The sequence below is a fragment of the Chryseobacterium sp. C2(2020) genome (genome assembly GCF_014218915.1).
Taxonomy (GTDB): domain Bacteria; phylum Bacteroidota; class Bacteroidia; order Flavobacteriales; family Weeksellaceae; genus Chryseobacterium; species Chryseobacterium mucoviscidosis.
Map to the genome: position 1 here is coordinate 1 of NZ_JACLCT010000034.1, position 46,006 is coordinate 46,006.

Annotated in this window: 43 protein-coding genes; 37 read left to right on the forward strand and 6 right to left on the reverse strand. The window is 36.1% G+C overall.

The genetic code is table 11. The features are described 5' to 3' along the window. The first annotated feature begins 466 nt into the window (after nucleotides 1-466). The 30 genes from atpB to H6W52_RS16765 all read left to right on the forward strand — a co-directional run bounded on the left by atpB (nucleotide 467) and on the right by H6W52_RS16765 (nucleotide 30,992). Complete coding sequence (gene atpB, locus H6W52_RS16620) at nucleotides 467-1,594, forward strand: F0F1 ATP synthase subunit A (protein ID WP_087710375.1); 1,128 nt, start codon at nucleotides 467-469, stop codon at nucleotides 1,592-1,594. Nucleotides 1,595-1,639: 45 nt separating this feature from the next. Beyond that, nucleotides 1,640-1,858 carry an ATP synthase F0 subunit C gene (locus tag H6W52_RS16625; RefSeq protein ID WP_007844726.1) on the forward strand — a complete coding sequence of 73 codons (219 nt, stop codon included), beginning with the start codon at nucleotides 1,640-1,642 and terminating at the stop codon, nucleotides 1,856-1,858. Between the two features lie 99 nt (nucleotides 1,859-1,957). Beyond that, entirely contained in the window at nucleotides 1,958-2,452 is a 495-nt protein-coding gene (locus H6W52_RS16630) for a F0F1 ATP synthase subunit B (RefSeq protein WP_116099214.1), read from the forward strand. A gap of 2 nt (nucleotides 2,453-2,454) precedes the next feature. Then, the gene (atpH, locus tag H6W52_RS16635) at nucleotides 2,455-2,994 is read left to right on the forward strand and encodes an ATP synthase F1 subunit delta (RefSeq protein WP_116099213.1); all 540 of its coding nucleotides are present in this window, start codon (nucleotides 2,455-2,457) and stop codon (nucleotides 2,992-2,994) included. 18 nt (nucleotides 2,995-3,012) lie between these two features. Further along, a complete protein-coding gene (gene atpA, locus H6W52_RS16640; RefSeq protein WP_076390063.1) occupies nucleotides 3,013-4,590 on the forward strand; it encodes a F0F1 ATP synthase subunit alpha in 1,578 nt (525 codons plus the stop codon). Between the two features lie 85 nt (nucleotides 4,591-4,675). After that, complete coding sequence (gene atpG, locus H6W52_RS16645; protein ID WP_116099212.1) at nucleotides 4,676-5,539, forward strand: ATP synthase F1 subunit gamma; 864 nt, start codon at nucleotides 4,676-4,678, stop codon at nucleotides 5,537-5,539. Between the two features lie 102 nt (nucleotides 5,540-5,641). After that, nucleotides 5,642-7,000: a hemolysin family protein gene (locus H6W52_RS16650; protein WP_087710367.1), complete on the forward strand. Its 1,359-nt coding sequence runs from the start codon at nucleotides 5,642-5,644 to the stop codon at nucleotides 6,998-7,000. Nucleotides 7,001-7,027: 27 nt separating this feature from the next. Next, complete coding sequence (locus H6W52_RS16655; protein ID WP_087710365.1) at nucleotides 7,028-7,333, forward strand: ATP-dependent Clp protease adaptor ClpS; 306 nt, start codon at nucleotides 7,028-7,030, stop codon at nucleotides 7,331-7,333. 199 nt (nucleotides 7,334-7,532) lie between these two features. Further along, nucleotides 7,533-8,147, forward strand: coding sequence for a uridine kinase (gene udk / locus H6W52_RS16660; protein ID WP_076390068.1), 615 nt, complete (start codon nucleotides 7,533-7,535; stop codon nucleotides 8,145-8,147). A gap of 2 nt (nucleotides 8,148-8,149) precedes the next feature. Then, on the forward strand, nucleotides 8,150-8,503 hold the full coding sequence (locus tag H6W52_RS16665) for an FtsB family cell division protein (protein ID WP_076390069.1): 354 nt from the start codon (nucleotides 8,150-8,152) through the stop codon (nucleotides 8,501-8,503). Nucleotides 8,504-8,675: 172 nt separating this feature from the next. Beyond that, on the forward strand, nucleotides 8,676-9,827 hold the full coding sequence (locus tag H6W52_RS16670; RefSeq protein WP_116099216.1) for a methylmalonyl-CoA mutase family protein: 1,152 nt from the start codon (nucleotides 8,676-8,678) through the stop codon (nucleotides 9,825-9,827). An 82-nt stretch (nucleotides 9,828-9,909) separates the two neighbouring features. Then, nucleotides 9,910-10,350 (forward strand): DinB family protein, encoded by a 441-nt coding sequence (locus H6W52_RS16675; RefSeq protein ID WP_116099211.1) that lies wholly within the window; start codon nucleotides 9,910-9,912, stop codon nucleotides 10,348-10,350. Between the two features lie 6 nt (nucleotides 10,351-10,356). Then, nucleotides 10,357-11,505, forward strand: coding sequence for a THUMP-like domain-containing protein (locus H6W52_RS16680; RefSeq protein ID WP_116099210.1), 1,149 nt, complete (start codon nucleotides 10,357-10,359; stop codon nucleotides 11,503-11,505). Between the two features lie 120 nt (nucleotides 11,506-11,625). Then, a complete protein-coding gene (locus tag H6W52_RS16685; RefSeq protein WP_116099209.1) occupies nucleotides 11,626-11,898 on the forward strand; it encodes a hypothetical protein in 273 nt (90 codons plus the stop codon). 302 nt (nucleotides 11,899-12,200) lie between these two features. Then, nucleotides 12,201-13,580 (forward strand): dipeptidase, encoded by a 1,380-nt coding sequence (locus H6W52_RS16690; RefSeq protein ID WP_116099208.1) that lies wholly within the window; start codon nucleotides 12,201-12,203, stop codon nucleotides 13,578-13,580. Nucleotides 13,581-13,669: 89 nt separating this feature from the next. Further along, on the forward strand, nucleotides 13,670-14,674 hold the full coding sequence (locus H6W52_RS16695) for a T9SS type A sorting domain-containing protein (RefSeq protein WP_116099207.1): 1,005 nt from the start codon (nucleotides 13,670-13,672) through the stop codon (nucleotides 14,672-14,674). A 160-nt stretch (nucleotides 14,675-14,834) separates the two neighbouring features. Beyond that, nucleotides 14,835-15,752: a T9SS-dependent choice-of-anchor J family protein gene (locus tag H6W52_RS16700; RefSeq protein WP_116099206.1), complete on the forward strand. Its 918-nt coding sequence runs from the start codon at nucleotides 14,835-14,837 to the stop codon at nucleotides 15,750-15,752. A 141-nt stretch (nucleotides 15,753-15,893) separates the two neighbouring features. Then, nucleotides 15,894-16,601, forward strand: a complete 708-nt coding sequence (locus H6W52_RS16705) for an SDR family oxidoreductase (protein ID WP_116099205.1) — start codon at nucleotides 15,894-15,896, stop codon at nucleotides 16,599-16,601. A gap of 183 nt (nucleotides 16,602-16,784) precedes the next feature. Continuing rightward, nucleotides 16,785-17,531, forward strand: a complete 747-nt coding sequence (locus H6W52_RS16710; RefSeq protein WP_116099204.1) for an electron transfer flavoprotein subunit beta/FixA family protein — start codon at nucleotides 16,785-16,787, stop codon at nucleotides 17,529-17,531. Nucleotides 17,532-17,619: 88 nt separating this feature from the next. Next, entirely contained in the window at nucleotides 17,620-18,567 is a 948-nt protein-coding gene (locus H6W52_RS16715) for an electron transfer flavoprotein subunit alpha/FixB family protein (protein WP_116099203.1), read from the forward strand. A gap of 189 nt (nucleotides 18,568-18,756) precedes the next feature. Further along, nucleotides 18,757-19,356: a bifunctional nuclease family protein gene (locus tag H6W52_RS16720; RefSeq protein ID WP_116099202.1), complete on the forward strand. Its 600-nt coding sequence runs from the start codon at nucleotides 18,757-18,759 to the stop codon at nucleotides 19,354-19,356. A gap of 22 nt (nucleotides 19,357-19,378) precedes the next feature. After that, entirely contained in the window at nucleotides 19,379-20,761 is a 1,383-nt protein-coding gene (locus H6W52_RS16725) for a nucleoside permease (protein ID WP_185216820.1), read from the forward strand. Nucleotides 20,762-21,237: 476 nt separating this feature from the next. Further along, nucleotides 21,238-21,627, forward strand: a complete 390-nt coding sequence (locus H6W52_RS16730; protein ID WP_116099200.1) for a hypothetical protein — start codon at nucleotides 21,238-21,240, stop codon at nucleotides 21,625-21,627. A gap of 7 nt (nucleotides 21,628-21,634) precedes the next feature. Then, entirely contained in the window at nucleotides 21,635-22,066 is a 432-nt protein-coding gene (locus tag H6W52_RS16735; protein WP_116099199.1) for a hypothetical protein, read from the forward strand. 56 nt (nucleotides 22,067-22,122) lie between these two features. Next, nucleotides 22,123-23,304: an acetyl-CoA C-acyltransferase gene (locus H6W52_RS16740; protein WP_116099198.1), complete on the forward strand. Its 1,182-nt coding sequence runs from the start codon at nucleotides 22,123-22,125 to the stop codon at nucleotides 23,302-23,304. Nucleotides 23,305-23,753: 449 nt separating this feature from the next. Further along, nucleotides 23,754-25,283, forward strand: coding sequence for an MFS transporter (locus tag H6W52_RS16745; protein WP_116099197.1), 1,530 nt, complete (start codon nucleotides 23,754-23,756; stop codon nucleotides 25,281-25,283). A 195-nt stretch (nucleotides 25,284-25,478) separates the two neighbouring features. Next, entirely contained in the window at nucleotides 25,479-27,650 is a 2,172-nt protein-coding gene (locus H6W52_RS16750; RefSeq protein WP_116099196.1) for a T9SS type A sorting domain-containing protein, read from the forward strand. Between the two features lie 235 nt (nucleotides 27,651-27,885). Beyond that, nucleotides 27,886-28,812, forward strand: coding sequence for a mevalonate kinase (locus H6W52_RS16755; protein ID WP_116099195.1), 927 nt, complete (start codon nucleotides 27,886-27,888; stop codon nucleotides 28,810-28,812). Nucleotides 28,813-28,824: 12 nt separating this feature from the next. Continuing rightward, nucleotides 28,825-29,754, forward strand: coding sequence for a UbiA family prenyltransferase (locus H6W52_RS16760; protein WP_116099194.1), 930 nt, complete (start codon nucleotides 28,825-28,827; stop codon nucleotides 29,752-29,754). A 65-nt stretch (nucleotides 29,755-29,819) separates the two neighbouring features. Beyond that, nucleotides 29,820-30,992, forward strand: a complete 1,173-nt coding sequence (locus H6W52_RS16765; RefSeq protein WP_116099193.1) for a proline dehydrogenase family protein — start codon at nucleotides 29,820-29,822, stop codon at nucleotides 30,990-30,992. A gap of 131 nt (nucleotides 30,993-31,123) precedes the next feature. Here H6W52_RS16765 and H6W52_RS16770 read toward each other — a convergent pair whose 3' ends face one another. Then, a complete protein-coding gene (locus H6W52_RS16770; RefSeq protein WP_116099192.1) occupies nucleotides 31,124-31,669 on the reverse strand; it encodes a helix-turn-helix domain-containing protein in 546 nt (181 codons plus the stop codon). Between the two features lie 824 nt (nucleotides 31,670-32,493). Here H6W52_RS16770 and H6W52_RS16775 point away from each other — a divergent pair. After that, nucleotides 32,494-33,603 carry a M14 family zinc carboxypeptidase gene (locus H6W52_RS16775; RefSeq protein WP_116099191.1) on the forward strand — a complete coding sequence of 370 codons (1,110 nt, stop codon included), beginning with the start codon at nucleotides 32,494-32,496 and terminating at the stop codon, nucleotides 33,601-33,603. Nucleotides 33,604-33,715: 112 nt separating this feature from the next. On the opposite strand, the gene H6W52_RS16780 is transcribed toward H6W52_RS16775, so the two are convergent. Then, a complete protein-coding gene (locus H6W52_RS16780) occupies nucleotides 33,716-34,222 on the reverse strand; it encodes a DUF4920 domain-containing protein (RefSeq protein WP_116099190.1) in 507 nt (168 codons plus the stop codon). A 488-nt stretch (nucleotides 34,223-34,710) separates the two neighbouring features. Between H6W52_RS16780 and H6W52_RS16785 the strand changes: the two genes are divergently transcribed. Together H6W52_RS16785 and H6W52_RS16790 are read left to right on the forward strand one after the other, a co-directional pair. Continuing rightward, a complete protein-coding gene (locus tag H6W52_RS16785; protein WP_116099189.1) occupies nucleotides 34,711-36,126 on the forward strand; it encodes an APC family permease in 1,416 nt (471 codons plus the stop codon). A 4-nt stretch (nucleotides 36,127-36,130) separates the two neighbouring features. Further along, on the forward strand, nucleotides 36,131-36,466 hold the full coding sequence (locus tag H6W52_RS16790) for a hypothetical protein (protein WP_123892002.1): 336 nt from the start codon (nucleotides 36,131-36,133) through the stop codon (nucleotides 36,464-36,466). Between the two features lie 374 nt (nucleotides 36,467-36,840). On the opposite strand, the gene H6W52_RS16795 is transcribed toward H6W52_RS16790, so the two are convergent. Beyond that, nucleotides 36,841-37,011, reverse strand: a complete 171-nt coding sequence (locus H6W52_RS16795) for a hypothetical protein (protein WP_157967266.1) — start codon at nucleotides 37,009-37,011, stop codon at nucleotides 36,841-36,843. Nucleotides 37,012-37,280: 269 nt separating this feature from the next. On the opposite strand from H6W52_RS16795, the gene H6W52_RS16800 reads away from it, so the two are divergent. Next, the gene (locus tag H6W52_RS16800; RefSeq protein WP_116099187.1) at nucleotides 37,281-37,721 is read left to right on the forward strand and encodes a GPW/gp25 family protein; all 441 of its coding nucleotides are present in this window, start codon (nucleotides 37,281-37,283) and stop codon (nucleotides 37,719-37,721) included. 23 nt (nucleotides 37,722-37,744) lie between these two features. Continuing rightward, nucleotides 37,745-39,619 carry a type VI secretion system baseplate subunit TssF gene (locus H6W52_RS16805; protein WP_087710319.1) on the forward strand — a complete coding sequence of 625 codons (1,875 nt, stop codon included), beginning with the start codon at nucleotides 37,745-37,747 and terminating at the stop codon, nucleotides 39,617-39,619. Between the two features lie 213 nt (nucleotides 39,620-39,832). On the opposite strand, the gene H6W52_RS16810 is transcribed toward H6W52_RS16805, so the two are convergent. From H6W52_RS16810 to H6W52_RS16820, 3 genes are all read right to left on the reverse strand, one after another. Then, the gene (locus H6W52_RS16810; protein ID WP_116099186.1) at nucleotides 39,833-40,132 is read right to left on the reverse strand and encodes a putative quinol monooxygenase; all 300 of its coding nucleotides are present in this window, start codon (nucleotides 40,130-40,132) and stop codon (nucleotides 39,833-39,835) included. A 23-nt stretch (nucleotides 40,133-40,155) separates the two neighbouring features. Next, nucleotides 40,156-40,836: a type 1 glutamine amidotransferase domain-containing protein gene (locus H6W52_RS16815; RefSeq protein WP_116099185.1), complete on the reverse strand. Its 681-nt coding sequence runs from the start codon at nucleotides 40,834-40,836 to the stop codon at nucleotides 40,156-40,158. Nucleotides 40,837-41,374: 538 nt separating this feature from the next. After that, on the reverse strand, nucleotides 41,375-41,947 hold the full coding sequence (locus tag H6W52_RS16820) for a Crp/Fnr family transcriptional regulator (RefSeq protein WP_087710313.1): 573 nt from the start codon (nucleotides 41,945-41,947) through the stop codon (nucleotides 41,375-41,377). Nucleotides 41,948-42,476: 529 nt separating this feature from the next. Between H6W52_RS16820 and uvrA the strand changes: the two genes are divergently transcribed. Further along, nucleotides 42,477-45,308 carry an excinuclease ABC subunit UvrA gene (gene uvrA / locus H6W52_RS16825; protein WP_116099184.1) on the forward strand — a complete coding sequence of 944 codons (2,832 nt, stop codon included), beginning with the start codon at nucleotides 42,477-42,479 and terminating at the stop codon, nucleotides 45,306-45,308. A 77-nt stretch (nucleotides 45,309-45,385) separates the two neighbouring features. Further along, nucleotides 45,386-45,913: an ATP-binding cassette domain-containing protein gene (locus tag H6W52_RS16830; RefSeq protein WP_185216822.1), complete on the forward strand. Its 528-nt coding sequence runs from the start codon at nucleotides 45,386-45,388 to the stop codon at nucleotides 45,911-45,913. Nucleotides 45,914-46,006: the final 93 nt, after the last annotated feature.

The following is a 46,006-nucleotide window of genomic DNA, read 5'->3' on the forward strand; positions in this document are numbered from 1 at the left end:
TTGAAGAGTTTAACAATCAAAACAAAATTTATCAAAATGTAGCTTAACTTATACTGGAATTTTTATTTGCATATCCAGATTTGCTTTCCTTGAAATTATAATTCTATTTTTGCAAAATGAATTTTATGGATAGTTTAATTGTCATATTGCTGATTTTGGTATTAAATATTACTGCTTATGCCATATTTAAAAAGTATATATATGGTAAGGTAAATGCGGGGATGAAGTTTTTATTGATAAATATGCCTAAAGATATTATTTGGCTGATAATATCATTAATAATAATTGACAAAACAATAGAGAACTTTCTCTTTATTGTGATATGTTTTATTGTGGCTTCTCTCCTTATATATATACCTGTAATAAGACTGATTAATAAATCTTGATTTTTGATGATAAAAATCAATTTTTAATATTGGTAAAGTTTAATAAAATCGATATATTTGCACACGATTAAAAAAGAGATATGAACAGAAAAATTTCTTCATTATTTTTCGCATTTTTATTTGTATTCATTAGTGGTTTCGCTAATGCACAACATGAATCTGAAGGCGAAAAGTCAGCTGAAAAAGTAGAGAACAAAGAAGCCGGAGAGAGCTTCAATGCGACCAAGATGATCATGGAACACATTGGTGATTCAAACGAATGGCATTTATGGACTACAAAAGATGATAACGGCGAAGAACATCATGTTTCTGTTCCTTTACCAGTAATTATTAAGGATAATGAAGGTTGGCATACTTTTCTTTCAAGCAGTATTGCGCATGGTCACGAACATGATGGGTATACTTTAGAAGAAGGTCAGGTGGTTTCTACTAAAGGAATTGAAAAAGCAACATTATTTTCAATTATTAGCGGAAAACAAAAATCAAACGAAGTGTTTTTTGATCTTTCAATCACTAAAAATGCAGCTTCAATGTTCTTGTCAGTTATTTTTATGGCAGTTATTTTCATAGGAATGGCAAGAAATTATAAAAAATCTCAATTACCAAAAGGTGCTGGTAAATTATTAGAGCCGGTAATCGTATTCCTTAGAGATGAGGTGGCAATTCCAAATATCGGGTCTGTAAAGTATAAAAGATATATGCCTTATTTATTAACAGCATTCTTCTTTATTTGGTTTAATAACTTATTCGGGTTAATTCCATTCTTTCCATTTGGTGCAAACCTTACAGGCAACATCGCAATCACTGCGGTTTTGGCAATCATTACATTGTTAATTACATTATTTAGTGCTAATAAAGATTATTGGAAACACATCTTTATGCCGCCAGTTCCAATCTTGTTGTACCCAATCATGGTTCCAATTGAGATTATCGGAATCTTTACAAAACCTTTCGCTTTAATGATGCGACTTTTCGCTAACGTTACAGCAGGACACATTATGATCTTGGCGATTATTTCACTAATCTTCATTTTCAAATCTCCATTCTTAGGATTTGCATCTGTACCATTAGCATTGTTTGTTTCCGTATTGGAATTATTAGTTGCTGCATTACAAGCTTATATCTTTACGGTATTATCGGCATTGTTTATTGGTATTGCAGTTGCGGAGCATGAACACGAGCATGGTCATGAAGAACACGCTCACTAATTAACAAAAAAGAAAAATAATTTTAACTTATATAATTTATTTATTATGGATTTATCAACTGGAGCAGGATTAATTTACGTAGGTATCGGTTTAGCAGTATTAGGAGTAGGTCTTGGTATCGGAAAAATCGGAGGTCACGCAATGGACGCTATCGCTAGACAACCTGAGCAAGCTGGTAAGATTCAAGGAGCAATGCTTATTGCTGCTGGTCTTATTGAAGGTGCTGGTCTTATCGCGATTATCTTTGGTGCTTTCATCAAGTAATTATCCTCAAAAAAACATTCTTAGCAGTTAAGCGGTTGGCTGCTGCTAAGAATTTTAAAAACAATCCATAAAATAACACTTAAAAAAGAATTTACAGATATGGGAATTATAGAACCTGGAATTGGACTTTTGTTTTGGATGACGCTTACTTTTGTTATCCTATTATTTCTTCTTGCAAAATTCGCTTGGAAACCAATTGTAAATGCAGTAAATGATAGAGAGACTTCTATTCAGGATGCACTAAATCAAGCTGTTTTGGCTAAAAAGGAAATGGAAATATTGAAAGCGGATAACGAAAGAATTATTCGTGAGGCTAAAATCGAAAGAGATGCCATCCTTAAAGAAGCAAGAGAAATCAGAGATAAAATCGTAGGTGAAGCTAAAGATGTTGCTAAAGTAGAAGGAGATAAAATGATTGAAGCAGCTAAACAAACCATCAATGCTGAGAAAAATGCTGCTATGGAAGATATCAAAACTCAGATCGGTGCTTTATCTGTAAACATCGCTGAATCTATCCTGAAACAGAAGTTAGACAACAGCGAAGCTCAAAACGAATTAGTTCAGAATTATTTAAACAAATCAAACCTTAACTAAGAATGCTTACATCTAAAGTAGCTAAAAGATACGCACAAGGTTTACTTGACTTCACCAACGAATCAGGTCAAACGGCTACTGTATTTTCTGAAATGAAAGATGTAGTAAAGATCATGAAAGAGTCTGCAGACTTAAACAAATTCTTCATGACACCTTACATCGATTCTAAAAAGAAAGTAGAAGTAGCAAAAGAGATTTTCAAAGGTTTGTCAGCTTCTTCACAGAACTTGATTACTTTGGTAATCAGACACGGTCGTGAAAACCAGTTGAAAAATATTGCTCAGGAATTTATTAACAAAGTTGAAGATATCAGTGGAGTACAGAGAGTAACTGTTACCTCTGCAACTCAGCTTTCCAAAGAAAACCTAGATCAGATTTTAAGAAATTCCAATCTTGTTAATACCAATGCAAATTTTGATTTGCAGATTAACGTAAAACCTGAAATTTTAGGAGGTTACATTTTAAGAGTTGGAGACCAGCAGATCGATGCTTCTGTGAAGTCTAAACTTAACAGTATTAAAAAAGATTTTCATTTAAATTAAGAAAAAAACAACCATACAATGGCAGAAATAAATCCGGCAGAAGTATCTGCGATCTTAAAACAGCAATTGGCCAACTTCGATACTCAATCAAACGTTGAGGAAGTAGGTACAGTTTTAACCATCGGTGATGGTATTGCTCGTGTATACGGGTTAGAAAACGTACAATACGGAGAGTTGGTGAAATTTTCTAGTGATGTAGAAGGTATTGTACTAAACCTTGAAGAAGACAACGTAGGTGTTGCACTACTTGGTGAAAGTAAATTAGTAAAAGAAGGAGATACAGTAAGAAGAACAAACAGAATCTCTTCTATTAAAGTAGGAGAAGGTATGTTAGGAAGAGTAGTGGATACTCTTGGTAACCCTATCGATGGTAAAGGTCCTATTACTGGGGATTTATACGAAATGCCATTGGAAAGAAAAGCTCCCGGAGTTATTTACAGACAGCCGGTAACCGAGCCTTTACAGTCAGGTATCGTTGCAATCGACTCTATGATCCCTGTAGGAAGAGGACAGAGAGAGCTTATCATCGGTGACAGACAGACAGGTAAAACTACTGTTGCGATCGATACGATCATCAACCAAAAAGAATTCTTTGATGCAGGTAACCCTGTATATTGTATATATGTTGCTATCGGACAGAAAGCGTCTACTGTAGCACAAATCGTTAAAACACTTTCTGATAAAGGAGCTTTAGCATATACGGTAATCGTTGCGGCTAACGCATCAGATCCGGTTCCTATGCAGGTATATTCTGCAATGGCAGGAGCTGCGATCGGTGAGTTCTTCAGAGACACCGGAAGACCAGCTTTGATCGTTTATGATGATTTATCTAAACAGGCAGTTGCTTACCGTGAGCTTTCTCTACTTTTAAGAAGACCACCGGGTCGTGAGGCGTATCCTGGAGACGTTTTCTATCTTCACTCAAGATTATTGGAAAGAGCTGCGAAAGTAATCGCGGATGACAATATCGCAAGACAGATGAACGATTTACCTGAGTCTTTAAGACCAATCGTAAAAGGAGGAGGTTCATTAACGGCACTTCCAATTATTGAAACTCAGGCGGGTGACGTTTCTGCGTATATTCCTACCAACGTAATCTCTATTACAGACGGACAGATCTTCTTGGAGTCTGATCTATTCAACTCAGGGGTTCGTCCTGCGATCAACGTAGGTATCTCTGTATCCAGAGTAGGAGGTAACGCTCAGATCAAATCAATGAAAAAAGTTTCTGGTACGCTTAAATTAGACCAGGCTCAGTATAAAGAATTAGAAGCGTTTGCTAAGTTCGGTTCAGACCTTGATGCTGCTACATTAGCGGTAATCTCTAAAGGGGAAAGAAACGTAGAAATCCTTAAGCAGCCGGTAAACTCTCCACTTCCGGTAGACAGCCAGGTTGCAATGATCTATGCAGGAACAGAGAACTTATTGAGAAACGTTCCTATCAGAAAAGTAAAAGAATTCCAGATAGAATACATCGAGTTCCTAAGATCTAAGCATCCGGATACAATGGCTGCCATTAAAGCAGGAAAAATTGATGATTCAATTACAAGTGTTCTTAAGCAGGCTGCTAACGATTTAGCTGCTAAATATAACTAAAAATTAGTTGATGGTTTTTGGTTGATAGTTGACAGAATTTTCTAAAACTAGCAACCAACAACCGACAACCAACAACTAACCCAATATGGCAAACTTAAAAGAAATACGAGGCAGAATTACGTCAATTTCATCTACGATGCAAATTACCCGTGCTATGAAAATGGTTTCCGCTGCGAAGCTTAAAAAAGCACAGGATGCAATCGTAATGTTAAGACCTTATTCTGAGAAATTACAGGAACTTATCCAGAATGTAAATTCAAGTTCAGATCCTGATCAGATTTCTGTTTACGCTCAAAAAAGAGAAGTAAAAAGAATACTTTTCATCGCTATTACTTCAAACAGAGGTCTTGCCGGAGCTTTTAACTCTTCCATCGTTAAGGAACTGAATGCACAGTTTCAAAACAAATCTCAATACGAGGTGGAAGTTCTTTCTGTTGGTAAAAAAGCTTTTGATGCTGTAAGAAGAACGCGTAGGGTGTATGCAAACGAAAGTGCTGTGTATGATAACCTGAACTTCGATGCGGTAGCTCATATTGCAGAAGCAGTAATGGGCAGCTTCAAAGAAGGTAAATTTGATGAAGTTTATTTAATTTATAATAAATTCGTTAATGCAGCGACTCAGGAAGTAACTACAGAACAGCTTCTTCCGATCTCAATGCCTGAAAATACAGAATCTCAGGTAGAAACAGATTATATCTTTGAGCCAAACAGAGAAGAAATCTTAGATAACCTTATTCCTAAGTCAATCAAAACTCAGGTTTTCAAAGCGATCCTGGATTCAGTAGCTTCTGAACACGGAGCGAGAATGACGGCGATGCACAAAGCAACAGACAACGCGCAGGCTTTGAAGAACGATTTGGTCATCTTCTACAACAAAGCAAGACAGGCTGCCATTACAAACGAAATCTTAGAGATCGTTTCCGGAGCAGAAGCCTTGAAAAATTCGTAAAGAATTATTTTAACACAATATTAAAGCATCGTAGATCACGATGCTTTTTTTGTTATTTTTATTTTGTATATATTTGTAGAACTAAATTTATATAATTTCTAAATGGACTCGGACATAGTCAGGCTTTTGCTGGCCTTATTACTTGTTTTACTTAATGGCTTTTTCGTAGCCGCAGAATTTTCAATTGTTAAAGTTCGTTATTCACAGATTCAGATAAAAGCCGCAGAAGGAAATTCTATGGCAAAACAGGCAGAGCATATCATCAAGCATCTTGATGAATATCTTTCAGCCACACAGCTTGGTATTACGTTGGCTTCTCTGGCTTTAGGTTGGGTAGGAGAAAGCGCATTGCACCATATTGTAGAAAATATTTTTCATTCTCTTAGTATTGATCTTAGCCAGGCAACCATCACTTCAATTTCAGTGATTACAAGTTTTGTGCTCATTACGATCATGCACATTGTTTTCGGGGAGCTTATTCCGAAATCCATTGCCATCAGAAAATCAGAATCTACTACAATGGCGACTGCAATTCCGTTAAGAGTTTTTTATACGGTTTTCAAGCCTTTTATTTGGTTGATGAATTTAATGTCTAATACATTTTTAAGACTGGTAAAAATTCATCCGGCTTCAGAACATGAGATCCACTCTACGGAAGAGCTTCAGCTTTTGGTAAAACAAAGCGCCGACAGCGGAGAAATTGAAGAGGAAAATTATGAGATCATTAAAAATGCATTTGATTTTACAGATCATTCTGCAAAACAGATCATGGTTCCGCGTCAGAACATTACTTCCATCGATTTTGAAGAAGATATTAATGAAATCATCAATAAAATCATGGAAAGCGGATATTCCCGTATTCCGGTCTACGAAAATTCTATTGATAACGTGATTGGTGTTTTGTATACCAAGGAAATCATCAGAGAATTTGTAAAAAGAAAAGGCGAACTGAATCATGAAGATCTTAAAGAACTGATGCGTGACGCATTTTTTGTGGTAGGAAGTAAAAAGATTTCAGACTTACTGAAAATTTTCCAGCAGAAAAAGCAGCATTTGGCAATTGTTATTGATGAATTCGGAGGAACTGAAGGAATCATTACTCTTGAAGATATTTTGGAGGAGCTTGTAGGAGAAATTCAGGATGAAGAAGACGACGAAGAAAAAATTGTAGATAAGATTGGAGAAAATACATACTGGGTTCAGGCAACACAGCCGTTGGACGAGATTAATGAATTTATTCCTAAAAAATTACCGCTTTCGGAAGAGAGTGAGTATAATACACTCGCAGGTTTTATTCTTCATGCTTTAGCCGACATTCCGGAAGAAAATCAGGAATTTGATCTGGAAAATTATCATTTCAAGATTCTTAAAATGAACAATAAAAGTGTGGAGCTTGTAGAGTTGGTATATGAAGAACCCAACAGCATTAGTGATCTTGCCGAAAAAATAGGAGAAGTTTAATTTTAATCTATTGTAAACAATTTAAACATGATTTTTTATAACAGTATAAAAGATTACGAAGATCCGAAACGTCAGTACGAAGAAGAAGTTCTCGTATTGGATGAGACCGATGAAGTCTATAAATTGGTTTTGCATAACGATGACGTTCATACGTTTGATTATGTTATTGATTGTCTGATTGAGATTTGCAAACACACGTTAGAACAAGCCGAGCAATGTACAATTCTGGTTCATTTCAAAGGGAAATGCACGGTAAAAACAGGTTCAATGGATCTTTTGAAACCGATGCATGAAAAACTGCTTTCAAGGGAATTAACAAGCGAAATCGTATAAAATTGATCAGCTCCGACTATTGTCGGAGTTTTTTTTATGAGATCAGTCAATTATCGATTCATTAGAAGCCGTAAGCTAAAGTGGAATTTATGATCCTGTGTTTTCGCACAGTATTTTTTCTGAACAATTTCAGCTTTTAATATTTATTTGCATTCAAGTAAAATAGTATATTTGTAAAAACTATAAAGAAACAAAAATAATGCTTGTAATAGGAATTGCAGGAGGTACAGGCTCCGGCAAAACTACGGTTGTTGATAAGATCATTCAGCAGCTTGACATCGAAGGAATGAACATCCTTTCACAGGATAACTATTATCATGATAATCATAATCTTACATTGGCAGAAAGAGAAGCCTTAAATTATGACCATCCCAAATCCATCGATTTTGACCTTCTGATAAAACATGTAAAAGCTTTAAAAAATAACGAATCCATTGAGCAGCCGATTTACAGCTTTGTAACGCATGGAAGAACAGGAGATCACGTTACCGTAGAACCTAAAAATGTATTGGTAGTAGAAGGAATTCTCGTTCTTACCAACAAGGAATTATTGAAGGAATTTGATCTGAAAGTTTTTGTACACGCAGATTCGGATGAAAGACTTATCAGGAGGATCAGAAGAGATACACAGGAAAGAGGAAGAGATCTAAATGAAGTTCTGCACCGTTATCAGACAACTTTGAAGCCGATGCATCAGGAATTTATTGAACCTTCCAAAAATGAAGCGGATCTTATCATCCCGAATATGAGACAGAATTCCGTTGCGATAGATTTTTTAACCACCGTTATTAAAAACTCGTTGAGAAAACACTAGAAATGAAAGAAAATAAGCTTATTAAAGACATTCAGCCTAAGTCTGAAACATTCAAACTTATTCAGAAATATTTTTTGAATAAATATACCATTACAATCTGTCTGTTTCTGGTATGGATGATTTTCTTTGATAAAACTTCTTTTCTGGTAATTAATGAACTGAACGGCGAAATCAGCAAATACGAAGAACAGCTTCAATACTATAAAACCGAATACGAAAAGAACGATGCGTTTTATAAAAAGCTGATGAACAACAAATCTGAAAAAGAAAAATACGCAAGAGAAAACTACTTCATGAAAAAGCCGGATGAAGAAATTTTTATTCTGGTAGTTGACAGCGCAAACGCGAAAAAATAATTTTTTTTAATGAATTGTCAATAATGAATTTTGCTTCGCAAGTAAATTTTAAAAAATAATTGTTCGTCATTTATCATCATTGAAAAACCTTTGCGTTAGGATTATAATCAAGTAAAAATTGATGAATAAAATCGGATTGACTATTGACCATTCACAAATTCATACAAAAACTATGTCAAATACAGCCTGGGAAAATTTAGTAAAAAAACAGCTTAAAACAGACGATATTTATCCAATCCTTAGCAAAGAAAATCTGGAAGGAATTGTGGTGAAACCTTTCTACGATTCTGTGCAGGAACCATTCGTAAATCTGCCGAAAATTGAAGAAAGCACCCATTTGGTAGCAAAATATCATGAAAGTTTGGAAGAAGATGTTTTTGCATTTATTTTAGACCAAAATGTAGAAAACCTCGAACAGAAAACCATTTTCATAAACAATGAAGAGTTGGCGGGACACATCAGTCCCGAAGAACAGGATCAGTACTTTTCACTAATTGATGTTTTTGATGAAAAACAAGCTGTAATTAAAGATCAGTTGGTCAAAGAATTACTCGCAAAACAGTTCAGAAGAAATATTTGTATAGATATTTCCCTTCATCAGAACGCTGGAGCCTCTATTGTTCAGCAATTGGGAATTGCTTTGGCAAAAGCCAAAGAACTTGTAGAAATCTACGGTTCAGAAATTGTAAACAAACTCATCTTCAGAATAGCAGTTAGTGGAAACTATTTCTTCGAAATGGCAAAACTGAGAGCCTTTAAAATAGTTTTCAATCAATTGTCAAAAGAATACGATCTTGACGAAATTCCCTACATTTTTGCAGAAACTTCCCTGAGAAATAAAGCCGTTTCCGATAATGAAAACAACCTGATCCGCTCTACTCTTGAACTGGCTGCAGCCATGATCGGCGGTGCAGATGCCGTTTTCAGCAATAATTATCTGGTAGAAAAAAGTACCGAAAATTCAGAAGAAATTTCTTTCAAACAGCAAATTGTTCTTGCGTATGAAAGCATCATCAATGTTTTTGAAGATGCATCTAACGGAAGTTATTATGTAGAAGATATTACTCGGCAGATTGCGGAAAAATCTTGGGCATTTTTTGTGGAAATAGAGGAGAACGGAGGCTATCTCGAACTTTTGAAGCAGGGAACTGTTCAGAAAAAAATCTACGATCACGCCATTAAAGAGCAGAAGTGGGTGGAAGAAGGAAAAATAAAGCTGATTGGCGTTAATTTATACCCGAAATTAGACGTTAAAAAGTCTATTGAGGAATTATACAGCGAAAAAGAAATTAAAGCCGTTCGATGGGCGGAAATGTTTGAGTAATTCTTGAAAATATCCTGAAAAGATAGATCCATTATCACCAGATACAATGCTGTTCAAAAAAGAATCTGATTTGTAACTTAGTATGAAAGAAAAATTAGTTGATTTATTCGAATATACTTATCATTTCAACAAAGAAATGATTAAAATTATTTCTGAAAATCTTGAAAAGGTTGATGAAAAAACAATCAGTCTTATCAATCATACTTTAAATGCCCAACAAATTTGGAATTCCCGGATTTTAAATGAAAAATCTTTTGAGGTTTGGCAAATTAATCCTTTTGAAAATTTAGAAGGAATTAATCAGCTAAACTTTAATAAAACCCTTGAAATTGTTCAGAAATTTGATCCGGATCAAAAAATTGAATATCAGAATTCAAGAGGAAAAAAGTTTGAAAACACAGTTTTCGAAATGCTTTTTCAGGCAATTAATCATTCCACTTATCACAGAGGACAAATCAATTCGTTATTGAAACAAAGCGGAATTACTCCTGTTTTAACGGATTACATTTTTTATAAAAGATAAAAAACTTTGAAAAAAGAAATTTTATATCAGGAAATTCAGCAATTTATCAATGCAAATCTAAGCGCAGATTTGCATTCTTTGTTATTAAAAAAATCCCCGTTTCCGGAAGTTTCTATACAGGAAATTGTTCAGCAGATCAAAGGAAAGCAGGTTGCAAAGAAGAAATTTCCGTTTCTGCTGAAAGAAGGAATTATTTTTCCGCCACAACTGAATTTAGAACAGTCTTCCTCCGAAAAAACAGCATTGTATAAATCTGAGATCTTAAAAGGTAAAAAGTTTATCGATTTAACCAGTGGCTTTGGAATTGATGCTTATTATTTATCAAAAAATTTCGAAGAAATAACTTTGGTGGAACAAAATGCTGAACTTCTGGCAATTGTTGAACACAATTGGAACGTTTTAGGCAGAAAAGCAAAATTTATCAACCAGAAGCTGGAAGATTTTTTACACGAAAATACAGAAACTTTCGATCTAATCTATCTCGATCCTGCGCGAAGAGACAATCATAAGAATAAAGTTTTCCTTTTGGAAGATCTTTCGCCCAATATTCTTGAAATTCAGAAAAAATTATTGTCAATTTCAGCAGAAGTTGTTATAAAACTTTCACCATTAATTGATCTCAAATATCTGGTATCGGTTTTACCAAACATTTTCAGGATTGATATTATTGCCTTGAAAAACGATGTCAAAGAAGTTGTTGTATTTCTGTCAAACCAAAATTCAGACAAAATTATCTGTCATTGTGTAAACCTTGAAAGTGAAGAATCGATGTTTACATTCACATTTGGAGATGAAGAAACTACTGTTGCAGAATTTGGTGAACCTGAAAAATACATCTACATTCCCAATAATTCGGTTTTAAAAGCCGGAGTTTTTAATGCAATCTCAGAAAAATTCAGATTAAAAAAACTACATCCCAATACACATCTTTACACGTCAAATCAAAAGATAACTGATTTTCCAGGAAGGATTTTAGAGATGGAAGTTATTGATGCTAAACAGATTGTAAAGAAAAGTCAGTTCAACATCATTTCCAAAAATTATCCTCTAAAACCTGAAGAAATTAAGAAGAAATACAATCTGAAGGATGGTGGGGATAGCTATCTTATTTTTACACAATCCAAAAAAGGAAAAATTATACTAAAATCAGTATAAAAATGTTGCCGAAAAAAATAGGAATCCTTAATTTTGGGCAATTAAAAATTAAAATAAGAATCGTCTTTTGCTTATCCAGACAAAATGATTCTGATGACCTTAAAAAAATAAATTTTACATATGAAAAAATTAGTTATATGTTTAGCGATCGCAGCAATGGCTGTAAGCTGTAAAAAAGTAGCTGCAGGAGGAAACAAGAATACTCTGAAACTTGAAGAAGGAGCAGAAAGATATTCAGACGATCCTCAAGGTGAAGGTCATGGTCACGAAGCTGCAACAATGCATACAGAAGAGGCAACTGCAGAAAAGCACGAAGCTGAAGCGCCGAAAACAGACAGTACAGCAACTGCAAAATCTGCCGAAGCTAAAGAAGCTCCAAAAGCTGAACACTAATTAAAAGTACCATATAAAATCTCCCGCAGCAATGTGGGAGATTTTTTTTGGAGCTGTTTCGCGCTTTCCGCACTCGCTATTTTCTGGGTTTCGGCGCGGCGAAGCCGCGCCGAAACCCAGAAAATGAGCTCAGACAAATGCTGCAATCACGGCTAAACTTAAGTCTGTGATTTAATTTGAGGAGTAAAATACCTTTCAGATTAATATTTTTAGAAAACACACTTCAGACCTGAGGAAAATTATACGTTTTTGTTTGTTCCTGAGAAGCAAATTTTTTACTTTTAGCAAAATAATATTTTACAATGCAAGAGACATTAAATTACATCAGCGAAAACAAACAGCGTTTCGTCGATGAATTATTTGAATTACTGAGAATACCTTCCATTTCTGCAGATCCTGCGTATAAAAACGATGTGCTAAAATGTGCGGAAGTAGTGGCAGAATATCTTAAAAATGCGGGAGCAGATAACGTGGAAGTTTGCCAGACCAAAGGATATCCTATCGTTTACGGAGAAAAAATTTTAAATACAGATTTGCCAACAGTTTTAGTGTACGGACATTATGATGTTCAGCCTGCAGATCCGTTGGAACTATGGACAAAGCCACCATTCGAACCGTATATCGAAAAAACCGAACTGCATCCTGAAGGAGCCATCTTTGCAAGAGGTTCAGCAGACGATAAAGGACAGTTTTTCATGCATCTTAAAGCTTTTGAAGCCATGATGAAAACCAATGCGCTTCCTTGTAATGTAAAATTTATTTTAGAAGGAGAGGAAGAAGTAGGTTCTGTAAGTTTAGGAGATTGGGTGAATGAAAACAAAGAAAAACTTTCTTGTGACTGTATTCTGATTTCAGATACCCATATTTACAGCAACGAGCAGCCTACGGTAACAACAGGTTTAAGAGGGTTAAGCTATGTGGAAGTAGAGGTGGAAGGTCCGAACAGAGACCTGCATTCCGGGCTTTACGGAGGGGCAGTTCCAAACCCGATCCACGTACTGTCTAGAATGATTGCGAATCTGATTGATGAAGACGGACATATTACCATCGATGGATTCTATGATAATGTGGAAACCGTTTCAGATTCAGACAGAGCAGATATGAACAAGCTGAAAGATAATCCTGAAGAATTCAAAAAATCTATCGGATTAAACGGTGTGGAAGGAGAAAAAGGATATACCACTTTGGAAAGAACATCTATCCGTCCAACATTAGACTGCAACGGAATCTGGGGAGGTTATACCGGAGAAGGAGCAAAAACCGTAATTCCTTCAAAAGCTTTTGCCAAAATCTCAATGCGTCTGGTTCCTTATCAGACTCCGGAAGAAATCACCGAAAAATTCACAAAATATTTTGAAAAAATTGCTCCTAAAAATGTAAAAGTAAAAGTTACTCCGCATCATGGAGGAATGCCTTATGTTTTACCAACCGATACCAAAGAATTTATGGCAGCAAAACAGGCAATGGAATCAGCCTTCGGAAAAGAAGTGCTTCCATACAGAGGAGGAGGCAGTATCCCGATTACCGCTATGTTTGAGCAGGTTTTGGGAGCTAAATCCGTTTTAATGGGCTTCGGATTAGACTCTGATGCCATCCATTCTCCAAACGAACATTACGGATTATTCAATTTTTATAAAGGAATTGAAAGCATTCCGTTATTTTTCGAGAATTATTCCAAGTAAATTTTAACAATCAATAAATGAGTCCCTTAGATTTTTTTCTAAGGGATTTTTTTATATATTTAACATGCTAATAAATTAATTGAAATCTAATGAAAAAAATTCTACTTTTTATTTCCGGAATACTTTCTATAGGCAGTATTTACGGACAGGTTATTGACAGCCAGAATTTTAACAGCTTAACGCCCGGAAATGTTGGCACAAACTTTACAGGAGCTTCTGCAGGGCAGGGAGGCTATTATCTGTTAAACGGTGTTGCTTCAGATTACCAGATCGCTACTATTGATGCTACTCATGCAAATTCATTAAAAATTACAGCGGGTTCAGGATATGTAGCGACAAGCGATCCCAACAACCATTCTGTGGTTAAACTGGTAGGAGTTAATGCTACAGCAGGAAATGATATTATCAAAGCGACCTGTAATTTTTATACAGGATCTGCAAACGGTACAGGATCTGTGTACATTACGCTTTTTGATGACGCAACAACTCCCGGAGTAATTGTAAGTCTTATTTACAATGTAGCTACCAAAACCATAACAGCAGGAGGTACATTAACCAATGCCGGAACAAGAGGTTTCTTTGGTATTAAAACTTTAGGAGGAACCTACCCTGCGAACACGTGGGTTAATGTAGGTATGGCGTATAATATGACAACCGGAGTAATGAATTGGTATACTCCACAGGAAAGTTACACTTTCTCTACTCCTCCTTCAGGATATGCCTTAATTCCTGCTTTGGATGTGGGACAATACCGTACTTATAATATTAATGCTTCAGGAAATTCTGTAGCTTATAACTGGGCAATTGATAATTTTAATTTATCTTATTCCAACAATACAATTCTTGCTACTAAAGAAGAAGTTTCGAATACAAAAGAAATTATTGATATTTATCCTAATCCTGCAAAAGATATTGTAACGATTGAAGGTAAAAATAAAATACTTTCAGTATACGTTTATGATCTTTCCGGAAAAAGAATCGATCTTCCTTTAAGCGGAAATAAAGTGAATGTTTCTGGCTTGGCAACGGGAAATTATGTATTGGGAATTAAAACAGATCAAGGTTTAATTACTAAAAAACTGATTAAAGAATAGAAAAGAAATTGTTTATATTAAAAACGGCTGCATTATCATAAATGCAGCCGTTTTAGTTAAAATAATACATTAAAAATGTGGTATCAGTGTTATATTTTAAATATAATTGTTTTATTTTCAAAATATTATTAATATATTTATAAAACTAAATTTTAATGATATGAGAAAAATTTTACTACTCGGCTCAATTCTGAGCCTGGTCTCAATGAATGCGCAGACCAACGTTTACAGCTATGGTTTTGATACCGCTTTCACAAACTGGACAACCTCTAATCAGAGCAGTCCGGTAACCACTTCGGTCTGGACAAAAGCAACCTACGCGACCCCTCTTACAAATCCTCTGTTCGGGAGCGGCAATACCACCACTGTTCCTGTAGGACAGGCAGGAGGTGCAAATTCTTTTGCGTTGGTAAATTACACAAGTACATCAGGAGCGGGGACAATCAGCAACTGGTTATTTACAAATGCCATAGACGTAAAAGATGGAGATATTGTGAGCTTTTATTCCAGAAAGGGAACAGACGGAACGATAGACTATCCCGATCGTCTGGAGCTGAGATATGCATTGGCAGCCGGTGCGGTTCTTCCTACAACAGGAGCTTCCGCTGTCGGATCTTTTACCAACTTAGGAGTATCTGTGAATCCAAATCTGGCTTCAGGTTTTGTTTATCCTAAAACATGGACCAAATACAGCTTTAACGTTACAGGAGTAGGTGCAAATCCGGTTCCGGTAAGATTTGCCTTTAGATATTACGTTACAGACGGAGGACCAAGCGGAAGCAATTCGGATCTTATAGGAATCGATACTTTTTCTATTGACAGACCTACATTATCTACCAATGATGTTGCCTTAAATGAAAAAAGCATATCTGTATATCCAAACCCTACAACAGATTACATATCCATCAAATCAGCAGACAAATTCAGCAATATCGAAGTTTTTGACATTGCAGGTAAAAAAGTTGAGGTAAAAGTGGAAGGAGATAAGATAAATGTAAAACATCTCAATTCCGGATCATACATCATCAGCATGGAATCCAAAGGAAATAAAATCTCTCAGAAATTCATCAAAAAATAAATAAATTCTATATTATTTTCAAAGCGCTTCGATTCGAAGCGCTTTTTTATTTGAATCAGTAAACTGACAAATGTTAGGCAATAAAAATTACTTTATTTAAAGCATTTTTGTTATTTTTAAGAACTTAAATTCGCAATAATTATGATCGATAATAAAGTAGCATACATCACAGGTGGAACCAAAGGCATCGGTTTCGGAATTGCCAAAATTTTGCTTGAAAACGGAGTTTCGGTTGCATTTTCGGGAAGAAAAAAGGAAGATGTGGAAAAAGCTGAACAGGATTTAAAGCAGATTTCTGAAAACGTTCTGGGAATTGTATCGGATGTAAAAGTTCTTGAAAACGAAGAAAAAGCGGTACAACAGACAAAAGAAAAATTTGGCAGACTCGATTTTGTGATTGCAAATGCCGGTTTGGGAATTTTTAAGCCTGTGGATGAACTTTCTCCTGAAGAGTGGAAGGATATGATTGAAACAAATCTGACAGGTGTTTTCTACACATTAAAAGCTTCCGTGGAAGAACTGAAAAAAACAGAAGGATATTACATCACCGTTTCAAGTCTGGCGGGAGCGAATTTCTTTGAAAACGGAACAGGCTATAATGCCTCAAAATTTGGCGTAGTAGGTTTCACACAGGCTGCAATGATCGATTTAAGAAAATACAATATCAAATCTACGGTAATTATGCCGGGTTCTGTAGCCACGCATTTCAACGGAAATATTCCTTCGGAAAAAGACGCATGGAAGATCCAGCCCGAAGATATGGGGAATCTGGTTTTGGATATTTTAAAAATGAACCCAAGAGTTTTACCGAGTAAGATCGAATTTCGGGCAACAAAACCCGCTAAATAATGACTTTAATGCATTGAATAGTAAAATAATAAGTACTATGCATGCATAATATATTTTTTATTTATATTAGCAACAGATAATTGAGTTACAATTTAAAGAAACATTAAATTAATTAAGGGCTAAAAAATAGTACACATGAAACCGAAAAGTTTCATCTGACCATTAAAACAATAAGAACAACATATGAAAATATTAGTTTGTATAAGTAGTGTTCCGGATACTACTTCCAAAATTAACTTTACAGCGGATAAATCTGCATTCGACAAAAACGGAATTCAGTGGGTAATTAATCCTCTTGACGAATTTGCGTTAACAAAAGCAATAAAATTACAGGAATCTCAAGGTGCTACAGTTACAGTAATTAATGTAGGAGATGTTTCTACAGAGCCTGTTGTAAGAAAAGCTTTGGCAATCGGAGCAAACGATGCTGTAAGAGTAAATCTTGATCCTAAAGACAGTTTCTCTACAGCTAAAGAAATTGCAGCAGTTGCACAAAACGGAGGATATGACTTAATCCTTTGCGGGAAAGAATCAATCGACTATAACGGAGGTTCTGTTCCGGGAATGGTGGCTCAGTTATTAAACCAGCCTTTCGTAAACGCATCTGTAGGACTTGACGTAAACGGAAGCGAAGCTACTGCTGTAAGAGAAATTGAAGGAGGTAAAGAAACCATTTCTGTAAAATTACCGGCTGTAATCGCGGGTCAGAAAGGATTGGTAGACGAAAAAGATCTTATCATTCCTAACATGAGAGGAATTATGTCTGCAAGAACAAAACCTTTGCAGGTAGTGGAACCTACTTCTTCTGAGGTGAAAGTTCAGGGAGTTTCTTATGACAGCGTTCCGCCAAGAGCAGCCGTAAAATTGGTTTCTCCGGATAATTTGGATGAATTGGTAAGATTACTTCACGAAGAAGCGAAAGTTATCTAATATTGAGGCTAAGACTGAGTTTTGGATTTAAATTTAAATTCTAAATCTTAGCCTAAACCTAAACCTTTAATTTTTTAAAATTCAAAAAATGGCAGTATTCGTATACGCAGAAAATATAAACGGAGTTTACAAAAAAGCGGCTTTTGAAGCAGTTTCTTATGCTAAAGCTATTGCAGATCAGGCAGGAGATACCGTAACGGCAATCTCTGTAAACCCTACAGATTCTTCAGATCTATTGTATAAATATGGAGCATCAAATGTAATCAACATCAAAGACGAAGGTCTTAAAAGTTTCTCCGCTAAAGCTTACGCTCAGGCGGTAAGTGAAGTGGCAAACGGAAACATCATCGTTTTCCCTCATACAACAGATGCCTCTTCCATCGCTCCGATGTTGGCAGTAATGAACGGACATTCTTTAGTTACGAATGTACTGGAAGCTCCTGAAAGCCTTTCTCCGTTTCAGGTGAAAAGAAGAGCTTTTTCAGGAAAAGGATTTATGCATGCAAAAGCAGAAGGGAACGGAGTTATTGTAACAGTATCCCAAAACGCTTTCGGAGTGAAGGAAAGTACAGTTTCAGGTTCAGAAGAAGTAAAAAATCTGTCTGTAGCAAATGAAGATACTAAAGTAATCTCTCACGAGCAGAGTTCAGGAAAATTAGATCTTAAAGAAGCGGAAGTCGTTGTTTCAGCAGGAAGAGGAATGAAAGGTCCTGAAAACTGGGGAATGGTAGAAGATCTTGCAAACGTTTTGGGTGCAGCTACAGCTTGTTCCAAGCCGGTTTCAGACATTGGATGGAGACCTCACTCAGAACACGTAGGACAAACAGGTAAAGCAATCTCTCCAAATCTTTATATTGCCATCGGTATTTCCGGAGCAATTCAGCATTTGGCGGGAGTAAACTCTTCTAAAACAATCGTTGCAATCAACAGTGATCCTGAAGCACCGTTCTTCAAATCAGCAGATTATGGAGTAGTAGGAGACGCTTTCCAGATTATCCCTGCATTAACAGAAAAAATTAAAGCTCTTAAAGGATAAAAAAAAGTGAATTGATAATCGTCAATTATTTCAGATATAAATTTTTAATGGATATCTCGAAAAATTCACTTACGAAGTAAAATTGGCAATGTCGTTAATTCACAATTCGCATATAAAAGCCCATTTCGGGCTTTTATTTTTGTCTAAAAAGTAAAAAAAACTTTGAAAAATTAATCTATATTTGTAGCTATGGATTATAAACAGTTAATTATACGCGGGATATCGTACAGCCAGACACAATCCGGGGCGTACGCACTACTATTGGAACATGAAGAAACACATATTAAATTACCTGTTGTTATAGGGAATTTTGAGGCACAATCCATTTCTTTGGGGCTTGAGAAAGACATTCATCCCCCTCGTCCTCTTACACACGATTTATTTACAAAATTTATACATTCTGCAAATTACGAACTTGTATCCGTTATCATCTATCAGATTGTAGACGGCGTTTTCTTCTCAAATATCAACTTTAAAAATAAGGCAACCGACGAAGAGCTTATCTTAGATGCAAGAACTTCCGATGCGGTAGCGATGGCAGTGCGGTTTGATGCGCCTATTTTTACCACACAACAGGTGCTGAACGAAGCAGGAATTCTTCTGGAACTGGAAGATGTATCCAAAGAAGAGCAGTCATTTTCCGAAACCGTTCAGGCAGAAGATAATCTGAAATCCATTTCAATGGAAGAATTGCAAAAGTTATTGGATGAAGCGGTAAAAGAAGAAGATTACGATACTGCTCTTGAAATTCAGGAAGAAATCAAGAGGAGAAAGAAAAAAATTGACTAAAAGAGATTATTTATACTGACTTATGAACTTAAAATTACGACTGACCATCTTAAGTTTTCTGCAGTTCTTCGTTTGGGGAGCTTGGCTGATTACGATGGCTAATTTTTGGTTCGGTACAAAACATTGGGACGGAGCGCAGTTTGGTGCTGTTTTCGGAACCATGGGAATTGCTTCCATTTTTATGCCGACCATCACCGGAATTATTGCCGACCGTTGGGTAAACGCAGAAAGAATTTTTTCAGCGTTACACATTTTATACGGTATTGTGCTTTTCATTCTGCCTCACTCGGCGGATCCCGGTTCTTTCTTCACGGTAATGCTTGTGGCGATGTGTTTTTACATGCCCACTATTGCATTAGCCAATTCAATATCTTATACCATTCTTAAAAACAGTGAGCTGGATGTTGTGAAAGACTTTCCGCCAATCCGTGTTTGGGGAACCATCGGTTTTATTGTAGCCATGTGGATTACCAATCTTACGGGGAACAAAGCTACGGAAGGACAGTTTTATATTGCAGGAGCGGTTGCTGTTTTCTTAGGAATTTACGCTTTAACGTTACCAAAATGTCCTCCACAAAAATTAATAGACAAAGAAGCACCATTGTCGGAGCAATTAGGCTTAAATGCCTTTAAAATGTTCAAAGATTACAAGACAGCCTTGTTTTTCCTGTTCTCCATGTTGTTAGGAGCGGCTTTACAGCTTACTAATGCTTACGGAGACGTATTCCTGAGCGAATTTGAACATTTTCCGAAATATGCAGACTCTTTCGTTGTGAAAAGATCTACCATTATTATGTCCATTTCTCAGGTTTCTGAAACCCTGTTCATTTTAGCGATTCCTTTCTTTTTAAAGCGATACGGAATTAAAAAAGTAATGTTGATTTCAATGTTTGCGTGGGTTTTAAGATTTGGTTTCTTTGCTTATGGAGTTCCGGAAGGATATGGTTTAGGTTTAATCATTCTTTCCTGCGTGGTGTACGGAATGGCCTTCGATTTCTTTAATATTTCAGGATCACTTTTTGTGGAAACCACCACCGATAAAAAGATCCGTTCTTCGGCTCAGGGATTATTCATGATGATGACGAATGGTTTCGGAGCGGTTTTCGGAAGTTATGCTGCAGGCTGGGCAATCGATAAATTCTTCACCCACAAATTTACTACCGCTTCCTCACTGGCAAATTATCTTGAAACAACGCCTGATAATCAGACTTTTTTAGGAATCCTGCAAAAGAGTTTCAATTCTGCGGTAAATCCGGACGGAACGTTATCTTCTATTGTAATGGTAAAAGACTGGCATAATATCTGGCTTTCTTTCGCAGCCTATGCGTTGGTTTTAGCTCTTTTATTTGCTGTTCTGTTCAGGCACAAACATACCCCTATTCAGACATCGGATATTAAACATTAATTTTATTACATTGATAACGAATATATTAAATTGCACTTTCAAAAAAAGTGCAATTTTTTTTGATATTCAGGCAACCCTTTTAAAAATATCTTGTCTTATAAACAGAAACTAATTAATGAAGAATTTAGAAGAGAATTTTAAACTGGCAAAAAAGCAGGATCGGAGAAATAAGAAAACTTTTAAATTAAAAATTCTTAAAAGTAAAATAGTAATCAGATAAAATATAGCAAGATATTCCAGATAAGTTAAATATTTTTCTTTTTTGGGAGAAAATTTTCTTTCAACCGGATCCGCTTAATATTTTCGTGAAAAAAGATTTCACACCCATATTTAACGATCAGGCGAAAATTAATAACAAATATGGCGTTCAGATAGGATTGGAGCTGTTATATATCAATTTTTAATATGAATTTTCATCATAGAAAAACACACTTTTTGGAGTGTGTTTTTTTTTGTATTTTGGCACTTTAAGAAATATGAAAAATATTCAGTTATTAGGATTGGTGTTGGTGGTTGCAGGAAGTTTTCTGCCGCTCGTTCACGTTCCCATCATCGGAAACTGGAACTATTGGAAGCTCGATCATTCTCTGGCAATAATCTGTTGGATTTTGTCTGCTGGAGCCCTGTTTGGTATTGCAAACAATAATGCAAAAGTTTCGAAGATTTTTGGAGTTCTTCTGCTGCTTCTGTTTGTTTTTACACTCATCGCCGTAAAACTTCAGGCTTCAGATTACTTCAGCTTTATGCCGTTTAAATCCTGGCAGGATAAACTTGCGGGAATAGTTAAGTTAAAATGGGGCTGGATCTTAGAATTTTTAGGAGCATTCATGATCATTTTAGTTAAAAATAATAAAGTAAAAGCATAATTCACGTATGAATTTTTTTAAAATATTTTCGATCGGAGTATTTTTTTTGGGTGCATCTTACGTAAATGCACAGACGAAGGTAACAGCAAAAAATAAACCTGTTGACAATCCTGCAAAATGCGCCAACATCAAAGAAGGAAAATTCTTTAGAATGAATTATCCTCCCAATCTTTGGTACATGACCGTAAAAGATAATATACAGACCGAATATTATAACGACGGTAAAGATTTTATAAAATTATCCATGGTTTTTGTAGGAGACTGCGATTATAAATTAGTCGTTGTTGAAAAAAGCGAAAAAGAGCATCCCATAAAAGTAGGCGATGTTTTAAGCAATAAAGTTCTTGCCACGCAGGATAATTATGTAAAAATCCAGTCAAAATTCGAGAACGATACCTACGATTTTGTCTTGGTAAAAGTAAAAGAAAATAAAAAATAAACAGCCGGATCATACAATTCGGCTTCAACTAAACGTAAAAAATAGAATTATAAAAAATGAAAGAAGTATTCATCGTTTCCGCAGTAAGAACTCCGATGGGAAGTTTTTTGGGAAGTTTATCAGCAGTTCCTGCAACTAAACTGGGAGCAGTTGCTGTAAAAGGAGCATTAGACAAAATCGGTATGGATCCTAAACAGGTTCAGGAAATCTACATGGGGAACGTTTTACAGGCGGGAGAAGGACAGGCTCCGGCGCGTCAGGTTGCTTTGGGTGCAGGGCTTTCAAACGAAACACCTTCTACCACGGTAAATAAAGTTTGCGCATCCGGAATGAAAGCAGTTTCCATGGCGGCACAGGCAATTAAAGCAGGAGATGCAGACGTAATTGTTGCAGGAGGGATGGAAAACATGTCTTCAGTTCCACATTACTACAACGCGAGAAATGCTACAAAATTAGGCGATGTAAAAATGCAGGACGGAATGGTTCTGGACGGTCTTACAGATGTTTACAACAAAGTTCACATGGGAGTTTGTGCAGAAAAATGTGCAACAGATTACAGCATTTCAAGAGAAGAGCAGGATAATTTCGCCATAGAATCTTACAAAAGAGCAGCAAAAGCCTGGTCTGAAGGTAAATTTGCCGATGAGGTTGTCCCTGTGGAAATCCCTCAGAGAAAAGGAGATCCAATCGTTTTTGCAGAAGATGAAGAATATAAAACCGTAAATTTCGACAGAATTCCTTCACTTCCTACAGTATTCAAAAAAGAAGAAGGAACAGTAACGGCAGCAAACGCTTCTACATTAAACGACGGAGCTTCTGCTTTAATCCTTGTTTCTAAAGAAAAAATGGAAGAATTGGGACTTAAACCTTTGGCAAGAATCGTTTCTTACGCAGATGCAGCGCAGGCTCCTGAAGATTTCACTACAGCACCTGCAAAAGCTTTACCGATTGCTCTTAAAAAAGCAGGGTTAGAGGTTTCAGATATCGATTTCTTCGAATTCAACGAAGCTTTCTCTGTTGTAGGTTTGGCAAACAACAAAATCTTAGGGCTGGATGCTTCTAAAGTAAATGTGAACGGTGGAGCTGTGGCAATTGGTCACCCTCTTGGAAGTTCAGGATCAAGAATTATCGTGACTCTTATCAACGTTTTAAAGCAGAATAACGGTAAATACGGCGCAGCAGCAATCTGTAACGGAGGTGGCGGTGCTTCTGCAATCGTTATCGAAAATATGCAATAATCATTTATATTGATATATTCAGAATCCGGAAGTTTTTACTTTCGGATTTTTTTTTGGAGCTTTTTCCCGCTTTCCGCACTCGCTATTTTGGGATTCGGCGGCGGCTTTTGCCGCCGCCGAATCCCAAAATGAGCTCAGACAAAGCTTCAATCGGGGCTAAAATTCCAGCCATCCATAGAAATTATCGGTAAAAATCATTTGAAAGGTTAAAAAACTTTTAAAAATCAAACTCAATTAAAAAAATACAATGCCTAATTGATGTAGAACGTTTTTTCGTCCGAAAAATAGTCAGGCACAATAGGAACCATTTTCAGATAACTTACGCATACTGAAAAACCATTTTACGTACGGCAACTTTAACCCAATAATAAAATTTCCTTCAAACAAAATAAAAAACTACGAATATTCAGCGGTTTTGCTATTTTTGTGTTTATTAATATTTATTTGAAATGTCTGAAATTGAGAACCTGCAAACTCAAAACATAAAGAATAATCCAAAGATCATGAAAGCCTGGGCGGTTTATGACTGGGCAAACTCCGTTTATTCTTTGGTAATTACCTCTACTATTTTCCCTATTTACTATTCTATTCTTACCACAGCGTACGAAAAAAAAGAATATGTGGCGGCAACAAAATCCTGGATTGATGTCCCTGTAAGACACATGATTAAGATCTTTGGAAAAGAATATCAACCCGATGCCGTGTACGGATATTCCTTAACGATTTCCTTCTTTATAGTAGTTTTATTATCTCCGTTTCTATCCTCTTTGGCAGATACAATCGGGAACAAAAAATCCTTCCTTCAGTTCTTCTGCTATTTAGGCGCTACATCTTGTATGGGATTGGCAATGTTTACCGGAATGCACAACGTATTCTTAGGATTACTCTTCAGCATTACCGCAAGTGTAGGATTTTGGGGAAGTCTGGTGTTTTACAACTCCTTTTTACCTGATATTGCGACAAGAGACAAACAGGATGCACTTTCCGCAAAAGGATACGTTTACGGATATATCGGCTCGGTAGTTTTGGTGATCATCTGTTTACTTTTAATTCAGGTTTTTGCAAAAGGTGCTGCACAACAGTTGCTGTTCACAAGAATCAGCTTTTTATTAACCGGAGCTTGGTGGTTTGGTTTTTCTCAGTATACCTTCAAACATTTGCCTCAGTTCGGGGATGTGAAAGAAAAACTTCCAAAAGACTTAGTCCTTTTAAACTATAAAAACATCTTCAAAAGACATAAAGAACAGGGTGGGTTCTTCGAAGTTTTAAAAGACAATTTAAGCTTCTATAAAGATATTGCTAAAGAAAGTTTTCATGAATTATTTAAAGTAGGAAAAGGTCTTTTCAAGGATAGAAACCTGAAATTTTTCCTTTCCAGCTTCTTTTTTTACAGTGTAGGAATGCAGACCATTTTCCTGATGGCAACCCTGTTTGGTAAAAGTGAGATCAATCTTCCACAGGATAAACTCATCGGAACACTCTTGGTCATTCAGATTGAAGCCATCATCGGAGCCGTAATATTCTCAAGATTATCCAGAAAAATCGGAAACAAAAATGTCATCACCATTGCTATTATTCTTTGGATTGTTGCCTGCATCTGGGCATATTTCCTTAACAAAGAAAATCCTACAGTAGAGTATCAGTTTTATGGCGTAGCTGCTGTGGTTGGTTTGGTAATGGGAGGACTTCAGGCAATGTCCAGATCTACCTATTCCAAACTTTTACCGGAAAACTCAATGGAAAACACAACATTTTTCAGTTTTTACGATGTTCTGGAAAAAATTGCCATCATCGTGGGAACATTTGTTTTTGCTTTATTTATCGACAAATACGATTCTTTAAGAGCCATTTTTGCTAAAATTGATGTTACGCTGCCTTCTGCTTCAGGAATGAGGTTCGCAGCATTTTCAATGGCATTGTTTTTCTTTGTCGGATTAATTTTAATACGATTTTTGAAGCTCAATACCCAGAAAAAATAATTGAAATTATATTTTTAAAAAACTTAAGGCGCTGATAAAGCGTCTTTTTTATTTAATCATCATGAGAAATTATATATTTTATGGTGTAATTAAATTTTTCATTACTTTTAACAATTAAAAAATGTGAAAATATTATTATTTATTCACTGTGTTTTGATTTTTTTTGTTTATTTGCAAATCTAATAAGTCGTTAAAATGATTAAGAAATTTCTAACTCTCTGTATTTTGCAGTCTGCGGTTTTTGGCTTCTCCCAAAACATGAGACCTGTAGCCCAAAAAGTCTCGGAATACCATACCCAAAAGAAGAACTTTGAAAAGTTCGATTTATTCACCATCAACAAAAATTCAGAAAAACTTGCCGAATACAAAAGAGCGGCAACCGATATTTCTGTGCTGAATATCGATTCTAAACAGCTCAAAAAGTTAGTACACGAAAAACCTGAATATCTTGAAATTTCTTTTCCTTTCGATGAGAAGGTAATTACTTTGGAATTGTATAAAAATCAGATATTTACAAAAGATTTTAAAGTGACTACCAACAAAGGCGAAATCGTAGATTATACACCCGGAGCATATTATCAGGGAATTGTAAAAGGAGACAATCAATCCGTGGTCGCGTTCAGCTTTTTTGAAGATGATGTGGTAGGAGTGGCTTCCACCCCCGAACTGGGAAATGTAATTCTCGGAAAAGTTAAAAATTCTACAGACTTTGTAAGCTATTCAGATTCAAAACTTACAGGATTAAATCCTTTTGTCTGCGGTGTGGATGAATTAACGGATAATCACAATCAAAAAATATCTTTCGATCCGGATGCCAAGAAAACAACAGGAAAGGTCATGACGCAAAACTGCGTAAGAATTTATTACGAAGTTTGCTACACACCTTACACAAACAACGGATCTAATACAACAACTACAGCGAATTGGCTAACCGCAATTCATAACAATATCTCAACGCTTTACAGCAATGATGATATCAAAATCGCTTTAAACGAAATTTACGTATGGACAACGGCAGATCCTTACACCGGAACACCGAATGCAAATCTGGCAAGTTTCAGAACCAACCGACAGACTTTTAACGGAGATCTGGCTCATTTGGTCAATCAGCCCTCTACAACAAGTGTTGCTTACATCAATTCTCTTTGTACAACAAACAGACATGCGTATTCCGGAGCTTCACAAACATATAATAATGTTCCTGTCTATTCCTGGACCATCGAAGCGATGACTCACGAAATGGGACACAGTTTAGGTTCGCCTCACACTCATGCGTGTGCGTGGAACGGAAATTCAACAGCAATCGATGGTTGCGGAACACAGGCTGGTTATCCTGAAGGAACCTGCGCCACAGGACCTATTCCTTCTTCTACAGTGAAAGGAACGATCATGAGCTACTGTCACTTAGTTTCAGGAGTAGGAATTAATTTTGCAAACGGTTTCGGTCCTCAACCGGCTGCTTTGATCAGAAATACAGTGGAATCCAAACCTTGTTTAGGAATGAATTGTACAACGGCATGTTCTACAACGGTGACTTCACTTTCTGTTTCCAACATTACACAGATTTCAGCAAACGCAACATTTACCGATGCCACATCTGCTTCATGGAAATACAGACTGACGAAATATGACGGTACCATTGTTACTAACGGAACAACTTCTACACAATCTTTAAGTTTGGCAAATCTTCAGCCCGCAACCTATTATCTTTTATCAGTAGGAACAGACTGTTCTGCGGGTTACCAGAGAACACAGATGTTTTTAACAGATGGAGACTGGTGCGACGGAGCGCAGTTTACAGATACAGGAGGAACCACTTCCAACTACGGGGACAGCCAGACTATTGTGAAAACTTTCTACCCAAGTTCAGGAGCTTTAACGATGAATTTTACAGAATTCGGTCTTGAGCAGGATTATGATTTTATGTATATTTATAACGGTCCTTCTACAAGTTCTCCTCTGTTTGCGAATGGAAATGGTTTAACAGGAATCGCTTTACCGGGAACATTTACATCTACTCATCCTTCTGGTGCAATTACGGTAAGATTTGTGTCTGATCCTGCAGTGAATGACATTGGCTGGAAAGCGAATTTCTCCTGTGCGGTTTTGGCGGTGGAAGATGTAAATACGAAAGACAATACGGTTAATATTTATCCGAATCCGGCAAGAAACATCATTACAATTTCTTCAAAAGATGCTTTAAAATCATTCAAGATTTATGATGAAGCAGGAAGATTAATTAAATCTGAATCTTCATTAAAAGGTAATAAACATGACGTGACTATTTCTTCCATGCAGACAGGAAATTACGTAGTGACAGTAGAAACAGAAAAACAGAAAATTACCAAAAAGCTGATTAAGCAGTAATTTTAAGCTTCTTCATTCTTTAATAATAAACTGCAGACAGACAGTTTTAAACATAATGTAAAAAAGCCTGAAAAAATCAGGCTTTTTTTGTATATTTATAGTAATAGGAATCCTGATTTTAGATTTAATTAAAATTTAAGAATATTTTGCTGTTAAAATTTGTTAGAATTCGGCGCGGGATTTGCTTATATTCACAAGAATAGTATTAAATTTGCAAAAAAATTTATTTAAATAAATGACAAACCCATTATTTTACGCAAAAATTCTTTTGTTCGGAGAATACGGAATCATAGAAGATTCCCAAGGTTTGACATTACCTTATAGTTTCTATAAAGGTACCCTCAAGTTCTCATCACTGGATTCCGAATTTGAAAAAAAATCCAATGATCATCTTAAAAAATACGCAGATTATCTGCAGAGTCTAGAACTTCCTGAAACTTTTGAGCTTAATGTTTCAAAGTTTAAAGAAGAAATTTCTGAAGGATTATTCTTCGACAGCAATATTCCTCAAGGATATGGAGTAGGAAGTTCCGGTGCTTTGGTTGCCGCAATTTTCGAAAGATATTCTGTTTCCAAGCATGAGCCTGAAAATATTTCAAAAGACGAACTGAAAAGTCTTCGAACAGTTTTTGGCTTAATGGAAAGCTATTTCCACGGAAAAAGCTCAGGAATTGATCCTCTGATCTGCTACATGAATCTTCCTATTCTTATCGAAAGCAAAGAAAGTGTAGATAAAGTTGCCATTCCGGAAAGCGAAGCCGGAAAAGGGGCAATATTTTTAATCGACTCCGGAATGACTGGCGAAACAGGACCAATGGTTCAGATTTTCTTTGAAAAAATGAAGACCGAAGGTTTCAGAAAAACCCTGAAAGAAGAATTTATCCGTTACAACAATGCTTGTATTGATGCATTCCTTAAAAAAGACATGAATCCGTTTTTCAGAAATCTGAAAAAGCTTTCTCACTGGGCGTATGAACATTTCCGTCCCATGATTCCCGAAAGTTTATTTAATGTCTGGAAAAAAGGTCTGGACTCCAATGCATATTATTTAAAACTCTGCGGAAGCGGCGGAGGTGGTTATATTTTAGGTTTCACCAAAGATTACGAAAAAGCAGAAAAAATGCTTGATGGCTTCCATAAAGAAGTGATTTACAGATTCTAAAAATTGTTGTGAATGAATTCTGAAAAAGAAACTTTCCAACAGAGAAATTATATTCAAAAATCTTTTTTTTACAGATTTTCACAATTTGTGGGCTTTCTTTTGGGAGCTCGCTTTTTTGTTGCCGTCCTGCTGATCTTTGCTCTCTATGTTTCAACATTTTTCCTCTTTAATCAGGATGAAAATTTCAGAAAATTCGTATTTGATTTTAAAGTTCACGGGATTATTTTCTGTACGGTTCTTACGATTCTTGCCGGAGGAATTATCAATCAGTTTTACGATTTCGAAAAAGATCATGTTGTAAAGCCTTTCAGAACGAGAATTCAGAGCTTCATTAAGCAGAAATATTTTCTCTATGCTTACCTCGTTTTAAGCTTAATTTCTTTGGGAGTTGCCTGGATGATTTCGCATAATGTTTTTGTATTTTTTGTAGTTTATCAGTTCTTTATGTGGTTTTACAGCCATAAACTCAGCAGGATTTTAATATTAAACAATCTTACCTTTGTAAGCCTTACATTGTATCCTTTTTTCGGAATGATGGTGTATTATGAAACCTTTTCGAAGAAAGTTTTACTCATGGCGGTTTTTCTTTTTCTGATTCTTTTATGCATTGATATTGTAAAAGATACGTTAACAAAAAGCGTTGATAAAGCATTTGGATACACAACAATTCCCAATTATTTTAAAAGCAGGAATACCAAAACAATTATTATTTCTCTGCTCATCATTACCATGGCAGTATCCATGAAGCTGATCATGAAAACAGGAATTGCAGGATTCATGGCGTATTATTTTACTGCCGGATTATTTATTTTCATCCTTTGTGTTTACCTTATTTTAAATCATACAAGAAAAAGCAATTTCGTTACGCTTAATATTCTCAGAATTTGGGTTTTTATTGGGATAATCGCAATGCTTCTCAACGGGCTGGAAGGTAAATTATAAAAAATTTTCTTTACAAAACCTGATCCTTTTCTTACCTTTGCAGAACCTTAAATTTATAAAAAGTAATGCCCATTTTTAACGATACTAAAGTCGCATTTGCGGATAAATCCGATGCACAGTTAAGAAAAGCGTATTGGATGTTCAAAATGATTGAGCAGCCTTCTCTTACAAAAATTGGAACTTCTGTTCTTAATTTCACCGTTCATAATAGTTTTCCTTTCGTTACCGGAATTGTAAAAAACACTTTGTTTGAGCAGTTTTGCGGAGGAGAAACCCGTGAAGAAAGTATGAAGGTAGTGAAACAGCTTTTCAGAAGAGGAGTCGGAAGTATTTTCGATTATTCTATTGAAGGTAAGGAAGACGAAGAAACTTTTGATGCGGTTTGCAAAGAGATCAAAGATATCGTAAGATTTTCTGTAGGAAATCCGGCAATTCCGTTTATCGTTTTTAAACCTACGGCTTTCGGAAGAATTGATTTGTACGAGGCTGTCGGAAAAAATGCTGAACTCACAACAAGCCAGAAAGAAGAATGGGATAGAGTGGTAAAAAGGTTTGATGAAGTCTGTAAACTTTGCCACGAACATGACAAAAAAGTAATGGTAGATGCCGAAGAAACCTGGATGCAGGATGCAGCAGACCATCTTTGCGAAGAGATGATGGAGAAATACAATCAGGAAAAACCGATTGTATGGAATACCATTCAGATGTACAGAACCGGAAGACTGGAGTATATGGAAGTGCATCTTCAGCGAGCGAGAGAAAAAGGCTATTTTATCGGGTATAAAATCGTTCGTGGAGCCTATATGGAAAAAGAAAGAGCAAGAGCCGCAGAAAAAGGCTATGCAGATCCTATTCAGCCGACAAAAGATGCTTCCGATAAAAATTACAATGCAGGAATTGATTTCGTTATGAATCATTTAGACAAAGTTTCGGCATTTTTCGGAACCCACAATGAAATTTCTTCAGAGCTTGTCATGGATAAAATGAAAGCGAAAGGACTGGAAAACGGAAATCCTCATATCTATTTCGGGCAGCTTTACGGGATGAGCGACAATATTACGTTCTATCTGTCAGATAAAGGCTATAATGCGGCAAAATACCTTCCTTACGGACCTGTAAAAGACGTTGTGCCTTATCTTACCAGAAGAGCGCAGGAAAATACTTCCGTTGCAGGACAAACCGGTCGTGAACTGGGTCTGATTAAAAAAGAACTCGAAAGAAGAAAAGCAGGCAGATAAATTTTAAAAATAAATGCTAAGCCTCACAAAAATATTGTGAGGCTTTTTTATGGCTCAAATTAAACTCAGCTTTTTATAAGTCAGATGGAAATAGGGCAAATTTTTCTTGATAAATTTAATCAGTCATAACTTTAGGGCTCAAAACTTTCAAATTTTCCGTTTTCGTAGAAAATGACGATTCTTTTAATCTTATTTTGCTGATTTTCAATAGCTTGAGCAATAATTTCATCATTACTTTTTTCTAATCGCTGAGAATCCGATATTTTCTCGTGAGCTTTACTTTGATCCGATATAAACGATTCCTGACGATTCATTTTTGGCGGCTCTATTTCTGTTTCTTCACTGCCAAAACTTTCATCATTATTTACCATCGTAAAAAGATCGGGGAGAGAAGTTGTTCTTGGTTTCTCTTCTTCATAGCTTTCTTCTTTCAGTTCAGGAATGTTCGAGTCGGGAAGCTCAGATTTCAGCATTTCACCTTCACCCGTAATCAGCCAGTCCCAAAGAATTTCAGGAAAGCGGGATTTTATTTTAATGATAAACTCAAGCGACGGCTTATTTCTTCCGGACGTTATGTGCGAAATAGAAGATCGCTGTACTTCAATTTCATCTGCAAACTCCGAAGAAGAAAGATTAGAATATTCGATAACTTTTGAAATTCTCTCGTTTAGACTCATAAAACCATTCTTAAAACGTGTTACAAATGTAAATAAATAAATTTACAAATGCAAATCAAAGAAATAAACAAATGTAAATTAAAGCAAAATACATTTGTAAACTTAGCAAACATCTAAAAATCAGCATTATAATCAATAGATAAAAAAACAATTCTGAATTTTACAAAAGTTTATCCACAGTTAAATCATTAAAATCAATAAAATTTTGCTGAAAACGTCGATAACTTATTGATAAGTTATGTTCATATAAAAACCATTATTGATGTAATAAACATAATTTTGTTGCGGTTTAATACACTGTATTATCAAATACAGATAATGTACTTAAAATAACAGATAAACGCTTTATAATAGGGTAAAATGAATTTTTTACTTTTGTAAAATACAGCTTTCAAACGCATTTGGACTGGGTTTTGTATTATTTTAATCTAAAATATGGTTATTGATCTTTTTTAAGATGTACCAGATTAAATTTCTGAAATTAAAAACAGAAATAATTTAGTGGAAGACTGTATTTTTCGATGATTTACATTTGTATACAATGTTTTATTCAAAGTTTTCAACAATAGTTTTGTTTAACAAATTTCCTCATATTTCTTTAAAACAAGGACTTTTACTACTTAAAGTAATATTCAAATACTCATTTAATTAAACTTTGTAAATTACTGAAATTGAGTTATTTAAAATATAAGCATTAAATTGTTATCAATCCACAATTTTATCAACAGACATTTTGTCATAGCCAATTGTTTAACTATTTCACAAATGTAAAATTTAATTTTTCCATAAAAAAGCCTTAAATTTGACTATTGTAAACTATTTATATGAACTTCGAACAGATCTATTTACAAAATCCAAATTTCCCAAATCGCTATATTTCCCCTGAAAAATTATTTTCTTACCTACAGACCAATCTCAGTGATCATATAAAACAGATCGGAACGTCTTATTTAGAAAAACCTATTTATAAGTTAACAGTCGGAACAGGAAATATTCATGTACTCGCCTGGTCGCAGATGCATGGCAACGAATCAAACGCAACACACGCGATGCTCGATTTGCTCGTGTCTTTAGATAAAGCTCCGGAGTTGAAAGAAGAATTGTTCAGTAAAATTCAACTTGATTTTATTTTTATGCTAAATCCCGACGGATCCGAAAAATGGACAAGATTAAATGCAGCCGATATCGATCTGAACAGGGACTTCCATAACGAAGCCAGTAAAGAGATCAAATTCTTAAAAAATACAGTGGCTTCAAAAAAATATGATTATGCGCTGAATCTTCATGAGCAGAGAACAATTTTTACAACTGACGGAATTCATCCGGCAACGTTGTCTTTTTTGGCTCCCTCAGAAAATGTAGAAAGAACCGTAACCGAAAACCGGAAAAAATGCATGGCGGTAATTGCAGAAGTTTATCAGCATCTGAAAGAATTAATCCCGAATCAGATCGGAAGATATTCTGATGAATTTTATCCGACTTCCACAGGCGATAATTTTATAAAAGCAGGAATGCCTACGATTTTATTTGAAGGCGGACATTTTGTAGACGACTACACCAGAAAGGGAACCCGAAAATATTACACGGTTGCTTTATATTATGCGTTAAAAGCGATTTCAGAATTAAATTCCGAAACCACAGGTTGGGAAACCTATCTCGAAATTCCTGAGAACAGAGAAACACACTATGATATTATTTACAGAAATGTAAAACTGAATACAGATCATGAATGTATTTTAGACGTAGCGGTTCAGTACCGTGAGATCAAAGAAGAAGGAAAAGATGAAATCTCATTCATTCCTTTCGTAATGGAAGTAGGAGATGTAAAGAAGAAAAAAGGCTGGCTCGAAATCGACTGTACCGGAAAGAAATTTGTCTCAGAAACAAAATATCCGAAACTTGATGCAGAAGTGAATTTTACAATAGAAGACTGAAAATAAAAAAAGCGGAACCGTAATGATTCCGCTTTTATTTTATATAAATAGACTGTTCATTCAGAAAGGAAGTCTGTACAATTACAGATCCTTTATTTCATTAAAACAGAAATTAGTTTATGACTTTAATTCCGTTGGCTACAAATCTGATCTCTTCTTTCGGAGTTTTGATCGCATCGATTTCAGACTGAGGCTTTTTAGCATCTTCCGCATAATGTTTCTGCTCGTCTACAGAAGTAATTTTTCTTTCCGCAGTTCCGTCCATAACAACAGTTTTACCTTTTAAAGCAGTAGGAACAAAGAATGCATAATCCTTCATTTTTACAAAAAACTGAGAGTTATCTTCTGTCTGGATTGTTAACCAACATCCTTTTTTATCGCAAACGTCTATTACTTTTCCTTTTACGGCAACGTTTTCTACTTTTTTATCTTTTTTAAGCTTTTTGCTCAGCTTATCTACAGAAATTGCTTTAGATTCTACATTTGAAGCAACTCCGCCACCGTAAACATCACCTACAAGAGCATTTCCTGCAGGAGGTCCGAATTTTTTTGTTTCCTGTGCAAAAGCTAAAGACGAAGCACTCACGGCTACAGCAAATAATATCGCTTTGAATTTCATTTGAATTATTTTTTTCAAAAGTAATAATAAAATTCTGAACGGCAAACATTAAAAATTTGATAAAAAACAGGTTCAATCTTTCAGAATTTGAATGCATTTTCTTAAGACCAGCTTTGTTATCTATTTTTAACTCGGGGTTCGCAAAAGATAATAGGATTAGCTTTGAAAAAATTCCGTTCGCAAGGGTGTTTCACTCAGCAAATGATAGCGAACTTATATTTTGAAAACAATTTTTAGACGCCTTAATTTCAATACATTATCATATAAAAAAAATTAAATATCAATTATATATTTTTATCATTCGCTGAGTGAATAGTTTATGCTGAGCCTGCCGAAGTATCTTTGCGAACGGAAAATAATCATTGTTGTTTTTAATAAAAACCTTGTGGTCATTGCGTTGAATATCATTTCATAGAAAAATCCGGCGAATATTAAATAAAACAGAAAATAATCCTATAATTATTTATATTTGGAATCTACAATCAATTATGCAGAAAAAACTAAAACTTTGGGATGCCATTATGCTGGTAATGGGATCCATGATCGGAAGCGGAATTTTTATTGTTGCCGCAGATATGATGCGGAATCTTGGCTCAGGATTCTGGGTAATCGTGGTTTGGATTATTACGGGAGTCATGACTGTCGCAGCAGCCATCAGTTACGGAGAACTTTCGGCTATGTTTCCAAAAGCAGGAGGACAATACACCTATCTTAAAGAAATTTTCGGAAGAAAAATGGGCTTTTTGTACGGTTGGGGATTGTTTACGGTCATTCAGACAGGAACAATTGCTGCCGTTGCCATGGCTTTCGGGAAATTTACAGCCTATCTCGTTCCCGCTTTAAATGATGCAGCTCCGATTTTCCAGAGTGGCGAATTTAAAATTACATGGATCCAGATTTTAGCAATTGCTACTATCATTTTATTAACCCAGCTCAACACAAGAGGCGTTGAAAGCGGAAAATTATTACAGAATATCTTTACAGGATCCAAAATCATAGCGTTACTGGGACTTATTGCTACAGGATTTATTCTGGTGGATATTTCGCATTTAGCGGATAATTTCAGTTTTGGGTATGATGCTTTCAGCAACCTTAAAAAAGACATTTCAGGAAATTTTCTGAAAGAAGGCTGGGAACCCATCGGAGGAATGACTTTACTGGGCGGAATTGCCGCAGCAATGGTAGGTTCCGTTTTCAGTTCGGTAGCGTGGGAAAGTGTAACCTTCGTTTCCGGAGAAATTGAAAATCCAAAGAAGAATGTTGTAAAATCTATGATCTACGGAACAACTGCGGTCATGATTTTATATATCGCCGTCAATTACGTTTACCTGAACGCTTTAGACAGAGATTCCATTGCTTTTGCGGAAAACGACAGGGTAGCGGTGGCTGCTTCACACTTCATTTTCGGAAATGCAGGAACGGCAATTATTGCGGTTTTGGTGATGATCTCAACTTTCGGATGCAATAACGGACTGATCTTAGCCGGAGCAAGAGTGTTTCAGACGATGGCAAAAGACGGAATGTTTTTCAGACAGGCAGAGCAGAACAACAAAAACAATGTGCCCGCAAATGCACTCTGGATGCAGGGAATCTGGGCTTCCATTTTATGTCTGAGCGGACAGTACGGCAATTTGCTGGATATGATCTCTTTCGTCATTGTTCTATTTTACATGATTACCGTTTTCGGCGTTATTTACCTGAGAATAAAACAGCCGGATCTGGAAAGACCTTACAAAACATGGCTGTATCCGGTGACTCCGATTATTTATTTATTGATCGGGACAGGTTTCTGTATCTTATTGCTCATCTACAAACAGCAGTATACATGGCCCGGTTTTCTCATGGTTTTACTCGGACTTCCCGTGTATTATCTCATTAATATGAATAAAAAAACTGAAAAATAAAATCTTGAAATATTTATCTATAGGATTTTTCTTTCTGTCACTGAATTTATTTTCTCAGAAAATTAGCGGAAATTATTTTGCGGTAGAAAAGAAGTGTAAAATGGAGATCAGTATAAATCCTCAAAAAAACTATGAATTAAGAATCAACAATAAGATCCGATTAAAGGGAAAGATTAAGGTATATAAAGAAGATACGGTGACTTACCTTGATTATGGACATATCAGTTCTATGTATGATCGCGACACCATTTATATTCAAAATTCGGGCAATGCAATGAATCCGTACTGGCACTTTAAAGAATGTGATATAAAGTATATCCGTCTTGCCAAAAAGAAATAATCATATAAAGCTGTTCGCAAAGTCGGGCAGCTTTTTTTTGGAGCTTTTTCCAGCTTTCCATTACAATCTTTTTTTCAAAAAGGATTTTCATTGCAATCTGGGCTAGGATTTTTCTGTATAATTTCAATTTTTGTCCGCTACATCCATCAAAAACAGGAAAAATAAATCAGAAGTCCCGAAAGATTCCCCTACTTTGGAGGGGTGGCAAAAATTTCATGAAATTTTTGACGGGGTGGTTTAGAAATTTCGAAACCTTTAAAAATGTTTAAACTCACAGAACTTCTCCGTTATTTACAAACAACCCTGTTTTAAACCTCCGGAGTTCTCCGGAAGTCTCCCGCAGTTTGCAGGAAACCACAGAACTTCTCCGTTGGTTACAAACAACTCTGTTTTAAATCTCCGGAGTTCTCCGGAAGTCTCCCGCAGTTTGCAGGAAACCACAGAACTTCTCCGTTGGTTACAAACAACTCTGTTTTAAATCTCCGGAGTTCTGCGGAAGTCTTCCTCAATTTATTGGAAGCCATCGTACATGATATTGTAGACAACTGATCATTAAATTTTAAGGCTCTAAAAATTCCCCTCTTCGGAGGGGTGGCAAAAATTTCAACGAAATTTTTGACGGGGTGGTTTAAAATCAAAAATCTGTTTGATCTTTTATTAATTCATGTAATTTCAAGCCCAAGCCTATTTAAAAAAGAAGAATTTAAACAACAATCAATAGTATTATCTCATTTTTTTCCTTAAAAATGATTAATTTGGTAGTATCTTTCAAAGAATTAAGTTCTATGAAGTAAAAAATTAAGAAGGAGAAATCATGGACACACCAAATTACAGAATGCCTTTTGTTCCGTCGACTTTAATGACGGAAGGAGGAAGCATAGAAACCTGCGACATGGGAGAAAGCATCGCACACAATATTATGCTGCTCATCACCACCAAAAAAGGCGAAAACCGATACGACGAAAATTACGGAAACGATGTCTGGAACCTTGAATTCGATAACGGCATTACAAGCGCAGTCTGGGAAGCCGTTTTCATTAAAAGCCTCAAAAGACAGATTCAGGAATACGAACCCAGAATTGTTCAGCCGCAAATTGGTGCACACATCCAGATCGTAGAACACAGCTACGACACAAAAGAACATACCGAAATCAAAAAAAAGGTAAAAATCGCCATCAATGCCAAAATGGAGCATTCCGGAGAACGTTTCAGCTTTTCTACAGAGCTTTTCCTGAGTCCGATGTCGATTGATTAAATTCTATAACCACACCAAATCCTATGAATTTAGAACAGAATATTTATTCCAAAGAATCCGTAAAAGCGAGGATGCTTCAGAATGCCACAAAAGTATGGGGTCTGAAAAGTCCTCAGTCTCTTGATCCGTTCGTTAAATTATTAATTGACGCATTCAGCACGGAAGTATTCAAAGCGAACAACGAAATACAGACCGTTAACGCCAGAATTTTAGAAAAACTGGCAAAATTATTAACGCCTTCCATTTATACACATCCGATTCCGTCTCATGCGATTGCGTTTACGCAACCTTATGAACCGTCGGAAATTTTATTGGAGCATACCGAGTTTTTCTTTAAAAAACAGATGACTTCCACCATAAAATCAGAATCGGATAAGCAGATTAATATTCCTTTTACGCCAATTGGAAATATAAGAATCAACAAAATACAGACCGCCATCATGTTTGTAGGAAATACCTGCTACGGAATCGATGACCGGCTGAATAAAATTCCTATTGCAAGATTTCAGGGAAGACCGGAAGATTACCGTAAAGTGACGATCGGAATTGATGTTTCAAAATATTCAAACGAAACTTTTCCTAAAAATGTAAGCATTTACTGCTCAAATCCTGCTTTCGAACATCTTGATTTTACCTATAAACTATTGCCCTACATTACGGTTTCGTCCAACGGAAATCCGTTATTTGTAAAAGAAGGTTTAACCTATTATAAAAACAATCAGGCAGAAGGATATGAACAGATGTTCCGCGAACAGTCTATTCAGAATAAAATTATTGAAGATATTAAAAGTGTGTATCATCATAAATTCATTGAGATTTCCGGACTTTCAACCTCATTATTTTCAGAACCGGGACAGCTTCCCGAAAATCTCAGCTATGTAGATTATAAAGAAGAAATTACAAAATACATCGACGGAAAACGGTATCTGTGGCTTACTTTCGAGTTTCCGCCGCAATTTTCCGCTGAAATTCTGGATAATTTTTCTTTTGTTTTGAATGCTTTCCCGATCTACAACCGCGGCTGGAAAAAAACGGAATACAGCTTAGACATCATGGGAAACAATATTCCTCTCGTAACGGATGAAGGCGAACATTTTCTGTATGTAGATGAGGTTCAGGACGGTGACGGAAGAAAATATACCGAAATTCCTTTCACCCCGAATGACGATCTCCGAAAAGGATTATACACGGTAAGAAAGGGCGGAATGGAGCGTTTTACGAACAGAAATGCCGTTGATATGATTGCCAATGTTCTGGAACTGACGCGGGACGAAATTGCAGCCTTTTCTTTACTGAACCGGGATAACGTGAAAGGCGTTCTCAGTGAAATGTCCGACAAAATGAAATCCATGGTTCAGAAAGTAAACAATGCCAAGCGGAGCATTAAACAGGAGCTGAACTATGTGATTATGGAGCCTGTTGATAAAACAGATCACACCTATGCTTCATTCTGGATCACGCATTCTACTTTAGCCAATCATATGCGTCCCGGAACGGAACTTTCCAATCAGTTGAAATCACAGACGCTGGTTCTTTTAACGGAAACGATCGGCGGAGCGGAAGAGCAGAAGGGAACCGACAGTATTCAGGCTTATAAATATGCTTTAACCACCAGAGACAAGATCATTTCTCTGGAAGATGTGAAAAACTATTGCCGAATGGTTCTTAAAGACGAGCTGAAAGAGGTAAAGGTAACCCGCGGAACCATGATCAGCAATAAACCGAAAGAAGGTTTCATCCGAACGGTTGAGGTAGAAATCATTCCGCAGAATTATTCTTTCTACGGAAGAGCTTATTGGGAAAATATGGCGAATGTTTTAAGAAACCAGATTATTTCCAAAGCCATCGACGGAATTGAATATCTGGTAAAAGTAACGAATGAAGATTCGGATTTTTAGTGATTGTTTAGGATATTCTCAATAAAAATGGATGAATTCTCAGACGATCTTAGGATGACTTGGCGAAATCTTCAGCATATTTATTTGAAGGAATATAAAAGCAGTTAGTATTAGAATCCTGTCATCCTGAGCTTGTCGAAGGATCTTTAGCTAAATAATAAAAGTTTCGGGCAAACCAAAGGTTTGCCCGAAACTCATTAAAAAAACTACTGTTTAAAATAACTGATCCATAAGAACCACCTCTCTTTTTTCCAGTAAAGGAACAATCTGTTCGGCCACAACTTTCTGGTAATGTTCAGAATTTTTATGGAATTCCACCGCATCGGCATTTTTATACCCTTCAAACAATACCAAAGTATGATCGTCTGATCTGCTTTGATGTACTTTATAGAAAAGATTTCCTTCTTCCTGCGAACTTTTTTCTGCTGCCTGTTGTACCAAATCCAAAACAACATCCAGTTTTCCTTCTTTTACCTGCCATTTGGCACAGATATATACTGCTTTCTGATCCATTTTTTATTAAATTTAAAGCTAAATTAAGCTTTTTTCGCTTCCAAAAGAGCCACTATTTTTTCTCCTACACCTTTTGCAGAAGCAGGATTTTGTCCGGTCACGATATTTCCGTCTGCAATACTGTTTGCAGACCATGGTTCTGCTGCATGGAAAATCGCACCCTGCTCCGTTAAGGCAGTCTGAAGATCAAAAGCAACATCCGCTTTTGCATAATTCTCTTCTTCCGCAGTGGTAAATGCAGCAATATTCTTACCATTCACCAGATAACTTCCATCGCTTAATTTTACATTCAGAAGCGAAACGGGACCATGACAAACCGCTGCTACGACACGGTTGCTTTCATAAAAATCGGCAAGTACTTTTTTAAGTTCCGGCGCTTCCGCCATATCCACCATCGGAGCCAGACCTCCCGGAACAAACACGGCATCGTAACCGGAAGTGTTTACCTCAGACAGTTTTTTTGCACTGTGCATATCTTCCCAGCCTTTTCCCGTTAAAAATTTTAGGTTCTCCGGATCATCTGCTAAATTTAATCCGTCCAGAAACGGAGACTCACCGGTTAAACTCGCAAAATCGATCTGGTAACCTGCATTTTCAAATTCTGCATAAGGATGCGCTACTTCAGGCAGGAAAGTTCCTGTTCTTTTATTGTTCGGACCGATAGAATTCGCGTTGGATACAACGATTAATACTTTTGGATTCATGACATTCAATTTTGTTTATTAAAAATATTTTGTTTGATCTTTTTGAAATTGATTGAATTTCTACAGCAAATGTATGCCGATCCAATGCTTCCTTCGAAGGACTGAAGTCACAAAAAAAGTGTGATCCAAATCACACTTCTGCATTTTATTCTATTGGTTTTATGTTTTATTGGTAGCTGTTTCCCGCTTTCCGTTACAATTCCTCATTACGCGGCTCCGCTCCGCTTCGCTCCGCCGCTCCATTGCGGGATTTTCTCTACAATCGGGGCTATGGCGGAAGTTATTCTTTTCAATATCTGAAACAATATGCATAAAGTCTGTTTTTAATCTAGTCTTTAATTTATTGTGTTTTTTGTGTAAAAAATTAGTGACATTAGTGTTTAAAAAGATTCTTAATTTGTCTTTTATTTCGTATTCGCGGTGTCACTCTGAGCCTGTCGAAGAGTCTCTTATTATCTTTATTGCTAAGATCCTTTCAGGATGACAAAAATGCTGGAAATGCATTTCATTAAGATTTTCTGAATAAAAAATTTAAAAACTACTTATTGGTATTAGAATACAGTCTGCTTAAAGTTTCCCTGCTTACGCCGAGATATTCTGCGACATATTTTTTAGGAACTTCCGAAATCAGATCAGGATATAATCTTACAAATTCTTCGTAACGCTGTTGCGGTGTTCCCGACAAAAGCATCATAATTCTCTGTTGAAGCGCAATATAACCGTTCGTTAATTTAATCCTGAAGAAATGATCCATCTTGTGAAGATCTGCTGCGAGTTTATTTCTTCCTTCAAGGGTAAGACTTACCACTTCACCTTCTTTCAGGCATTCGATAAACATTTTGGAATTTTGCTGTTTAAAAAATCCGATATAATCGGACATCCACCAGTTTTTTTTGGCAAACTGAAGAATATGTTCTTTGCCGTTTTCATCAATATAATAGACTTTATAAATTCCGTCAAGAACAAGAAATTCATATTTAACTTCGTCTCCGTCGTGGATCAGGAACTGGTTTTTACGGACTTTTCTCAAAGTGAAAAAAGTTTTAACGTATTCAAACTCTTCGTCTGTGAGTGGCGTGATGGCTTCGATATGTTCTCGCAGTCGGTTCATAATAATGCTTTATCCGGTGTAAAAGTAATTAAAATTCTGAAGAATCTGCTTGAATTTCAAATACAGAAACTGCAAGTCTGTTTAAACTTTTATTTAACCGCAAAAGCCACAAAACATCTACTAAATTTTTTATTTAAAGTTGATCATTATCAATGAGAAAGCTCACCATAGTTTTTAAAAATCCTTGATTTTTATTCTTTTGAGCGCTTTGATTATTACAGAAATTCGCTTTAACATGATCTTTTGTCCCTTTTGCGGTTAATTCTGAAATTAATTTAAACAAGTTTTGCTTTAAAAAGACTGATCTTTCACTGTGAAAATTACAATAAGTAATCAAAGATTCATGAAGAGTAAATTTTTTGTGGTACAGTTGTCATAATAATTTTCTAAGACCATTAAAAAAACAAATGGCCTCCGAATAATTTCGCATCATTTTTGTAAGGATAAACTAACACTTTTTAACACTGAAAATTGCCAAAATTTCCGTAATTTTGCACATCGTGATTTTCAGGTAAAATCACCCCAAATTATGAGTAAATCAACAGAATATATAGAAGTTTACGGCGCACGCGAACATAATCTTAAAAACATCAATGTAAAAATTCCACGCAACGAACTGGTCGTGATTACGGGACTTTCGGGAAGCGGAAAATCGTCATTGGCTTTTGATACGATTTTTGCGGAAGGGCAGCGCCGTTATATCGAAACGTTTTCTGCGTACGCAAGACAGTTTTTGGGAGGTCTGGAGCGTCCCGATGTCGATAAAATAGAAGGATTGTCTCCTGTAATTGCCATCGAACAGAAAACCACCAACAAAAATCCGCGTTCTACGGTAGGAACCGTAACGGAACTGTACGATTTCCTTCGTCTTTTATTTGCCAGAGTTTCCGATGCCTATTCTCAAACGACAGGAAAAAAACTGGTAAGCTATACGGAAGAACAAATCTTAGAAACCATCAAAGAAAATTATAAAGGCGAAAAAATCATGTTGATGGCGCCTGTAGTAAGATCCAGAAAGGGACATTATCACGAACTTTTTGTGCAGATGGCAAAAAAAGGATACGGACAGGCAAGAATAGACGGCGAACTGCAGGATATTGAATATGATCTGAAACTCGACCGTTATAAAACCCACGATATCGACATCGTCATTGACCGCTGGATTATCGGGGAATCTGCTTCCGAAGCGAGAATGGAAAAATCTCTTCGTACGGCGATGGAAATGGGAGAGGGACTGATCGGAATTCAGAAACTGGGAACGAAGGACATCGAATATTTTTCTAAAAATTTAATGGATGCCGAAACCGGTCATTCACTGGCTCTGCCGGAACCGAATACGTTTTCTTTCAACTCTCCGAAAGGAAGCTGCCCGAGCTGTAAAGGTTTGGGAACCATCAAGAAAATCAATACCGATTATTTTGTTGAAAATCCGAAGTTATCCATCAATCAGGGAGGTTTACTGCCCTTGGAAGATTTAAAGTCTAATAAATGGGTGCTTTCTCAGATCAAAAATATCTTAGAAATTTTCGGATTGGGAATGGCAACTCCGATTCAGGATATTCCGGAAGAAGCGTTAGACTATATTTATAACGGCTGTCATAAAGAATTCAACAAAGATTTAAAATACGCCGGAATTACCAAGAAAATCAAGATCAGCTTTGATGGTCTGATTCCTTTTATGGAAGAAATTATCGAAGAAAGGGAATCTTATGAAGCGATTCTGCTGGAAAGACATTTCACCACGGAAGAAACCTGTCCGGAATGTAAAGGAACCCGTCTTCAGCCTTCGAGTTTAAGCTTTAAAATCGACGGAAAGAATATTGCGGAAGTTAATGCTTTAAGTTTAATTGATTTAAAGGACTGGCTTGCTGATGTTAAGGATAAATTTTCTGAGAAAAATGCCATCATTGCGCATGAAATTTTAAAGGAAATTGAAACAAGGCTGCAATTCTTATTAGACGTTGGTTTAGATTATTTAAGCCTGAGCAGAAGTTCAAAAACGCTTTCGGGTGGAGAATCTCAGAGAATTCGTCTGGCTACGCAAATCGGTTCTCAATTGGTGAATGTTCTCTATATTTTAGATGAGCCTTCCATTGGTTTGCACCAGAGAGACAATGAAAGATTGATTAATTCTTTAAAGAATCTTCGGGATATCGGAAATTCTGTTTTGGTGGTAGAGCATGATAAAGATATGATTCTGGAAGCCGATGAGGTTTTGGATATCGGTCCGAGAGCCGGAAAATTTGGCGGAGAAATTCTGTGGCAGGGAAAACCGAAGGATCTGGTAAAAGCAGATACGATTACGGCACAGTATATTAACGGAAGAAGAAAGATCGAAGTTCCTGCGGAAAGACGTAAAGGAAACGGAAAAAATATCGTTTTAAAAGGAGCAAGCGGAAATAACCTGAAAAACGTGACACTGGATATTCCTCTGGGAAAACTGGTCGTGGTTTCGGGGATTTCGGGAAGCGGAAAATCGTCGCTTATCAACGGAACATTGTATCCAATTTTAAATAAACATTTTTACAGGGCGGTTCAGGAACCTTTGCCATACAAAAAAATCGAAGGTCTTGAACATATTGATAAAATCGTAGATGTAGACCAGACTCCGATCGGAAGAACGCCGCGCTCGAATCCTGCAACCTACACCGGAATGTTTACCGACATCCGAAATCTGTTTGCGGAATTGCCGGAAAGTAAAATCCGTGGTTATAAACCGGGAAGATTCTCTTTCAATGTAAAAGGCGGAAGATGCGAAACTTGTCAAGGAGGCGGTTTGAAAGTGATTGAAATGAACTTTTTACCCGATGTGTACGTTCACTGTGAAACCTGCAACGGGAAACGTTTCAACAGGGAAACTCTTGAAGTGCGTTACAAAGGAAAATCGATTTCCGATGTGTTGGATATGACGATTGATGAAGCAGTGGAATTTTTCCAGCCGATTCCGAAGATTTTTGCGAAGGTGAAAACGTTGCAGGACGTCGGTTTGGGTTATATTACGTTGGGACAGCAATCGACCACACTTTCGGGAGGAGAAGCGCAGCGTATTAAGTTAGCCACAGAACTGGCAAAAAGACAAACCGGAAACACCTTATACATTCTCGACGAACCCACAACAGGGCTTCATTTTGAAGATGTAAAAATTCTGATGGATGCGATTAACCAGTTGATAGAATTGGGAAATTCTTTCATTATCATCGAGCATAACATGGATGTGATCAAGTTAGCCGATCATATCATCGATGTTGGTCCGGAAGGCGGAAAACACGGCGGACAGATCGTTGCTCAGGGAACGCCCGAGGAAATTGTGAAGTCGAAGAAAAGTTTGACGGGGAAGTTTTTGAAGAGGGAGTTAGAGTAAAATTATATAAATATCTTATGGAAAACCGCAATGAAAATTGTGGTTTTTTTATTTACTTTTGGGGAAAACGAATAAACATGAGCTTTAAACTTTTAGCAATTAGACCATTGAAGGATTGTCATGAAGATTTTCTTAAAAATTTAGAAGAAGGAAGAATATACAAATTATATAAGGAATATGAATTTTACAATGAATCAAAAAGAATTGATGATTATAATTTTATTATTGATAGAGAAAATATTTTAGATGTAAATAAAATTAATTTTACACCAATACTACCAAAAAATCTTTATGGAGAAAAGATAAATATTTCAGCAGTCGTAGGTAAAAACGGAAGTGGAAAAAGTAGTTTAATAGAATTAATTTATATAGCATTTTATAACTTATCAATAAAAGGTGGACTAATTAAGCATATACCAGTAAATCATGAAAAAAATTTAATACATGAAAGACAGATTGCACATCTTAATATTATAATTGAATCTTTAAGACAAGACCTAAAGAAAGAGATAATTTCAGATGATGAGCTTAAGGATAAAGAACGATTTTTAGAATATTATTCTAATTTACAGACTGTGGATATGCAAATAAAAATTCCAGTATAAGTTAAGCTACATTTTGATGACACTATCCCGTAAAGTGTGTAAGTAGAAAAGTTAGGCTTGGATTTTATAATCTGAGCCTTTTTTCAAAAATAA

Bases quoted from the DNA above. Each gene is read 5' to 3' on its own strand.
- atpB (WP_087710375.1), top strand. From the start codon at position 467: ATGAACAGAAAAATTTCTTCATTATTTTTCGCATTTTTATTTGTATTC.
- H6W52_RS16625 (WP_007844726.1), top strand. From the start codon at position 1,640: ATGGATTTATCAACTGGAGCAGGATTAATTTACGTAGGTATCGGTTTA.
- H6W52_RS16630 (WP_116099214.1), top strand. From the start codon at position 1,958: ATGGGAATTATAGAACCTGGAATTGGACTTTTGTTTTGGATGACGCTT.
- atpH (WP_116099213.1), top strand. From the start codon at position 2,455: ATGCTTACATCTAAAGTAGCTAAAAGATACGCACAAGGTTTACTTGAC.
- atpA (WP_076390063.1), top strand. From the start codon at position 3,013: ATGGCAGAAATAAATCCGGCAGAAGTATCTGCGATCTTAAAACAGCAA.
- atpG (WP_116099212.1), top strand. From the start codon at position 4,676: ATGGCAAACTTAAAAGAAATACGAGGCAGAATTACGTCAATTTCATCT.
- H6W52_RS16650 (WP_087710367.1), top strand. From the start codon at position 5,642: ATGGACTCGGACATAGTCAGGCTTTTGCTGGCCTTATTACTTGTTTTA.
- H6W52_RS16655 (WP_087710365.1), top strand. From the start codon at position 7,028: ATGATTTTTTATAACAGTATAAAAGATTACGAAGATCCGAAACGTCAG.
- udk (WP_076390068.1), top strand. From the start codon at position 7,533: ATGCTTGTAATAGGAATTGCAGGAGGTACAGGCTCCGGCAAAACTACG.
- H6W52_RS16665 (WP_076390069.1), top strand. From the start codon at position 8,150: ATGAAAGAAAATAAGCTTATTAAAGACATTCAGCCTAAGTCTGAAACA.
- H6W52_RS16670 (WP_116099216.1), top strand. From the start codon at position 8,676: ATGTCAAATACAGCCTGGGAAAATTTAGTAAAAAAACAGCTTAAAACA.
- H6W52_RS16675 (WP_116099211.1), top strand. From the start codon at position 9,910: ATGAAAGAAAAATTAGTTGATTTATTCGAATATACTTATCATTTCAAC.
- H6W52_RS16685 (WP_116099209.1), top strand. From the start codon at position 11,626: ATGAAAAAATTAGTTATATGTTTAGCGATCGCAGCAATGGCTGTAAGC.
- H6W52_RS16690 (WP_116099208.1), top strand. From the start codon at position 12,201: ATGCAAGAGACATTAAATTACATCAGCGAAAACAAACAGCGTTTCGTC.
- H6W52_RS16695 (WP_116099207.1), top strand. From the start codon at position 13,670: ATGAAAAAAATTCTACTTTTTATTTCCGGAATACTTTCTATAGGCAGT.
- H6W52_RS16700 (WP_116099206.1), top strand. From the start codon at position 14,835: ATGAGAAAAATTTTACTACTCGGCTCAATTCTGAGCCTGGTCTCAATG.
- H6W52_RS16705 (WP_116099205.1), top strand. From the start codon at position 15,894: ATGATCGATAATAAAGTAGCATACATCACAGGTGGAACCAAAGGCATC.
- H6W52_RS16710 (WP_116099204.1), top strand. From the start codon at position 16,785: ATGAAAATATTAGTTTGTATAAGTAGTGTTCCGGATACTACTTCCAAA.
- H6W52_RS16715 (WP_116099203.1), top strand. From the start codon at position 17,620: ATGGCAGTATTCGTATACGCAGAAAATATAAACGGAGTTTACAAAAAA.
- H6W52_RS16720 (WP_116099202.1), top strand. From the start codon at position 18,757: ATGGATTATAAACAGTTAATTATACGCGGGATATCGTACAGCCAGACA.
- H6W52_RS16725 (WP_185216820.1), top strand. From the start codon at position 19,379: ATGAACTTAAAATTACGACTGACCATCTTAAGTTTTCTGCAGTTCTTC.
- H6W52_RS16730 (WP_116099200.1), top strand. From the start codon at position 21,238: ATGAAAAATATTCAGTTATTAGGATTGGTGTTGGTGGTTGCAGGAAGT.
- H6W52_RS16735 (WP_116099199.1), top strand. From the start codon at position 21,635: ATGAATTTTTTTAAAATATTTTCGATCGGAGTATTTTTTTTGGGTGCA.
- H6W52_RS16740 (WP_116099198.1), top strand. From the start codon at position 22,123: ATGAAAGAAGTATTCATCGTTTCCGCAGTAAGAACTCCGATGGGAAGT.
- H6W52_RS16745 (WP_116099197.1), top strand. From the start codon at position 23,754: ATGTCTGAAATTGAGAACCTGCAAACTCAAAACATAAAGAATAATCCA.
- H6W52_RS16750 (WP_116099196.1), top strand. From the start codon at position 25,479: ATGATTAAGAAATTTCTAACTCTCTGTATTTTGCAGTCTGCGGTTTTT.
- H6W52_RS16755 (WP_116099195.1), top strand. From the start codon at position 27,886: ATGACAAACCCATTATTTTACGCAAAAATTCTTTTGTTCGGAGAATAC.
- H6W52_RS16760 (WP_116099194.1), top strand. From the start codon at position 28,825: ATGAATTCTGAAAAAGAAACTTTCCAACAGAGAAATTATATTCAAAAA.
- H6W52_RS16765 (WP_116099193.1), top strand. From the start codon at position 29,820: ATGCCCATTTTTAACGATACTAAAGTCGCATTTGCGGATAAATCCGAT.
- H6W52_RS16770 (WP_116099192.1), bottom strand. From the start codon at position 31,669: ATGAGTCTAAACGAGAGAATTTCAAAAGTTATCGAATATTCTAATCTT.
- H6W52_RS16775 (WP_116099191.1), top strand. From the start codon at position 32,494: ATGAACTTCGAACAGATCTATTTACAAAATCCAAATTTCCCAAATCGC.
- H6W52_RS16780 (WP_116099190.1), bottom strand. From the start codon at position 34,222: ATGAAATTCAAAGCGATATTATTTGCTGTAGCCGTGAGTGCTTCGTCT.
- H6W52_RS16785 (WP_116099189.1), top strand. From the start codon at position 34,711: ATGCAGAAAAAACTAAAACTTTGGGATGCCATTATGCTGGTAATGGGA.
- H6W52_RS16800 (WP_116099187.1), top strand. From the start codon at position 37,281: ATGGACACACCAAATTACAGAATGCCTTTTGTTCCGTCGACTTTAATG.
- H6W52_RS16805 (WP_087710319.1), top strand. From the start codon at position 37,745: ATGAATTTAGAACAGAATATTTATTCCAAAGAATCCGTAAAAGCGAGG.
- H6W52_RS16810 (WP_116099186.1), bottom strand. From the start codon at position 40,132: ATGGATCAGAAAGCAGTATATATCTGTGCCAAATGGCAGGTAAAAGAA.
- H6W52_RS16815 (WP_116099185.1), bottom strand. From the start codon at position 40,836: ATGAATCCAAAAGTATTAATCGTTGTATCCAACGCGAATTCTATCGGT.
- H6W52_RS16820 (WP_087710313.1), bottom strand. From the start codon at position 41,947: ATGAACCGACTGCGAGAACATATCGAAGCCATCACGCCACTCACAGAC.
- uvrA (WP_116099184.1), top strand. From the start codon at position 42,477: ATGAGTAAATCAACAGAATATATAGAAGTTTACGGCGCACGCGAACAT.
- H6W52_RS16830 (WP_185216822.1), top strand. From the start codon at position 45,386: ATGAGCTTTAAACTTTTAGCAATTAGACCATTGAAGGATTGTCATGAA.